The organism is Nocardia salmonicida NBRC 13393 (genome assembly GCF_001613085.1).
GTDB classification, from domain to species: Bacteria; Actinomycetota; Actinomycetes; order Mycobacteriales; family Mycobacteriaceae; genus Nocardia; species Nocardia salmonicida.
The window spans coordinates 1-57478 of the sequence record NZ_BDBR01000041.1 but is presented as its reverse complement, the minus strand read 5'-3'; the positions used below and the strand labels follow the sequence as shown (position 1 = coordinate 57478).

Annotated in this window: 54 protein-coding genes and 1 tRNA gene (1 of these 55 cut by a window edge); 17 read left to right on the top strand and 38 right to left on the bottom strand. The window is 67.4% G+C overall.

The window, feature by feature from the left end:
- Positions 1 to 1005, bottom strand: the 5' portion of a protein-coding gene (cobA, locus tag NS1_RS30570) for a uroporphyrinogen-III C-methyltransferase (protein ID WP_062990078.1). It extends 237 nt beyond the left edge of the window; the window shows 1005 of its 1242 coding nt (coding positions 1–1005); its start codon is at positions 1003 to 1005; the stop codon falls past the left edge of the window.
- Between the two features lie 175 nt (positions 1006 to 1180).
- Between cobA and NS1_RS30565 the strand changes: the two genes are divergently transcribed.
- Positions 1181 to 1627 (top strand): nucleoside deaminase, encoded by a 447-nt coding sequence (locus NS1_RS30565; RefSeq protein ID WP_062990076.1) that lies wholly within the window; start codon positions 1181 to 1183, stop codon positions 1625 to 1627.
- A gap of 10 nt (positions 1628 to 1637) precedes the next feature.
- On the opposite strand, the gene NS1_RS30560 is transcribed toward NS1_RS30565, so the two are convergent.
- Entirely contained in the window at positions 1638 to 2993 is a 1356-nt protein-coding gene (locus NS1_RS30560; protein WP_062990074.1) for a hypothetical protein, read from the bottom strand.
- Between the two features lie 193 nt (positions 2994 to 3186).
- Here NS1_RS30560 and NS1_RS30555 point away from each other — a divergent pair, with 193 nt between their 5' ends.
- The gene (locus tag NS1_RS30555) at positions 3187 to 4311 is read left to right on the top strand and encodes a phosphotransferase family protein (protein ID WP_062990072.1); all 1125 of its coding nucleotides are present in this window, start codon (positions 3187 to 3189) and stop codon (positions 4309 to 4311) included.
- 14 nt (positions 4312 to 4325) lie between these two features.
- The gene (locus tag NS1_RS30550) at positions 4326 to 5417 is read left to right on the top strand and encodes an Rv3169 family protein (RefSeq protein ID WP_062990125.1); all 1092 of its coding nucleotides are present in this window, start codon (positions 4326 to 4328) and stop codon (positions 5415 to 5417) included.
- A 63-nt stretch (positions 5418 to 5480) separates the two neighbouring features.
- Here the strand turns inward: NS1_RS30550 and NS1_RS30545 are convergent, their stop codons facing one another.
- The 8 genes from NS1_RS30545 to mqo all read right to left on the bottom strand — a co-directional run bounded on the left by NS1_RS30545 (position 5481) and on the right by mqo (position 14328).
- On the bottom strand, positions 5481 to 7079 hold the full coding sequence (locus NS1_RS30545) for a TROVE domain-containing protein (protein ID WP_062990070.1): 1599 nt from the start codon (positions 7077 to 7079) through the stop codon (positions 5481 to 5483).
- Between the two features lie 273 nt (positions 7080 to 7352).
- Positions 7353 to 7418 (bottom strand) — tRNA-Pro (locus tag NS1_RS40420).
- A gap of 64 nt (positions 7419 to 7482) precedes the next feature.
- On the bottom strand, positions 7483 to 7902 hold the full coding sequence (locus tag NS1_RS30540; protein ID WP_084504664.1) for a cobalamin biosynthesis protein: 420 nt from the start codon (positions 7900 to 7902) through the stop codon (positions 7483 to 7485).
- Between the two features lie 25 nt (positions 7903 to 7927).
- Positions 7928 to 9352, bottom strand: a complete 1425-nt coding sequence (locus NS1_RS30535; protein ID WP_062990067.1) for a cobyrinic acid a,c-diamide synthase CobB — start codon at positions 9350 to 9352, stop codon at positions 7928 to 7930.
- Positions 9346 to 9960 carry a cob(I)yrinic acid a,c-diamide adenosyltransferase gene (gene cobO, locus NS1_RS30530; protein WP_056811609.1) on the bottom strand — a complete coding sequence of 205 codons (615 nt, stop codon included), beginning with the start codon at positions 9958 to 9960 and terminating at the stop codon, positions 9346 to 9348. The genes NS1_RS30535 and cobO overlap by 7 nt, the downstream gene beginning before the upstream one ends.
- Positions 9961 to 10080: 120 nt before the next feature.
- A complete protein-coding gene (locus tag NS1_RS30525) occupies positions 10081 to 12195 on the bottom strand; it encodes a magnesium chelatase subunit D family protein (RefSeq protein WP_062990065.1) in 2115 nt (704 codons plus the stop codon).
- Positions 12196 to 12361: 166 nt separating this feature from the next.
- A complete protein-coding gene (locus NS1_RS30520; RefSeq protein ID WP_062990064.1) occupies positions 12362 to 12802 on the bottom strand; it encodes a GNAT family N-acetyltransferase in 441 nt (146 codons plus the stop codon).
- Positions 12799 to 14328: a malate dehydrogenase (quinone) gene (mqo, locus tag NS1_RS30515; RefSeq protein WP_084504663.1), complete on the bottom strand. Its 1530-nt coding sequence runs from the start codon at positions 14326 to 14328 to the stop codon at positions 12799 to 12801. The genes NS1_RS30520 and mqo overlap by 4 nt, the downstream gene beginning before the upstream one ends.
- A 234-nt stretch (positions 14329 to 14562) precedes the next feature.
- On the opposite strand from mqo, the gene NS1_RS30510 reads away from it, so the two are divergent.
- Positions 14563 to 15585, top strand: a complete 1023-nt coding sequence (locus NS1_RS30510) for an alpha/beta hydrolase (protein WP_062990062.1) — start codon at positions 14563 to 14565, stop codon at positions 15583 to 15585.
- Positions 15586 to 15644: 59 nt separating this feature from the next.
- Here NS1_RS30510 and NS1_RS30505 read toward each other — a convergent pair whose 3' ends face one another.
- The 8 genes from NS1_RS30505 to NS1_RS30470 form a co-directional block, all read right to left on the bottom strand.
- A complete protein-coding gene (locus NS1_RS30505) occupies positions 15645 to 16208 on the bottom strand; it encodes a hypothetical protein (protein ID WP_056811621.1) in 564 nt (187 codons plus the stop codon).
- Positions 16209 to 16393: 185 nt separating this feature from the next.
- Complete coding sequence (locus NS1_RS30500) at positions 16394 to 18031, bottom strand: AMP-binding protein (protein WP_062990119.1); 1638 nt, start codon at positions 18029 to 18031, stop codon at positions 16394 to 16396.
- A gap of 209 nt (positions 18032 to 18240) precedes the next feature.
- Positions 18241 to 19866, bottom strand: a complete 1626-nt coding sequence (locus NS1_RS30495) for a cobyric acid synthase (protein WP_062990060.1) — start codon at positions 19864 to 19866, stop codon at positions 18241 to 18243.
- The gene (gene map, locus NS1_RS30490; RefSeq protein ID WP_056811628.1) at positions 19863 to 20726 is read right to left on the bottom strand and encodes a type I methionyl aminopeptidase; all 864 of its coding nucleotides are present in this window, start codon (positions 20724 to 20726) and stop codon (positions 19863 to 19865) included. Before map ends, NS1_RS30495 begins: the two co-directional genes overlap by 4 nt.
- Positions 20727 to 20815: 89 nt before the next feature.
- A complete protein-coding gene (locus tag NS1_RS30485; RefSeq protein WP_062990058.1) occupies positions 20816 to 23092 on the bottom strand; it encodes an FdhF/YdeP family oxidoreductase in 2277 nt (758 codons plus the stop codon).
- A gap of 142 nt (positions 23093 to 23234) precedes the next feature.
- Complete coding sequence (locus NS1_RS30480) at positions 23235 to 24212, bottom strand: AAA family ATPase (protein ID WP_062990057.1); 978 nt, start codon at positions 24210 to 24212, stop codon at positions 23235 to 23237.
- Between the two features lie 4 nt (positions 24213 to 24216).
- On the bottom strand, positions 24217 to 24642 hold the full coding sequence (locus tag NS1_RS30475) for a ribulose bisphosphate carboxylase small subunit (RefSeq protein WP_062990054.1): 426 nt from the start codon (positions 24640 to 24642) through the stop codon (positions 24217 to 24219).
- 13 nt (positions 24643 to 24655) lie between these two features.
- Positions 24656 to 26119: a form I ribulose bisphosphate carboxylase large subunit gene (locus tag NS1_RS30470; protein ID WP_174562698.1), complete on the bottom strand. Its 1464-nt coding sequence runs from the start codon at positions 26117 to 26119 to the stop codon at positions 24656 to 24658.
- A 105-nt stretch (positions 26120 to 26224) separates the two neighbouring features.
- On the opposite strand from NS1_RS30470, the gene NS1_RS30465 reads away from it, so the two are divergent.
- Together NS1_RS30465 and NS1_RS30460 are read left to right on the top strand one after the other, a co-directional pair.
- The gene (locus NS1_RS30465; protein WP_063816320.1) at positions 26225 to 27136 is read left to right on the top strand and encodes a LysR family transcriptional regulator; all 912 of its coding nucleotides are present in this window, start codon (positions 26225 to 26227) and stop codon (positions 27134 to 27136) included.
- A gap of 35 nt (positions 27137 to 27171) precedes the next feature.
- Complete coding sequence (locus NS1_RS30460; protein ID WP_062990113.1) at positions 27172 to 28167, top strand: class I fructose-bisphosphate aldolase; 996 nt, start codon at positions 27172 to 27174, stop codon at positions 28165 to 28167.
- A gap of 84 nt (positions 28168 to 28251) precedes the next feature.
- On the opposite strand, the gene NS1_RS30455 is transcribed toward NS1_RS30460, so the two are convergent.
- Together NS1_RS30455 and NS1_RS30450 are read right to left on the bottom strand one after the other, a co-directional pair.
- Complete coding sequence (locus NS1_RS30455; protein WP_062990052.1) at positions 28252 to 29424, bottom strand: GAF domain-containing sensor histidine kinase; 1173 nt, start codon at positions 29422 to 29424, stop codon at positions 28252 to 28254.
- Positions 29421 to 30089, bottom strand: coding sequence for a response regulator (locus NS1_RS30450; RefSeq protein WP_056811641.1), 669 nt, complete (start codon positions 30087 to 30089; stop codon positions 29421 to 29423). Before NS1_RS30450 ends, NS1_RS30455 begins: the two co-directional genes overlap by 4 nt.
- A gap of 134 nt (positions 30090 to 30223) precedes the next feature.
- On the opposite strand from NS1_RS30450, the gene rpe reads away from it, so the two are divergent.
- From rpe to NS1_RS30435, 3 genes are read left to right on the top strand one after another with little or no spacing between them, the layout of a single operon-like run.
- Positions 30224 to 30922: a ribulose-phosphate 3-epimerase gene (gene rpe / locus NS1_RS30445; protein WP_062990050.1), complete on the top strand. Its 699-nt coding sequence runs from the start codon at positions 30224 to 30226 to the stop codon at positions 30920 to 30922.
- Positions 30919 to 32898, top strand: a complete 1980-nt coding sequence (gene tkt, locus NS1_RS30440) for a transketolase (RefSeq protein WP_062990048.1) — start codon at positions 30919 to 30921, stop codon at positions 32896 to 32898. Before rpe ends, tkt begins: the two co-directional genes overlap by 4 nt.
- Positions 32895 to 33584: an HAD-IA family hydrolase gene (locus tag NS1_RS30435; RefSeq protein ID WP_062990045.1), complete on the top strand. Its 690-nt coding sequence runs from the start codon at positions 32895 to 32897 to the stop codon at positions 33582 to 33584. Before tkt ends, NS1_RS30435 begins: the two co-directional genes overlap by 4 nt.
- A gap of 19 nt (positions 33585 to 33603) precedes the next feature.
- On the opposite strand, the gene NS1_RS30430 is transcribed toward NS1_RS30435, so the two are convergent.
- From NS1_RS30430 to NS1_RS30415, 4 genes are all read right to left on the bottom strand, one after another.
- Positions 33604 to 34479 (bottom strand): phosphoribulokinase, encoded by an 876-nt coding sequence (locus NS1_RS30430; protein WP_056811652.1) that lies wholly within the window; start codon positions 34477 to 34479, stop codon positions 33604 to 33606.
- An 11-nt stretch (positions 34480 to 34490) separates the two neighbouring features.
- Entirely contained in the window at positions 34491 to 35570 is a 1080-nt protein-coding gene (locus tag NS1_RS30425; protein ID WP_062990042.1) for a class 1 fructose-bisphosphatase, read from the bottom strand.
- Positions 35571 to 35650: 80 nt separating this feature from the next.
- The gene (locus NS1_RS30420; RefSeq protein WP_062990040.1) at positions 35651 to 37081 is read right to left on the bottom strand and encodes a DHA2 family efflux MFS transporter permease subunit; all 1431 of its coding nucleotides are present in this window, start codon (positions 37079 to 37081) and stop codon (positions 35651 to 35653) included.
- 72 nt (positions 37082 to 37153) lie between these two features.
- Entirely contained in the window at positions 37154 to 37630 is a 477-nt protein-coding gene (locus tag NS1_RS30415) for a MarR family winged helix-turn-helix transcriptional regulator (protein WP_062990038.1), read from the bottom strand.
- Positions 37631 to 37744: 114 nt separating this feature from the next.
- On the opposite strand from NS1_RS30415, the gene NS1_RS30410 reads away from it, so the two are divergent.
- Positions 37745 to 38755 carry an LLM class flavin-dependent oxidoreductase gene (locus NS1_RS30410; protein ID WP_062990036.1) on the top strand — a complete coding sequence of 337 codons (1011 nt, stop codon included), beginning with the start codon at positions 37745 to 37747 and terminating at the stop codon, positions 38753 to 38755.
- 11 nt (positions 38756 to 38766) lie between these two features.
- Here the strand turns inward: NS1_RS30410 and NS1_RS30405 are convergent, their stop codons facing one another.
- Positions 38767 to 39375, bottom strand: coding sequence for a DUF4126 domain-containing protein (locus tag NS1_RS30405; RefSeq protein WP_062990034.1), 609 nt, complete (start codon positions 39373 to 39375; stop codon positions 38767 to 38769).
- 76 nt (positions 39376 to 39451) lie between these two features.
- Positions 39452 to 40381: an SDR family NAD(P)-dependent oxidoreductase gene (locus NS1_RS30400; protein ID WP_062990032.1), complete on the bottom strand. Its 930-nt coding sequence runs from the start codon at positions 40379 to 40381 to the stop codon at positions 39452 to 39454.
- Between the two features lie 206 nt (positions 40382 to 40587).
- On the opposite strand from NS1_RS30400, the gene NS1_RS30395 reads away from it, so the two are divergent.
- Together NS1_RS30395 and NS1_RS39485 are read left to right on the top strand one after the other, a co-directional pair.
- On the top strand, positions 40588 to 41721 hold the full coding sequence (locus NS1_RS30395; RefSeq protein WP_255284759.1) for a protein kinase family protein: 1134 nt from the start codon (positions 40588 to 40590) through the stop codon (positions 41719 to 41721).
- 82 nt (positions 41722 to 41803) lie between these two features.
- Complete coding sequence (locus NS1_RS39485) at positions 41804 to 41974, top strand: TetR family transcriptional regulator (protein WP_084504666.1); 171 nt, start codon at positions 41804 to 41806, stop codon at positions 41972 to 41974.
- 109 nt (positions 41975 to 42083) lie between these two features.
- Here NS1_RS39485 and NS1_RS30390 read toward each other — a convergent pair whose 3' ends face one another.
- Positions 42084 to 42764: an AIM24 family protein gene (locus tag NS1_RS30390; RefSeq protein WP_056811677.1), complete on the bottom strand. Its 681-nt coding sequence runs from the start codon at positions 42762 to 42764 to the stop codon at positions 42084 to 42086.
- A gap of 219 nt (positions 42765 to 42983) precedes the next feature.
- Positions 42984 to 43316, bottom strand: a complete 333-nt coding sequence (locus NS1_RS30385) for a VOC family protein (RefSeq protein WP_157125478.1) — start codon at positions 43314 to 43316, stop codon at positions 42984 to 42986.
- A 149-nt stretch (positions 43317 to 43465) separates the two neighbouring features.
- Between NS1_RS30385 and NS1_RS30380 the strand changes: the two genes are divergently transcribed.
- A complete protein-coding gene (locus NS1_RS30380) occupies positions 43466 to 43816 on the top strand; it encodes an HNH endonuclease (protein ID WP_255284756.1) in 351 nt (116 codons plus the stop codon).
- Positions 43817 to 43848: 32 nt separating this feature from the next.
- Here the strand turns inward: NS1_RS30380 and NS1_RS30375 are convergent, their stop codons facing one another.
- Together NS1_RS30375 and NS1_RS30360 are read right to left on the bottom strand one after the other, a co-directional pair.
- A complete protein-coding gene (locus NS1_RS30375) occupies positions 43849 to 44157 on the bottom strand; it encodes a hypothetical protein (protein ID WP_062990028.1) in 309 nt (102 codons plus the stop codon).
- A gap of 772 nt (positions 44158 to 44929) precedes the next feature.
- Positions 44930 to 45514, bottom strand: coding sequence for a pyridoxamine 5'-phosphate oxidase family protein (locus NS1_RS30360; RefSeq protein WP_084504665.1), 585 nt, complete (start codon positions 45512 to 45514; stop codon positions 44930 to 44932).
- 778 nt (positions 45515 to 46292) lie between these two features.
- Here NS1_RS30360 and NS1_RS30355 point away from each other — a divergent pair.
- Entirely contained in the window at positions 46293 to 47354 is a 1062-nt protein-coding gene (locus NS1_RS30355; RefSeq protein ID WP_062990025.1) for an NAD(P)H-dependent amine dehydrogenase family protein, read from the top strand.
- Positions 47355 to 47383: 29 nt separating this feature from the next.
- Here the strand turns inward: NS1_RS30355 and NS1_RS30350 are convergent, their stop codons facing one another.
- Entirely contained in the window at positions 47384 to 48070 is a 687-nt protein-coding gene (locus NS1_RS30350) for a TetR/AcrR family transcriptional regulator (RefSeq protein ID WP_063816318.1), read from the bottom strand.
- A gap of 104 nt (positions 48071 to 48174) precedes the next feature.
- Between NS1_RS30350 and NS1_RS30345 the strand changes: the two genes are divergently transcribed.
- Entirely contained in the window at positions 48175 to 49032 is an 858-nt protein-coding gene (locus NS1_RS30345; RefSeq protein ID WP_062990107.1) for a helix-turn-helix transcriptional regulator, read from the top strand.
- A gap of 46 nt (positions 49033 to 49078) precedes the next feature.
- Complete coding sequence (locus tag NS1_RS30340) at positions 49079 to 49843, top strand: glucose 1-dehydrogenase (RefSeq protein ID WP_062990023.1); 765 nt, start codon at positions 49079 to 49081, stop codon at positions 49841 to 49843.
- Between the two features lie 46 nt (positions 49844 to 49889).
- On the opposite strand, the gene NS1_RS30335 is transcribed toward NS1_RS30340, so the two are convergent.
- The 6 genes from NS1_RS30335 to NS1_RS30310 form a co-directional block, all read right to left on the bottom strand.
- Positions 49890 to 50687: an ABC transporter permease gene (locus NS1_RS30335; protein ID WP_062990022.1), complete on the bottom strand. Its 798-nt coding sequence runs from the start codon at positions 50685 to 50687 to the stop codon at positions 49890 to 49892.
- Between the two features lie 2 nt (positions 50688 to 50689).
- A complete protein-coding gene (locus tag NS1_RS30330) occupies positions 50690 to 51586 on the bottom strand; it encodes a 2-aminoethylphosphonate ABC transporter permease subunit (protein ID WP_062990021.1) in 897 nt (298 codons plus the stop codon).
- A gap of 52 nt (positions 51587 to 51638) precedes the next feature.
- Positions 51639 to 52838, bottom strand: coding sequence for an ABC transporter ATP-binding protein (locus tag NS1_RS30325; protein ID WP_062990019.1), 1200 nt, complete (start codon positions 52836 to 52838; stop codon positions 51639 to 51641).
- Positions 52839 to 52866: 28 nt separating this feature from the next.
- Complete coding sequence (locus NS1_RS30320; RefSeq protein ID WP_062990017.1) at positions 52867 to 53913, bottom strand: 2-aminoethylphosphonate ABC transporter substrate-binding protein; 1047 nt, start codon at positions 53911 to 53913, stop codon at positions 52867 to 52869.
- 92 nt (positions 53914 to 54005) lie between these two features.
- A complete protein-coding gene (locus tag NS1_RS30315) occupies positions 54006 to 54692 on the bottom strand; it encodes a phosphonatase-like hydrolase (protein WP_062990015.1) in 687 nt (228 codons plus the stop codon).
- A gap of 9 nt (positions 54693 to 54701) precedes the next feature.
- Positions 54702 to 55829 carry a TIGR03364 family FAD-dependent oxidoreductase gene (locus tag NS1_RS30310; RefSeq protein ID WP_062990013.1) on the bottom strand — a complete coding sequence of 376 codons (1128 nt, stop codon included), beginning with the start codon at positions 55827 to 55829 and terminating at the stop codon, positions 54702 to 54704.
- A gap of 97 nt (positions 55830 to 55926) precedes the next feature.
- On the opposite strand from NS1_RS30310, the gene NS1_RS30305 reads away from it, so the two are divergent.
- Positions 55927 to 56649 carry a GntR family transcriptional regulator gene (locus tag NS1_RS30305; protein ID WP_056811724.1) on the top strand — a complete coding sequence of 241 codons (723 nt, stop codon included), beginning with the start codon at positions 55927 to 55929 and terminating at the stop codon, positions 56647 to 56649.
- A gap of 4 nt (positions 56650 to 56653) precedes the next feature.
- On the opposite strand, the gene NS1_RS30300 is transcribed toward NS1_RS30305, so the two are convergent.
- Positions 56654 to 57013, bottom strand: a complete 360-nt coding sequence (locus tag NS1_RS30300) for a DUF4254 domain-containing protein (RefSeq protein ID WP_056811727.1) — start codon at positions 57011 to 57013, stop codon at positions 56654 to 56656.
- Positions 57014 to 57478 lie beyond the last annotated feature (465 nt).

The following is a 57478-nucleotide window of genomic DNA, read 5'->3' as shown; positions in this document are numbered from 1 at the left end:
CAGCTTGGCCAGCGCCGACCAGTCGACCAGCGAATCGGGGTGCTCGGGGGCGACGTGTCCGCTCACGACGACGAACTCGTGGGTCACCCCGCGATGGGTCACCGGGATGCCGGCCGCGCCGGGCACCGAGATCGGACTGGTCACGCCGGGCACCACCGTCACCGGGATACCGGCCGCGGTGCACGCCTCGAGTTCCTCGTACCCACGACCGAACACATACGGGTCGCCGCCCTTGAGCCGCACCACGAACTTGCCCGCCTTGAAACCCTCGACCAAGGCGAGGTTGATCGCTTCCTGCGCCATCGACCGGCCGTACGGGATCTTCGCGGCGTCGATCACCTCGACGTGCGGGCCCAGTTCGGCGAGCAGTTCCGGCGGGGCGAGCCGATCGGCGACGACCAGATCGGCGCGGGCGAGGAGCCTGCGACCACGCACGGTGATCAGGTCGGGATCGCCGGGGCCGCCGCCGACGAGCGCGACGCCGGGGGTCACCGGTTCCGAATCGTCGGTCACCACACCGGATTGCAGCGCTTCGAGCAGGCCGTTGCGCACCGCGGCCGAGCGACGGTGTTCGCCACCGGCAAGCACGCCGAGCGACAGTCCGTCGTAGCGGGCGGTCGCGGGGGTGACCGCGGTGCCGTCACGGGCGATATCGGCGCGGACGCAGAAGATGCGCTTGGCGGTGGCTTCGGCGACCACGGCGGCATTGGTCTCGGGTTCGTCGGTGCAGGCCATCGCGTACCAGGCGCCGTCGAGATCGCCGTCGGCGTAGGCGCGTAGTTCGACGCCGATTTGCCCCGCCGTAGCCATCCCCTCGACAGCCGGGGTGACTACTCGGCTGATCACGTGCACATCCGCGCCCGAGGCCACGAGCAGCCCCAGTCTGCGCTGGGCAACGGTTCCGCCGCCGACGACGACTACTCTGCGGCCACGCAGATCGAGCCCGACCAGGTAGTTCGGGTCGCCTGCGGGCGGGGTCGATGCGGTGTCAGCGGTGTTCGGCACAGTGTCGGAGCCTAGTTCCTGGCTCGGTGCGGCCCGAACGCACCCGCCGACAGGCGCACCGCCGATCCACGATCTTCGCCTCGAGGCCGGTCTCGAGGAAAGATCTCCCGCGTTCGCCGCTCTCGATCGGCGATCCGCGTTGCCCACCCGGCGAGCAGGCAGGACAGTGGAGACTATGACCCAGCCGGAGGTACTCCTCGACATCGCCTACGACGAAGCCCTCCAGGGTCTGGCCGAGGGCGGCATCCCGATCGGCGCGGCCCTGTTCGATGCCGACGGCACCCTGCTGGGCCGCGGCCACAACCGCCGCGTACAGAACGACGATCCGAGCGTCCACGCCGAAACCGACGCTTTCCGCGCCGCGGGCCGTCGCCGCGACTACCGCACGACGATCATGGTCACCACCCTGTCCCCGTGCTGGTACTGCAGCGGATTGGTGCGCCAGTTCGGCATCGGCACCGTGATCATCGGCGAGGCGCGGACCTTCCACGGCGGGCACGACTGGCTCGCCGAACACGGAGTCCGGGTGCTCGTGCTCGACGATCCGCGCTGTGTGTCGCTGATGAGCGAGTTCGTCGCCGACCGCCCCGATCTGTGGTTCGAGGACATCGGCGCGGTCTAGCCGGTCGATCTCAGCCGAAATTCGGCTGGTTCTGCACCCAGCGGAAGTTCGTGCCGCGCAACGGGAATCGCTCGAGGTCGACGCGATCGAGGGTGACCGTCGTGGGTCGGCCGTCGAGTTCGCCGCGCAGGGTCAGCTTGTCGGCCGAGGGATGGTCGACGGTGAATGTCGCGTACGGCGCGGGGGTCCGGTCCGGGCCGGTGGGTGCGGCGGCGAGCGTCATCGTGTTCGCCGCCAGGTCGGTCGTGGCCAGCACCGGCACGATCGTGTCGTCCATCCGCTGGTAGCCCGCCGTGCCGATGTCGATGACGAGGCGTTGCCAGCGCACCGGATCGGTGGTGAGCGGCGGGATCGGGGCACCCTCGATGCTGAACTCGCTGACTTCCCAGATGCCGTAGAGCTCGGGTTTCGGTGCGCCGCCGCCGTATTCACGCCAGCTCTCCACGCCGGCGTAGATCATCCCCACGGTGATCCACAGCCCCACCGCGACCTGCGCCACGGTGGCCCACCGATTCGCACGCTCGGACCTGAACAGCGGCGGCTGCACGGCCGGTTCCGAGTCTCGTTCCAGTACGAGGAAATTCATCATCCGGCGAGCCTGCGGGGCCAGCAGTACCAGCCCCATCAGCAGCAGATGCCCGGACAGCATCTTCACCGGGACGTCGTAGGTGAGGTTGAGCAGGAACACCTGCGCCATGCTGATCACGCTCAGCATGGCGCCCAGCGTCGCCGTGCGTGGCCAGAACAGCAGCAACCCGGCGAGCACTTCGGCCGTACCCAACGCGATCTCGTAGGCGGGCGAGGATCCCACTTGCGTCCACAACATCGCCATCGGCGTCAGATCACCGACGCGAGTGAGCAGGGCGATCAGCGAGGGTTCCGGCATCTGCGTAGGGATCAGCTTCGCGAAACCGTAGAACAGCATCTGCCCGCCGACGAACAACCGCAACGCGGTGAGGAACCAGCTCAGCAGCCGTGGATACGCACGCCTGCGCCGATCGAGCACCGACCACACAACGGTGATCAGCACCGCGACAATCAACACGAGGCCACATTGAATCCAGATCGCCGCCTGGTCACCACTACCAGTCATGGCCAGCTCGGCCTCGACCCCGAACACGTGCTCACCGATCCAGGCGCTCACCGGCTCGAGCGCGAGCATCTGCCAGAGCATGGCCTCCTCGGGCAACGACAGCGCGAAGACGCCGAGGAAAACGAAGGTGACCTGAGCCATCCACAGACAGAACAAACCGAGATAGGCGACGCTGAACCGGAACGCGAGCCGGGTGACCGGATGCCAGCTCGGAGTAGAGGGTGGCGCGCTCGCGACTTCATCGTGCGTGCGCTCCGTGGTCACTACAGACACCCGTACCTCCCCGTCGAGATTCTTTGTTACCGAAGCTAATCGGCATCCCCCACCGAGCGCGTCCGGGAAAACCCTGATCTTTACCCTGTCAACCTGAATCCCACTCACCGACGCCGCACTTACATTTCGGATAGTCTTCGGGTACCCAGAAGTGACACACGTTACAGTTTTGTCGACAGGGGAGCCAGCACAGATGTCCGAAGATCAGGATCCCGCCGCTCGAGTGTCGCTCACGGTCAACGAGCGTGATCTGGACGAGCTCGCCGGACAGCTGACGCGATGGCTGACCGACAAGGTCGGCGGCGACGTGGCGGTCAGCAATTTGAGCAAGCCGTCCAGCGGCGGCATGTCCAGCACCACCATCTTGTTCGACGCCGAGTGGTCGGCGGGCGGCGGCACCGAACAGGGCTCCTTCGTCATCCGGATGGCGCCGGAGGACAGCTCGTTCCCGGTGTTCGAGTCGTACGACCTGGCCATGCAGTACCAGGTGATGGCCGGTGTCGCCGCGGCCTCCGAGGTCGCCGTCCCACCACTGCGCTGGCTCGAACTCGATGACTCCGTGTTCGGCTCGCCCTTCCTCGTGATGGAGCGGGTCGAGGGCAGGGCGCCGTCGGACAATCCGCCCTACGTGTTCTTCGGCTGGCTGTTCGACGCCACCGCCGATGAGCGCGAGCTGATAGCGGACGCGACCGTCGAGGTGATCGCGCAGGTGCACGCCATCGACGAGGTAGCCGAGCGCTTCCCGTTGCTCGATGGCGAGGGAACCGCGCTGCGCAGGCATTTCGAGGCCCAGCGCGCCTGGTACAAGTGGGCACTGACCGACCACGACGTCGAGGTGCCGCTGATCGAGCGAACGTTCGACTGGCTCGAGGCCAACTGGCCGGCCGATCCCGGTCCCGAGGTGCTGAACTGGGGCGACGCCCGCCCCGGCAACATCCTGTTCGAAGGCTTCACCCCGACGGCGGTGCTCGACTGGGAGATGGCGACCTTGGCGCCACGTGAACTCGATCTGGGCTGGACCATCTTCATCCACAGGTTCTTCCAGGACATCGCGACCCGCTTCGATCAACCCGGCCTCGCGGACTTCCTTCGCCGCGACGCCGTGGTGGCGAAATACGAGGAACTGACCGGACATTCGGTCCGCGATCTGGACTTCTACATCGTCTACGCCGCGCTGCGGCACGCGATCGTGATGGCCAGGATCAAGTGCCGGATGATCCATTTCGGCGAGGACACCGTGCCCGCCGAACTCGACGACTACGTGATGCATCGCCTCAGCCTCGAGGCGCTGCTCGACGGCACCTACGAATGGGACTGACGATGCGCGCGATCATGCCCGTACCCCTGGACGAATACCCGGTCCATCAGACCCCGCTGTCGCTGGCCAGGGTGGCCACCAGCGACCGGAACTTCTACGACCGCTATTACTTCAACGCCTTCGACCCCGCAGGCGACGCGATGCTGATCACCGGGTTCGGCGTGTACCCGAACCTCGGTGTGGTCGACGCTTTCGCGGTGGTGCGCCACGGTGACGCCCAGCGCAGCGTCCGTTTCTCCGACGCGCTCACCTCGCGTGATCTGAACACCGCCGTCGGTGGCTACCGAATCGAGGTGATCGAGCCGCTCCAGAAACTGCGCCTGGTCTGTGAGCACGACGATCTCGCTTTCGATCTGACCTGGACCGGTGCGCAGCCCGCCGTGCAAGAGCAGCCGCACCTGATCCTGTCCGGCACCAAGCCGATGATCGAGGCCTCCCGCTTCGCCCAATCGGGTTCGTGGGCAGGCACTCTCGCCGTCGACGGCATCGACTACACCGTCGATCCCGCGGTGTGGACCGGCAGCCGCGACCGATCCTGGGGCATCCGGCCCTCCGGTGAGCCGGAACCCGCCGGTCGACCCACCGGCATGGACGGTTTCTGGTGGCTGTACGCGCCGCTGCGGTTCCAGGACTTCTCGATCGTGGTGATCGTCCAGGAGGAACCGGACGGCACCCGCACGCTCAACAACGCGGTCCGGATCTGGAACGACGGCCGCAAGGAACAGCTGGGCTGGCCCCGCATGCACTGGACCTACGAGCCCGGCACCCGGCACCCGAAGTCGGTGCGGCTGGACATGACCACGCCCGACGGCAAACCGCTCGAGGTCGAGGTCGAATCGCGCCCCGGTATCGCCCTGCACGTGGGCTGTGGCTACGGCGCCGACCCCGACTGGACCCACGGCCGATGGATGGGCGAGAACTGGTCGCTGTCGAGCGCCTACGACCTCACCGACCCCGCGATCAAGGCCCGCACCCCCTACGGCGTGATCGACCACATCGGCTATGCCCGCTGCGGTGACGCCGAAGGCTGGGGCCTGTTCGAACACGCCTCCATGGGCCGCCACGACCCGACAGGTTTCGCCGATTGGTCCTCTGTCGCCCCCTGACGGAACCCTTCGCGCGAGAAAAAGGCGCCGCCGCGACAACGAGGTCGCGGCGGCTCCGATTTCTTATGCGGCCGTGGCGAAGTCGGCCAGTAGCGACGGCACCGCGGCATCGAATCCGGCGACGTCGAGCATGCCCGCGTCCGCCGGGTCGGCGATGCTGAAGTTCGTCGCGGTCATGCCGACCACCACGAGCTTGGCTCGCGGGTTCACCTCGCGGCGGTAGCGGGCCAGTGCCTGGTGCGGGTGCACCGAACCCGCCCAGGTCTCGTTGTCGGTGTAGATCGAGAACACATCGACCTCGATGCCCTTGTCCAACGCGTGCAGGATCGGCAGCGAGCAGTCGGTGCCGCCGAACGGCAATCCCGACACCGCCCCCACCGCGTCGTCGAGACGCTGCCGCGGCGAGATCGACAGCTGGGACAGGTCGCGCGCACCCTGCCACCCCTTGCCGCCCGAGGTGAACCCCACGATCTGGTGCTGCGGCTCGGTGCGTGCGGTGACCAGGGCGAGCGCGGCCGAGGCCTCACGCGCCGAGATCGGCAGTCCCCCGATCCCACTCGTCATCGAACCCGAGACGTCCAGCGCCAGCAGGTGCCGCAGGCCGGTCGGCCGCACGGACTCGAAGGCCGCGTAGAACGCGGTATCGAGAGCGTCGACGACCGGAGCCGACGGCGTCCAGGTGCCCGCACCGCGCGCCGAACGTCCGGAAGCGTAGGTGCGCGACGCGATCAGTACCGACACCGGGTGTACCCGAGCCTTGCGCAGCCGCGCCGGGTCGGCGAGCTGCGCGCAGATCGCGGAGGTGCGCGGTCCGAGCGGATCGAGCAGGCCGAGGCGCGTCAGGCGTGGCAGCTGACGGAGCAGTGACGTCTGCGGAATACCGTTGTCCAGCAATGCTTCCCACACCGGCGCGGTGTTCAGCGCGGCATCGGGCAGCATCTCCCAGCTGAGCCGGTACTCGCGCACCAACTCCGGCACCTGCGCCACCGGTGCGTTCTGTGCTCGCTGGAAACCGTCGAGCAGGGCCAAACCGTCGAGTTCCGGTGCGCGGCCGCAGATCCAGTCGAACAACCTGCGTCGCTCGTCGTCGGCGGTCGCCGGGTGCGACAGGCGCAGCAGGTCGCGGTGCGACCAGCCCTCACGCTGCCGGTACTTCACCACCTGGAAGGCCAGTGCGTCGACGGGCTTGTCCAGGTACCAGTTCGCGACGGCCCGCTGGAGACCGCGACCCCAGCCGCGGAACTGCTCGGCGTAGCCGGCGAACAGGAACAGGTGCGTGCCGGTCCGCGCCACGAGCGGCAATGCGGCGAGAGCAGCGCGGCGACCGTCGACATCACCGAGTGACGCGGCGGCGGCCAGCGCGAACAGGGCAGGGTTCGGGCGCGGTGCACGCCCTGAAGTGGAGATCTCGATGATCTCGCGAACGAGGTCGGCGGTGTGCTGGGCGGCGTACTCGGCGATGAATTCGACACTGTCGGCCGTCAACGCCTTCGCGTTGACGTAAAAAGTTCCCGATTCCGTTCCGAGCGTGAGAAAGCGGCGCGCCCGCGCCTGCGGGGTGATCTCGAAGACGTAGCCACCCGCATTGTCGACCACCTGCCGGGTATCGGCGGGCAGGGTCTGCGGCGTGCTGCGACGAGAAATGCGCGACAGGATATTCATTGTTCCCCCTCCGATACGTATACCGGCGTCGATGATTCGGTCCCGGACCCAACGGGACATGGCGTGACGTGATGAGCGGACGGACGTGTGTTTACGGCCGAACAACGGAAATCGCTTTCCGCCACGGGGTTCGAACCCGCTGGACCCTGAGGTCGTGCCAGATAACCGACCGAATCCGGTCCGTCCTGCTCACTCCACGGACAGTTGCTGGCGGACGTGTATGTCCCGACCGGTATAGGTGCTCTACCAGGCTGAGCTACCGCCACCTCGCGATGGCGGGCAGGATTCGAACCTGCGACATCCCCAATCCGAGTGGTAACCGATCAGATCCGGTCCGCCTCGCAACTGCTGAATAAGACGTTACTGCCCATGATCGAACTTGCCCACTGAATTGATTCCGCATTCATGAACACGGCGATACCGACGCTGCGGCGATCACTATCCCGTCGACAATTGTTCTGCCGCACACGAGTTCGCCGTGGCCCGCGAGCAGAGCCGCGGCTTCCGCCACACTGGGGGTGCCGACGGCCGCCGACGCGTGATCCGAACGGTGCCGCACATCGACCTCGGCTAGTTGCTCGGCGGTGAACGCCACCACGACCACGCGCAGCGTCGCCGCCGCGGCCAGGACACCGGGTTCGGTCGCACGCCGGTCGAGGGTCGCCAAGCAGCTGATGGCGGTGTCGCCGACCACCGCCCGCACCGCGCGAACGATCCGGCCCCCATCGGTACCCGGCCGTACGCCGATCCCGACAGCCACCACCGAACCCGATGCTGCGACACCGGTCGTCGCCGGTTGTCGCTCGCCGTCGGAGGTCGTCATCGGCGCCGTGTGTCGTTGCGCGCCATCAGTGGTCGAATCGTCTTGCGGCGGTGACGAATCGGGCGATAGCGTCGGGATTTCCCGCCGGATGGGTGTGCAGGTAGGACGCGTGCACCTGGCGAATCACGGCACCCTCGGCCACGGAACCCGTTGTCCGCCAACCCCAGGCGGCGTTCTCGGCACCGGTGCGCGCCAGCCGGGTACGGTGGAATTCGTGGCCGCGTACCCGGGCTCCAGCTCGCCAGAGTGCCGAGTCGTGCAGGGCGACGGCGTCGCGGTAGCCGAGCGTCAGGCGAGGACCGAATTCGGCGTCGGCGTCGATGACGCCCGCCATCTGATGGCCGTCGAGAGAGCGCGTGAGGTAGAGCAGTCCGGCGCACTCGGCGTGGATCGGCAGGCCCCTCGCCGCCCCTTCGGCCACTGCGGTGCGGAGGCGCTCGTTGGCGGAGAGCTGCCCGGCATGCTCTTCGGGAAAGCCGCCGGGAAGGACCAATCCCGCTGTGTCGACGGGGAGTTCGTCGGAGAGTGGATCGAAAACCACTACCCGGGCGCCGGCCGCCATCAGGAGTTCCCGGTGCTCGGCATAACCGAACGTGAAAGCCGGACCGCCCGCCATCGCGATCAACGGATCCCGGTTCGAGATGTCGACCTCGGCCGCAGCGTGCTCCGAACTTGTTCCGTCCGAGGGACTTTCAGCGGCAGCGGCCAGCTCGACCCCAGGATCCCACGCGGCGCCCGCTACCGAGCCGCCCGCCAGCGCCACGATCGCGCGCAGATCCACGTGTGCCGCGACGAGTTCGGTCATCGCGTCGACCGCGGCGGTGGCGGCGGCGCCGTGTTCGACGGCCGGGATGAGGCCGAGATGGCGTGAGGGGACTTCCAGTTCGGCCATCCGGGGCAGGGCGCCGAGGACCGGGAGGCCGACGCGGTCGCAGGCCGCGCGCAGGACTTGTTCGTGGCGTTCGCTGCCGACCCGGTTGAGGATCACGCCGCCGAGGCGGACCGAGGAGTCGAAGGTGGCGAAGCCGTGGAGCAGGGCGGCCAGGCTCTGGGAATGGCCACGCGCGTCGACCACCAGGACGACCGGCGCTCCGAGCAACCCGGCCACTTGCGCGGTGGACCCCTCGGCGACCGCATCCGTGCGGTTCTCGTCGATCCGGCCGTCGAACAGACCCATCACGCCCTCGACGATCGCGATATCGCAGCCCTGCGCGCCGTGCCGATACAGCGGCACCACCCGATCCTCACCGACGAGAACGGGATCCAGATTGCGCCCAGGTCGCCCGGCCGCGAGCCCGTGATAGCCGGGGTCGATGTAATCGGGCCCCACCTTGAACGGCGCCACCCGGTGCCCGACCCGTCGCAGCGCACCGATCAGCCCGGTGGCCAGCGTGGTCTTGCCGCTCCCCGATGCCGGGGCGGCGATCACCACGGCGGGAGCGCTCACCATTCGATACCGCGCTGGCCCTTGCGGCCCGCGTCCATCGGGTGCTTGACCTTCGTCATCTCGGTGACGAGGTCGGCCACCTCGATCAGGGCCGCGGGTGCGTCGCGGCCGGTGACGACCACGTGCTGGTTGCCGGGGCGGTTGGCGAGGGTGTCGACGACCTCGTCGATGTCGACCCAGCCCCATTTGAGGGGGTAGGTGAACTCGTCGAGGACGTAGAAGCGGTGCTGTTCGGCGGCCAGGCGGCGGGAGATCTCCTGCCAGCCGGACAGGGCGGCGGCCGCGTGGTCTTCCTCGGTGCCGTGCTTGCGGGTCCAGGACCAGCCTTCGCCCATCTTGTGCCACTCCACCGCGCCACCGGCGCCGGTCTCCTCGTGCAGGGTCCCGAGGGTCCGGAACGCGGCTTCCTCGCCGACCTTCCACTTCGCGCTCTTCACGAACTGGAAGACCGCCACGTCGAAGCCCTGGTTCCAGGCCCGCAACGCCATCCCGAAGGCCGCGGTGGACTTGCCCTTGCCCGGTCCCGTGTGCACCGCCAGGACCGCTTGGTTGCGCCGCTGACGGGTCGTCAGGCCGTCCTCGGGCACACTCTCGGGAACACCTTTGGGCACTGGTCACTCCTCGTCATTTGTCGCACTGACGCGCGTGTTCGCGGCGCACGGTGGCCCGCGAGGCCAGCTCGTCACCATTTCTATCAGGGCGCGCCCGGAGCCTCCGGGGGCGTGGCGGCTTTAGGCCGCGCGGGCGGGCGAGCCGGTGGCGCGGACCACGTCGGCGACGGTCTCACCGGTGAGTTCGTTCAGGCGCAGGTAGCGGGCGCGCAGATCGCGCGCCAGTTCGGCGGCCAAGCCGAGGCGGATCATGCCGCGTTCACAGTCGATGACCATGGCGGTGTGGCCTTCGGCGGCCAGCACCCTGGCGGCGGTGCGGGCGCGCGGGAGGGGGTCGGTGCCGCCGGTGGCACGGCCGTCGGTGAGCAGCACCAGCATGGGGCGCCGGCGCGGATCACGGACGTGTTCGCGGGCGATCACCTCGCGGGCCTTCAGCAGACCCGCGGCGAGTGGCGTCTTGCCGCCGGTGCGCATCCCGGCCAAGCGGCGGACCGCGATGTCGACCGAGGAGGTGGGCGGCAGAACGAGTTCGGCTTCGCTCCCGCGGACGCTGATCACGGCCACCTTGTCGCGGCGCTGATAGGCATCGCGCAGCAGGGTGACGATGGCGCCGGTCACGGCGGTGAGGCGGTCGCGCGCGGCCATCGAGCCGGATGCGTCGACGACGAAAACGACCAGATTGCCTTCTCGGCCTTCGCGATACGCGCCGCGCAGGTCTTCGGCTTCCAGAGCGAGCGGACCATGGAGCCTGCCACGTTCGACCTGTTTCGGCGCGGCCGCGAAGACCGTGCCGAGCAGGTGCAGGCCGGTCGAGGGGTCGACGTCGGAACGGACAGTCCGGCCGGTTCGGGTCCTGGCGCGTGAACGTCGACCCGGGGCGCCCTCGCCGATACCGGGGACCTCCCAGCGCGGCGCGGGCTTCGCCGCCGAAGTCGGCGTGCCCGAAAGCTTTTCGGGCCCGGGTCGCGAGCCGGTGCCTGCGTCGTCCTGGCTGGAGCTGTCCGACCGGTCGCCGCCGGAGCCACCACCGCTCGGTCCGCCGTCAGGCCCCTGATCGTGGGGACCACCACCGCCGGGACCGCCATCGGGACCCCCGTCGTCCGGGCCACCGTCATCGGGACCATCGTCGGGACCGCCTTCGCGACCGGTGCCCCGCGAGCGCTCGTCGTCCTGAGGGTCGAAACCCTCCGGGCGAGCCGAGTCACCACCGTCAGCCTGGAGTTCGTCCTCGCCGCCGTCGCCCGATCCGCGCGGACCGTCGAATTCCTCATCCCCCGAGGCCTTTTCGACTTCAGCCGCCGCGGCCTCCATCGCGTCGTCGAGCTGCTGCTCGCTGATCCCCGGCTCGTCGAACGGATCCCGCCGACGACGATGCGGCAACGCGAGTTCCGCGGCGATCCGCACATCGTCCTCGGTGACCCGATCCCGGCCACGCCACGCCGCGTGCGCGGTCGCGGTCCTGGCGACCACCAGGTCGGCGCGCATCCCGTCGACATCGAACGACGCGCACAGCGCCGCGATCCGCCGCAGCTCGGAATTGTCCAGCGTGACCTCGGGCAACCGGTCGCGTGCGGTCAGAATGCGTTCGGCCACCACCTGATCGGCGTCGACGTAGCGGGCGGCGAACCCGGCGGGGTCGGCCTCGTAATCCAGGCGACGGCGCACCACTGCCATCCGCACGTCCACTTCACGCGAGGCCGCCACGTCGACAGTGAGCCCGAACCGGTCGAGCAGCTGCGGCCGCAACTCCCCCTCTTCGGGGTTCATCGTCCCGACGAGAACGAAGCGCGCCTCGTGCGAGTGCGAGACACCGTCACGCTCGACGTGCACCCGGCCCATCGCCGCCGCGTCGAGCAGCACGTCCACCAGATGGTCGTGCAGCAGGTTCACTTCGTCCACGTAGAGCACGCCGTGGTGGGCCGCGGCCAGCAACCCGGGCCGGAACGCCTGCTCCCCGTCCCGCAGCACCCGCTCGAGATCCAGCGAGCCGACCACCCGATCCTCGGTGGCGCCCACCGGCAACTCCACCAGCCGCGCGGGCCGCGCTCCTGTCTCGTCGACCACCGGCGGCAGCAACTGCGCCAGCGCGCGCACCACGGTCGACTTCGCGGTGCCCTTCTCGCCACGCACGAGCACGCCACCGATTCCGGGGTGCACGGCCGACAAGATCAACGCCAGCTGCAGCCGCTCCTGCCCCACCACAGCGGAGAACGGGAACCCCGCCTCACCCGCCACGCGCGCGGCGGTATGCGGACCAGCGGCAACATCAGCAAAACCAGGCACGCCCCAACTCTATGCGCGCGGCGATCCCGGCAGCCCCCCGGGCATCGACGGGCCGGGGAGCCGAAGCCCGGCTCCACCGTCGACCTGCTCGAACCCGCGAACGACACGGTGAACGGCGTCAGCCGCGCCGCATCGGGACGTGCAGGATCCCGTCCTCGTCGTATTCCGGCCCGTCGACGGCGAAACCGAACTTCGCGTACATGCCGACCAGGTGCGCCTGAGCATCCAATCGCACAGTGGCCGAACCGGTTTCAGCCAGCGCGGCCTGCATCAGACGGGTGGTGTACCCGTGTTTGCGCGCAGCCGGCGCGACGCACACCCGGCCGATGCGATAGCTGCGCACCCCGTCGACGAACTCCTCGAGCAGGCGCAGGGTGCCGAGCACGGAGCCGTCGTCGAGCCACAGATGCCGGGTGGTCGGCAGCAGGTCGCGACCGTCCAGCTCCGGATAGGCGCATTCCTGCTCGACGACGAAAACGTCCACGCGAAGTCGCAACAGCCGGTAGAGGGTGGCCGCGTCGAGATCCGCCGCCCACGACCGTCTCAGCTCGACGTTCACACCTGCGCGAAGCTCGCGACGTGCTCGCGCGCGGGCGCGTTGGTGCGGTCCAGCTTCAGCGACTTGCTGGTCCAGTCCCACACTTCCTGGAACAGGGCCTGGTTCTCCGACAGCTTCTGCCCGAGCGAGGGGATCATCTGCTGCAGCTGCGGCGTCCAGCCCGTGTACTGCTCCGGGAAGCAACGCTGCATCACGTCGAGCATGGCGGTGACGCAGGTCGACGCACCCGGCGACGCGCCGAGCAGCCCGGCGATGGAGCCGTCCTCGGCCGAGATGACCGCGGTGCCGAACTCGAGCACACCACCGACGCCCTTACGGCGGATGACCTGCACACGCTGACCGGCGGTGATCAGCTCCCAGTCGCGGCCCTGAGCGCGCGGCAGGAACTCGCCGAGCACGCCGATCTTGCCGTTCTGCGACTTGAGCAGCTCCTCGACCAGGTACTTGGTCAGGCCCAGCTCGGTGAGACCGACGCCCACGAGCGAGCCGATGTTGTTGGGCTTGATCGACTTGAACAGGTCGGCGTTGGAGCCGTCCTTGAGGAACTTGGGGGTCCAGCCGGCGTAGGGGCCGAACAGCAGGCCCTTCTGGCCGTTGATGACGCGGGTGTCGAGGTGGGGCACCGACATGGGCGGGGCGCCGACGGCGGCCTTGCCGTAGACCTTGGCCTCGTGCTCGGCGATCAGCTCGGGGTTGGTGGAGCGCAGGAACTGGCCGCTGATCGGGAAGCCACCGAAGCCCTTGGCTTCCTTGATGCCTGCCTTCTGCAACAGCGGCAGCGCGGCACCACCGGCGCCGACGAAGACGAACTTCGCATTGATGGTGCGCGACTGGTAGGTGCGCAGGTTGCGGACGGTGACGTTCCAGGAACCGTCGGACTGCTTGTCGAGGTTGCGGACCTCGGTGCCGAAGGCGATCTCGCCGCCGGAGTAGCCGATGTAGGCGAGCAGCTGCTTGGTGAGCGCGCCGAAGTCGATATCGGTGCCGCCGTCGGACCAGTTCAGCGCGATCGGGTCGCTGAAATCGCGGCCCTTGGCCATCAGCGGCAGGCGCGCGGCGAACTCGTCGGGGGCGTCGATGAACTCCATGCCGCGGAACAGCGGGTGCGGCGACAGCGCCTCGTGACGCTTGCGCAGGTACTCGACGTTGTCGGCGCCGTGCACGAAGCTGACGTGCGGGATGGGGTTGATGAAGCCCGCGGGGTCGTCCAGCACGCCGGTGTCGACGGCGGAGGCCCAGAACTGGCGCGAGACCTGGAAGCGCTCGTTGATGTCGACGGCCTTGCTCACGTCGACCGAGCCGTCGGCGTTCTGCGGGCTGTAGTTGAGCTCGCACAGCGCCGAGTGGCCGGTACCCGCGTTGTTCCACGGGTCGCTGCTCTCCGCGGCGGCGGCGTCGAGCCGCTCGAACACCGAGATCGTCCAATCCGGCTGCAGCTGCCGCAGCAGCGCGCCCAGCGTGGCACTCATGATGCCTGCGCCGATGAGAACTACATCGGTCTTTTCACTCTTCGCAGCGTTCGGCACGGGTAGATCGACTTCCTTGTCCTTCTCAGCTACCCACCGGCGGGTGAGTTCGCTTGGCGCGGGCGCTTTGGCGGTGTTGATGCGACTCGCGGTGAATCGCCGGGAGGTAGGTTACCCGTCGTTCACCTTCTGCCAATTGTGCACCTCACCTGAGCACAGTTCTGCAACGGACCTCACGAATGTGATGAAAACCAAGCCTGCACGTCACCATGACCGCGCGATAGATTGAGCAGTGTGACGAACGAAACCCTCGCCGATCGCACCGACGAGCAGTGGCAACCCGATGTCCTCGGCACCGCGTATCAACAGCGGACCCTTCCGCTCGGGATCGACCCCGACGGTGAGGGCGAAGTGGTGGCCACGCTCGTGCGCTACCAGCCCGATGCCGCGGCACCGGCGGTCGAGCCGACCGTGCTCTACGTGCACGGGTTCACCGACTACTTCTTCCAGGAGCACCTGGCCGAGCACTTCGCGGCCCGCGGGCACCGCTTCTATGCGCTCGACCTGCGCAAATGTGGTCGGTCGCGGCGAGAGGGGCAGAGCGCGCACTACATCAGCGACCTGGCGTTCTACGACGACGAGCTCAACGAGGCGCTGCGGATCGCGCGCGAGGAGACCGGCAACGATGTGCTGATCGTCGCGCATTCGACCGGCGGATTGATCGTGCCGCTGTGGCTGGATCGGCTCGAGGCGGCCGGTGGCAGCGCGGCGGCGGGTGTTGTCGGCGTCGTGCTCAACAGCCCCTGGTTCGACCTGCAGGGGCCGTCCTTCTACCGCACGATCGGCACTCCGGTGATCAACACGGTCGGCCGGTTCCGGGCCTTCGCCCAGCTGCCCGCGGGCATCAGCACCGCATACGGCGACAGCCTGCACACCAGCCGCTCGGGCGAGTGGGATTACAACCTGGACTGGAAGCCACTCAGTGGTGAACCGGTGCGGCTGGGTTGGCTGCGGGCCGTCCGCCGAGGACACGCGCGGCTGCATCAAGGCTTGACCATCGGCGTACCCGCGCTCATCCTGCGCTCACGGATCACCAAGTTCGCCCGCGAGCACTCCCCCGCCGTCGACGTGGCCGATGCCGTGCTCGATGTGAAGCAGATCCAGCGCTGGGCGGGCTGCCTGGGCGAACGCACCTCGATCGTCCCGATCGACGGCGCTCGCCACGACGTATACCTGTCCTCGGAAGCTGTGCGCGCCAACGCATTCCAGGAAACCGACAACTGGCTCGACTGGTTGGCGGCCTACCGCAAGTCCTGAGCCGGACCGACACCGGGCTCTGACGCACCACGTCAGAGCCCGGTGATCTCGGTCGGCGCCTACCAGAGGCTGGTGCGCAGAACGATTTCGGTGGCGAATTCGTGGCCGGCTTCGGTGGCGATGTTGTGGACTTCCAGTGGGACGACCCGGAATTCGCCGTAGACATAGCGGCCGGAGGCGTCGGCGGTGGCCCGGGGCAGGCTCTTGGTGACCAGCATGGTGACGGGCAGCTCCAGCGGCGGACAGGACGCGTCGGGGACGCGGCCGTCGGCGTCGGGAACAGCCGGGTGTCCGTGATCGGCGACTACCAGGCTCATGAACCGCCCGAACCGGCCTGCGCACACCCGCCAGGCCAACTCCGCGCCCGACCCACGCCCCGCGACGTTCACGTAGGGCAGGTCGAGTTCGTCGAGAATCGTGAGCACGCCCGCCGGGTCGAGCCCCTCGGTCGACTCCACGACGATGGTCTGCAAATCGGACTCGTGCAGCCGCGTGCACACCGTGTCGAACACGTCGGCAGGGTCGTCCGCATCGGGAAGCAGCAGCACATTGTGCCGCGAGGAGGGTCCGTCGACCCGCACCGTCCTGGCCTGGTCACCGACCGTGATCTGCCGAGATTTCATGCCGGGTTACGGTACACGGCCGGGCTGAACTACGCCGACGGTTCCGACGCGCCTTGCCGATCGCCACACCCCCGTGTACTGGGCTTTCACTGTCCGCGATGCCGAAATTGCCAAACCTGTCACAACGCCGACCCCACCGCTGTGAGGAGACCGGCCGCACAGCGGGTGATCCGCGCGAGCACGGGTCACGCGGACACCTCGCTTCCGATGTGCGCCTGACCACGCGCGATCTCGGTGGCCCACCGGTAGTCGGCTTTGCCGGCAGGGGTTCGCTTGATCTCGACGACGGTCCTCATCGCGCGCGGCACTTTGTATCCCGCCAACGACGTTCGGCAGTGCTGCTGGACGTCGTCTAGCGTCAGTGTCGGCGCGTCCGGGTAGGTAGCGATGACAGCGGCCACCTTCTGCCCCATGCGCTCGTCGGGTACCGGGACGACGAGCGCGTCAGCGATCGACGGGTGGGCGTGCAGTACCGCCTCGACCTCTTCGGCGAACACCTTCTCGCCGCCGGTGTTGATGCATTGCGAACCACGCCCGAGGAACACGATGGTGCCGTCGGCTTCGACGCGCCCCATGTCACCGAGGATCGACATCCGCGTGCCGTCGACGCGGGTGCGGAAGGTGCGGGCGGACTTATCCTCGTCCTTGTAGTAGCCGAGCGGAACGTTGCCGACGCGGGCGATGTACCCGATCTGGTCGCTGCCCGGCGCGATGTCGGCGAGGTCCTCGTCGACGAGCAGCATCGTCGATGACGACGGCATGCGCAGGTTGCCCTGCTCGTCGACGGTGAAGGCACCGTCGTTGCCGGATTCGGAGGCCCCGAAGTTGTCCCGCAGCAGCAGATCCGGCTTGACCGCCAGCATCCGTTCGCGCACCCTGACCGACCAGATCGCGCCACCGGAGGTGATCGAGAACAGCGAGCTCAGGTCGATCTGGCCCTGACGGCGTTCCATCTCGTCGACCAGCGGTAGCCCCATGCCATCGCCGACGATGAGGATCACTTGGATCCGCTCCCGCTCGATCGCCTCGACAACGCGTTGCGAGTCGAAGTCGCGCATGAGCACCACGCGGGCGCCGAGCGTGAAGAACGTGAACAGCGAATACAGGGCCGCTCCGTGCATGAGCGGCGCGGCTACCAAGAAGGACAGCTCCGGAAACTCTTTCGCGGCGGCGGCGATCTCGGCGAGGTCGGCGCGCGGGTCGGTGCCGTAGGGATTTCCGCCGGAGAGCGGCTTGCGGAAGAAGTCGTCGTGGCGCCACATCACGCCCTTCGGGTATCCGGTGGTGCCACCGGTGTAGAGCACGTACAGCTCGTCTCCCGTACGAGGCGCGAACTCCACTGCGGCAGAAAGTGTTTCGTGATCGGCGAAGGAAACCACGGCGACGGATCGAGCGGCCGCCGCGGCGCGCAGCTCGTCGTCGAGCTCGCCGATCACGATCACCGTGCGGACCAGCGGGCATGCCGCGAGGAGCTCCGCCAGCGTTCGCTGATGCTCCGGCAGTTCGACGATGACAGCGACCGAGTCCGAATTCGTGAAGATGTACTCGAGTTCGGCGGGCGTGTAGCGGTAGTTGACCCTGATCGGCGCCGCGCGGATCTTGATCAGGCCGAGGAGGGAATGGACGTGCTCGACGCTGTTCTGGAGGAACAACGAGACATGGTCGCCCTCCCCGATGCCCGCCTGCGACAGCATCGCCGCCACCTTGCTCGCCTCGCCGTCGAGCTGGGCGTAGGTGACGTTCTCACCCTCATAGGTCAGCGCGACACGGTCGGGAACGGCCGCGGCCACCGTTTCGAAGACATCCGCCAGATTGAACTGCACAATCACTCCCCGTAGACCATCGGCATCGACTACACACCGCCGTGAACACGTTCTACTCACTGGCCGAAACTGACCTAATCAGTCCTGCATGAGCTCGTCCTGGACTCCAGCAATCGGTGCCGTCAATGGTAGAACAGGTTACAAAACAGTGGTGCCGTATCGGCATACCCGGCACCACGGCGCCGCGTCCGCAGCTACCGGCGCCAGGATCACCGGGAGGTTCGGATGACCGGGATATCGGCCGGGGCGCCGTCGCGGATCAGCCGATCCAGCGCCGCGAGGTCGACGTGTCGCTCGACGAGGTCGGCGAGAAGGTCGAGTTGCGCGGACCTGACGGCCGCCACCGAGGTGTCGGGGGCGACGGTGAAACCGGTGCGTCCGGCTCGGGCGGCGACTTCGGTGAGCCAGGTGCGGCGGAACCCGTCGGATTCGAGGAGTCCGTGGACGTGGGTACCCCAGATCGCGGCTCGCGCGCTGCCTTCATCGTCGCCCTCGATGGTCAGCCAGGCGGGGTCGGCGGTGTGGGTCACCCTACCGTGATGGATCTCGTAGCCGTGCACGCGAATCGAGCCCGCCGCACCGGTCACCTGACGGGCGATCTTGGGGTCCGCGAATTCGATGTCGAGTTCGAGAAGGCCGAGGCCGTCCGCCACCGTTGGCCGCCTGGTCGCCAGGGATTCGATACCGAGGTGATCGGGTGTCGCCGTGGGCGTCGGTGATTGCGCGGCCCTGTGCTCGACGCCGTCGACGATGCGTCGGCCGAGCATCTGGTAGCCGCCGCAGATGCCGAGGATGGGGCGGCCCGCCGCGGCGCGGGAGCGGAGGGCTTCCCCTATCCCGTTGGCGCGCAACCACTCCAGATCCGAAATGGTCGCTTTCGAACCCGGCACGACGACGAGGTCGGCGGTGGCCAGTTGGTGGGGACTGTCGGCCCAGCGAACCGCTACGCCGGGTTCGCAGGCGAGGGCTTCGATGTCGGTGGAGTTGGAGATGCGAGGCAGCCGGATGGCGGCCACGGTGAGCCAATCGGCGCCGTGGGGCGGGCCTGGTCGGCCCACCGGGGCACCGGAGATGGTGCCGAGGGAGTCTTCGGCGTCGAGCCAGAGGTCCTCGGCGAACGGGAGGACGCCGAGGGTGGGGCGGCCGGTCAGGGTGGCGAGCTGGTCCAAGCCGGGTTGCAGCAGGGACACGTCGCCGCGGAACTTGTTGATGATGAAGCCCGAGATCAGTTGCTGGTCTTCGGGTTCCAGGACCGCGACGGTGCCGAACAGGTGAGCGAGGACCCCACCTCGATCGATATCGCCGACCACCAGGACCGGGATCTCGGCGGCGCGCGCCAACCCCATGTTCGCGAGATCGGTGGCCCGGAGATTGATTTCGGCCGGTGAGCCCGCCCCCTCACAGATCACCACGTCGAATTCGTCACGTAACGAGGCCAATTCAGCCGCGACGACTTCGCGCAACTCCTGCCGTCGGGTGAAATAGTCACGCGCGCCGACCGTTCCGACGGCCTTGCCGCGAACCACCAACTGCGAACGGCGATCACTACCGGGCTTCAACAGCACCGGATTGAACCGCACGCTCGGCTCCAGCCCGCACGCGCGCGCCTGTAACGCCTGCGCACGCCCGATCTCCCCGCCGTCGAGCGTGACGACCGAGTTGTTCGACATGTTCTGCGCCTTGAACGGCGCCACCCGCACCCCACGCCGGGCCAGCATGCGGCAGATACCCGCCACCACAACGCTTTTCCCGGCGTCGGAGGTGGTACCCGCGATGAGCAGCGCCCCGCGCGGCGCTACGTCGGCCTCGTCAGCGCGAGCGCCCGCCGGATTCACGGCAGGGTCAGGATTTCCGCGCCTGTCTCGGTGACGACCAGTGTGTGCTCGAACTGAGCCGTCCACTTGCGATCCTGGGTGACCACGGTCCAGCCGTCGTCCCAGATGTCGTAGTCGATGCCGCCGAGGTTGATCATCGGCTCGATCGTGAAGGTCATGCCGGGCTCGATCACCGACTCGATGTTGGGCTGATCGTAGTGCAGCACCACCAGGCCGCTGTGGAAGGTGGGGCCGACGCCGTGACCGGTGAAGTCACGCACCACGCCGTAGCCGAAGCGGTTGGCGTAGGCCTCGATGACGCGGCCGACCACGTTCAGGGCGCGACCCGGCTTGACCGCCTTGATCGCCCGGTTGGTGGCCTCCTCGGTGCGCTCGACGAGCAGGCGCACCTCCTCGTCGACATCGCCGGCCAGGAAGGTCTTGTTGGTGTCGCCGTGCACGCCGTGGATGAACGCGGTGACGTCGATATTGACGATGTCACCGTCTTCGACCACCGTCGAGTCGGGGATGCCGTGGCAGATGACCTCGTTGAGCGAGGTGCAGCAGGACTTGGGAAAACCCTTGTAGCCCAGTGTGGAGGGGTAGGCGCCGTGGTCGCACATGTACTCGTGAGCGATCCGGTCGAGCTCGTCGGTGGTGACGCCGGGCACCACGGCCTTGCCCGCTTCTTCGAGCGCCTGCGCCGCGATCTTGCCCGCGATCCGCATCTTCTCGATGGTCTCGGCGGTCTGCACCCAGGGCTCGTTGCCCTCGTTCGCGGTCTTCTTCCAGACGTATTCGGGCCGCTCGATGGAGCGGGGAACTTCCCGGATCGGCGACTGGGTGCCGGGAACTAGTGGCTGGCGGGTACGCACGGACATAAGGGCAGTGTATCTATGCCCGCAGATCTCCGTGCGTCACCGCCCGTGCACTCGGCGGGCAGTCCGCGACGCCGGGGATGCGCTCTGCGTCAGGCCACAGGCTCCAGCCGGACGATGATGCCCTTCGACGTCGGCGTGTTGCTGACGTCGGCCACGCTGTCGAGCGGAACCAGCACATTGGTCTCCGGGTAGTAAGCGGCCGCCGAACCACGACTGGCCGGATATCCCACGGCGACGAATTTCTCCGCCCGCCGCTCGGTGCCGTCGTGCCAGATGCTCACAATGTCGACCAGCGCACCGTCGGCGATCCCCCGCTCGGCGAGGTCGTCGGGGTTGACCATTACCACCCGACGGGCGTTGTGGATGCCCCGGTAGCGATCGTTGCCCGCGTACGGAATGGTGTTCCACTGATCGTGGGACCGCAGTGATTGCAGCACAAGGTATCCCGGCGGCGCGTCGATCATGTCGAAGTCGTTGCGGGTGAACTCGGCCTTACCGCTCGCGGTGCGGTAGATGCCCTTGTTGACCGGATTGACCAGCAGCATCCCGCCCGGCGCGGTGACCCGTTCGCCGAAGTTCTCGAAGCCGGGCACGACCCGGGAGATACGGTCGCGCACGGTGCTGTAGTCGGCGACGAATTCCTCCCACGGAATCGTGGACTCCGTCCCCAGTGTGCTGCGCGCCAGCCGGGAGATGATCGCGACCTCGCTCAGCAGGTCCGGTGCGGCCGGGTCGAGCCGCCCCCGCGACGTGCGCACCTGGCTCATCGAATCCTCGACCGTGTAGAACTGCTCGCCGGTGGCCTGGATATCGCGATCGCTGCGGCCCAGCGTGGGCAGGATCAGTGCCGTCGCGCCGCAGACCGTGTGGGAGCGGTTGAGTTTGGTGGAGATCTGCACGGTCAGCGAGCACTGCCGAAGGGCTGCCTCGGTGACCTCGCTGTCGGGTGTGGCCCGCACGAAATTACCTGCGACACCGACGAATACCTTCGCCTTGCCGTCGCGCATGGCCCGGATGGAACCGACCGCGTCCAGCCCGTGGGCCGTGGGCGGGGTGAACTCGAACTCCTTGCCGAGGGCGTCCATGAACGACTGCGGCATCCGCTCCCAGATGCCCATGGTGCGGTCGCCCTGAACATTGCTGTGCCCACGGACCGGGCACACCCCCGCCCCCGGACGCCCGAGGTTGCCCCGCAGCAGCTGGAAGTCGACGATCTCGCGGATGGTCGGCACGCCGTGCTTGTGCTGGGTCAGACCCATCGCCCAGCACACGATGATCTTCTTGCTGGCGAGCACCTGCTGGTGGACGGCTTCGATCTCCGCGCGTGCCAGTCCCGTCGCGAGGAGCGCGTGGTCCCAGCTCAACGTCCTCGCGTGCTCGGCGAAGGCGTCGAAGCCGGTGGTGTGCGCGGCGATGAACTCGTGGTCGAGCACCGTGCCCGGCGCTGCGTCCTCGGCGTCGAGGAGCAGTTTGTTCAGCATCTGGAACAGGGCGAGGTCGCCGCCGGGGCGGATCTTGAGGAAGATGTCGGCGATCTCGGTGCCGCGTCCGATCACCCCGCGCGCCTTCTGCGGGTTCTTGAACCGGATCAGCCCGGCCTCGGGCAGCGGGTTCACCGCCACGATCTTGCCGCCGTTGCGTTTGGTCTGTTCCAACGCCGTCAGCATGCGCGGATGGTTCGTGCCGGGGTTCTGGCCGACGACGAAGATCAGGTCGGCTTCGTAGATGTCGTCGAGCGACACGGTGCCCTTGCCGACGCCGATGGTCTGGTTCAGCGCGGAACCGCTCGACTCGTGGCACAGGTTCGAGCAGTCGGGCAGGTTGTTGGTGCCGTAGGAGCGGGCGAACAGTTGCAGCAGGAACGCGGCCTCGTTGTTGAGTCGCCCCGAGGTGTAGAACAGGGCCTCGTCGGGGGTGGCGAGGCCGCGCAGCTCGCGTGCCATCAGGGCGAAGGCGTCGTCCCAGTCGATGGGCTCGTAGTGGGTGGCGCCGGGACGCTTCACCATCGGCTCGGTGAGCCTGCCCTGCTGGTTGAGCCAGTAATCGGACATGGTGTCGAGCTCGGCGACGGGATGCTCGGCGAAGAACTGCCTGGTGACCCGGCGCGTGGTGGCCTCGTCGTTGATGTGCTTGGCACCGTTTTCGCAGTACTCGTTGCGGTGCCGTTGTTTCGGCTCGGGCCATGCACAACCGGGACAGTCGAAACCGTCGGTCTGATTGATGTTCAGCAAGGTGAGCGCGGTGCGGACCGGGGAGTTCTGCGACAGCGAGTACTCGATCGCGTGCGCCACCGCGGGAACGCCGACCGCCCAGGTCTTGGGCGGGGTCACGCTCAGATCATCTTCCGGGTCCTCGATAGAGGTCATGTGTCAGCTTCTTTTCAGTTCCGCGGCACCGCGCGTTCGGCATATCCGACAAAAGGCTTCTCACATTGTCCACCCTTGTCAAAGCGGAAAGCCCGATCACCTGATAGATCTCGGTGATCGGGCTTTCCGCCGCGCGTGTGACTCAGTCCTGCGCCGGCTCGAAGACGCTGCTGCCGTAGACGTCCTCGGCGGTGAGCGTGATGAGGTCGGACTTACCCAGTGGCCGGTCGAGCGCGACCAGCCTGCGGGCCTGCCGCAGCCGGCAGCGTTCGATCGCGTTGCGCACGCTGCGCGCGTTGGAGAACCGGGGCTGCTCCATGCGCAACGTGAGGTACTCGGCGAACGCCTTGTGCGCGTCGTCGTCGAAGGCGAATCCTTCCGACTCCACCATCAGGCCCGCGATCTGGGTCAGCTCCGCGTGGTCGTAGTCGGCGAACGTGAGATGGTGCGGCACCCGGGAACTCAGGCCCGGATTGGCGGCGAAGAAGGTCGCCATCCGGTCGGGGTAGCCGGCGAAGATCACCACCAGATCGCCGCGCTCGTTCTCCATCTCGGTGAGCAGGATCTCGATGACCTCCTGCCCGTAGTCGCGCTCGTTCTCCGGCCGGAACAGGTAGTAGGCCTCGTCGATGAACAGCACTCCCCCGGCCGCGCGGGCGATCGCCTCCTTGGTCTTGGGCGCGGTGTGACCGATGAACTGGCCGACCAGGTCGTCGCGGGTGACGGTGTGCACGCGCGGCGCCCTGATGTAGTCGAGCGCGTGCAGGATGGCCGCCATCCGCAGCGCTACCGTGGTCTTGCCGGTGCCGGGACCGCCGGTGAAGCTCATGTGCAACGTGGGTCGCGTGGTGGTGAGCCCGAACCGGCGGCGCGCCCGGTCGACCTGGAGCAGCGAGGCGATCTCGCGGACCCGGCGCTTGACCGCGGCCAAGCCGACCAGCTCGGCGTCGAGTGCGGCCAGGGTGTCGCTCACCCTGGCCGCCGCCTCGTCGGCCGAGAGATCGAGCACCTCGTCGTCGCCCAGAATCGCGGGCTCGTGCGTCTGGTCCTCGACTGCCGTGGTCTGCGCCGAACCGCCTGCCGACGGCCGGTGGAACCCGAATCCCTTTGGTGTGTCCATCAGTTCACTCGCCCGCGTACCGATCGCCGGACGGACGGGCGGTGGCGTAGGACTTCACCGAGTACCGCTGGGTGCGGTCGGGGCCCTCGACGCGTTCGAGCAGGAAGCCGGGCTCGTGCGCGGGCCGCTGGACGAGGAACGACATCGCGGTGGACTGCCTGCCCAGGGCCGCGTCGTAGGCCAGCAGCCGGATGTAGTGCTGCGGGAAGGTGGCCCGGCAATCCGCGAGCTGGGCGAGCACGCCGTCGGGTTCGGCCAGGTCGAACATCGGCAGCCCCCACATCTCCCAGTACACATTGCGGGGGTGCGGGTCGTCGGTGTACTCCAGCGAGACCGGCCAGCCGTGATCGAGGGCGTACTTCACCTGGGCCGCGATCTCGTCGTCGGTGAGGTCGGGCAGGTAGGAGAAGGCTCCGTAGCGCAGTTTCATCAGGTGCTCCTTGTCAGATCGAGGGCACCGGAGTCGCCACCACATCGGGCGCGTCGGTGCTGGTGTAGTCGAAGGTGATGTCGCCCCAGGTGTCGAGCGCGGCCTGCAGCGGCGCGCAGTGCTTGGCGGCGTTGCGCAGCACGCCGGGCCCCTCGAGCAGCAGATCGCGACCTTCGTTGCGCGCCTTGACCATGGCCTCGAGCGCGACCCGGTTGGCCTCGGCGCCCGCGGCGATGCCGTAGGGGTGTCCGATGGTGCCGCCACCGAACTGCAGGATCACGTCGTCGCCGAACAGGTCGAGGAGCTGGTGCATCTGGCCGGCGTGGATTCCACCGGAGGCCACCGGCATGACGCCGGGCATCGAGATCCAGTCCTGATCGAAGAAGATGCCGTTGCCGAGATTGCGGGGGACATCGTTGTCGCGCAACGTGTCGTAGAAGCCACGGGTGGTGGCCGGGTCGCCCTCGAGCTTGCCGACGACTGTGCCCGCGTGCACGTGGTCGACGCCCATCAGCCGCGACCACTTCCCGATCACCCGGAAGCTCACGCCGTGGGTCTTCTGCCGTGTGTAGGTGGAGTGCCCGGCCCGGTGCAGGTGCAGCAGCAGCCCGTTCTCGCGCGCCCAGTGCGCCATCGACTGGATGGCGGTATAGCCGATGGTGAGGTCGATCATCACCACCACGCTGCCGATCTCCTTGGCGAAGTTCGCCCGCCGGTACATCTCCTCCATGGTTCCGGCGGTGACATTGAGGTAATGGCCCTTGATCTCGCCCGTTTCGGCCATCGCCCGGTTCACCCCCTCCATCGCGTAGAGGAAGCGGTCACGCCAGCGCATGAAGGGCTGGGAGTTGATGTTCTCGTCGTCCTTGGTGAAGTCGAGGCCGCCGCGACAGGCCTCGTAGACCACGCGCCCGTAGTTGCGGGCCGACAGGCCGAGCTTGGGCTTGATGGTGGCGCCGAGGAGCGGACGACCGTACTTGTTGAGCATCTCCCGTTCCATGACGATGCCGTGGGCGGGGCCCTGGAAGGTCTTGGTGTAGGCGACGGGGATGCGCATGTCTTCCAGGCGCAGGGCCTTGAGCGGCTTGAACCCGAAGACGTTGCCGATGATCGAGGAGGTCAGGTTCGCGATGGAGCCTTCCTCGAAAAGGTCGATGTCGTAGGCGATGTAGGCGAAGTACTCGCCGGGCCTGCCGGGAACTTCGTCGACCTGGTACGCCTTGGCCTGGTAGTGGCTGTTGGCCGTGAGACGGTCGGTCCACACGATAGTCCAGGTGGCGGTGGACGATTCGCCCGCGACGGCGGCCGCGGCCTCGATGGGGTCGACGCCGTCCTGCGGGGTGACACGGAAGACGGCGAGAACGTCGGTGTCCTTGGGAACATAATCGGGGTTCCAGTAACCCATTCCGGCGTAACTCTGTACACCCGGATCCCACCGCTCTTTCGTCGCCGGGCCCTCGTTCTCGATCATCGTCATCGCCGGTCCTCTCGGGTCACGCCTACGAAGCTCTCTCAGTGTGTGGCGAGGACTGTTCAACGACAATGGAATCTTTGCTGACTATTGTTAAGCCATAATTGAACGATGTTCGTCAGCCCCGACCTGCCCGCCGCCGCCACCTGGGGTCGGCTGCGCACCTTTCTGGCCGTGTACGAGACCGGGAGCGTGCGCGCCGCGGCCGAGACGTTGCACGTGACCCCACCGGCGGTGTCGGCCGCGATCGCCGCGCTGGAAGACGCGTTGGGCACCAGGCTGTTCGGGAAGTCCGGCCGTGGCATCGTGGCGACGGATTCGGGCGAGATCTTCGCCGGATATGTGCGCAGATTGCTCGGGCTGCTCGCCGAAGCGGCGGGGGCGGTGCACGATGCCGACCGTGGGCGGGTGCGCATCGGTGCCGTCGCGACGGCCAGTGAGTACGTGCTCCCGGTGCTGATGGCCACGTTCGCCCGAGCCCATCCGCATGTCGAGCTGTCGCTGTCGGTGCTCACGCGCGGCGAGCTGTTCGCCCGCGCCGCCGACCACGTCTTCGACATCGCCCTGGCAGGTCGACCGCCGCGTGGGTCCGGGCTGGTCACCGCCGCCCAGCGTTCGAACCGACTGCTCGTAGTAGGACGGCCCGGCCTGGTCGGCGACCCGCTCACCACACCCTGGTTGCTCACCGGGATCGGCTCGGGCACCCGCGATACCGCACTGTCGTTGCTGAGCCGGTTGCAGGCCGCGCCGCCGCTGCTCACCCTCGGCACATCGGGCGCCGCGGTAGCCGCCGCGCGGGAAGGGCTCGGGGTCACGCTGGTGCACGAGGAAGCGGCGCGCGAGCAACTGGCGTCGGGGGAACTGGTCTCCTACGGCGTGGCGGGAACACCCCTCGATCGGCCGTGGCACGTCTGCACGACCCCGGAACCGACCTCGGCGACCCGGTTGTTCGTGGCCCATCTGTGCGATCCGGAGCAGGTGGGCGCGGCCGCATTTCACACCCGGTCTCGCCCGAAGGGGTGAGGACGGCGGGTGCGGGCGCCCCCATGCTGTTCGTCATGACGACACTCCCCGCCACCGCCCTCGCCGACGTCGCCCAGCAGCTCACCAGCGGCGGCCGCGGCATTCTCGCCGCCGACGAGTCGATCAAGACCATGTCATCGCGCCTGGAACAGGAGGGTGTTCCCGCGAGCGCGACCGCCCGTCGCGACTATCGCGAACTGCTGCTCACCACCGACGGCCTCTCGAAGTCGATCAGCGGAATCATCCTGTGCGACGAGACATTCGGCCAGAATCTCGCCGACGGGCGCCCGTTCCCGCTCGCGGCGCGCGAACTCGGCGTCCTGCCCGGCATCAAAGTCGACACCGGCCCCACCGCACTGCCCGGTCACGGTGGTGCGCTGATCACCGAAGGGCTCGACGGACTCGGCGCGCGGCTGGCCTCCTACGCCGATCGCGGAGCCGCGTTCGCCAAGTGGCGGGCGGTGTTCGACGTGCACACGATCACCCCCTACTCCGCCGGCGCCAACGGGCACGCGCTGGCCCGCTACGCCGCGCTGTGTCAGCAGCACGGCATCGTCCCGATCGTCGAGCCCGAGGTGCTGTGCACCGGTGACCACGACCTGGCAGCCTCGGAGAAGGCGACTCGCCTCGCCCTGAGCGCGGTGTTCACCGAACTCGTCGACGCCGGGGTGGATCTCACCGGCATCGTGCTCAAGCCGAACTTCGTCACCCCCGGCCTGGACGCCGCACCCGTCCCGCCCGCCGAGGTCGCGGCCGCCACCTACGCGGTGTTGCGCGAGCTGGTGCCCGCCGACGTGGCGGGAATCGCCTTCTTGTCCGGTGGGCATCCGACTGCGCGGGTATGCGCGTTCCTGAGCGCACTCGCCGCCCTCGACGAGCGGCCCTGGCCTGTGACATTCTCCTTCGGACGCGCGCTCGTGAGCGCGGCCCTGCACACTTGGGGTGGATCAGTGACCGAAGTTGGCGCAGCACAACAGGTTCTGCTCGAAAACTGCCGCGACGCCGCCGAGGCCACTGGGCACGCCAGGTAGGTGGGCTTGCCGAGCACTCGGTGCGCGCGGCCGCAACGCGCAGCGGCGGCGCCGCCCCTCGGGCACCGCTGCTGCGTCCGTTGACTACTTCAGCGGTAGTTCCACCAGCAAGGTGGTTCCGCGCCCGTGCATCGACTCCACGCGCAGCGAAGCTTCGATGATGGCGCAGCGCTCGGCGATCGAGGTCAGGCCGAAGTGCTGTTCGCCGTCGGTGTCGGCGGCGCGGTTGGCGCGGCGCTGCGCCGGGTCGAAACCCTCACCGTCATCAGAACATCCGAGGATGACCGAGTCACCCACCCGGCGAAGCGAGAGCACGATCCGCTGTGCCCCGGCATGTTTCACGGCATTGGCGAGCGATTCCTGCGCGATCCGGTACAGCGTGGCGGCGGCGTAGTCGGGGATGTCGTCGATCGCGGCGGCGTGGTCGACGAGGAACTCGATCGTCGGGGGCCCGTCGCTGCTCGCCGCACGCACCAGCGATTCGATCGCGGCGACCAAGCCGAGGTCGTCGAGGACGAGGCTGTGCAGGCCCGAGATCGCCGCCCTGGTCTCGTTGTAGGCGAAATCGGCCAGCTCACGAGCGCTGACGAGTTCGGCGCGGGCTCGGGCGAGGTCGCGCAGGCTGGCCTCGTCGGCGACATCGACGTGGCCGAGGAGTTCGGAGACGGTGAGGTCGGCGGCCGACAGATGGAACGACATCGAGGCCAGGGCGGTGGTGACGCCGTCGTGCAGGTCGAAGGCGATGCGCCGACGCTCGGCTTCCTGGGCGGTGATCGCCTGCTCGACCAGCCGATCCCGCTCGCTACGTTGCCGATTGACGGTGCGGAACAGCCGCTGCGCGTGCAACCACAGGCCGAGTACGGCGGCGTACTGTTGCGCGGCGTCGAGGTCTTGCTGCCCGAACGGGTTTCGCGGCCCACGGTGCACAGCCAGCACGCCGACCACATCGCCTTCCAGTCCAGGCAGCGGCAGGCACATCCGCGCCACCGTTTGCTGAGGTTCGAGGCGTAAAAGTCTGCGGTGCAGGGCATTACGTGGTGAGTCGCTGTCGAGCAGCACCGGTTTGCGGGTGCGGGCCACCAACCCGGTCACCCCGAATCCCACCTGTAGTCGCAAGGAACTCGCCGAGGGATGCGCGGGCCACATATCGACGATGCTCAGATCCTGGTCGTCGACGGCGTAGAGCAGCACACCTTCGGCACCGAGCCGCGGGGCCAGCTCCGCCGCCGTGGGGACCGCGCCGCCAGCGTTGCTCATCGGAACAGCCCCTCCCGCAACGCGACCGCGATCGCGCCGCTGCGATCGGACACGCCCAGCTTGCGATACAGACCCCGAATATGGGTCTTCACGGTATCCTCGCTGACCACCAGCTTGCTCGCGACCGCCCGATTGGAATGACCGGATACCAACAGCCCCAACACTTCTGATTCACGCTGGGTCAGCCCGAGGTGCGCGCCGGACCAGAACTGGCCCGCGCTGAGCCTGGCCGCGGCCAGCGCCACCCGCCCGGCCAATGCGGCGTCGACCACCGTCTCGCCCTCGCGGACCCGGCACAGCTGGGCGACGAGTTCGCGCCCGTCGACGCGCTTGAGAATGTACCCGGAAGCCCCCACCCGCAGGGCCTGATACAGGTAGTGCTCGTCGTCGTAGACGGTGAGCAGCACGACCTTGGTGTCGGGGTATTGCAGGGTGATCTGGCGGCACAGGTCGAGGCCGCTGGCCTTGCCGATGCGCACATCGCACAGGACGATATCGGGCCGATGCTCGGCCACCATCCCCAAAGCGGCGGTGTCGGTAGTGGTCTGGCCGACGATCACGACCTCGTCGGGAAAGTGGCCGAGCATGGCGTCGAGCCCGTGCAGCACCATCTCGTGATCGTCGACGAGCACAAGCTTCAACGGGGTCGGAGGTAACTCCGGCATTCCTCCACCCTACGGCGACCGACATCGCGGTTACCGGCATTGACGAGATCTCACCCGGGTCCCCACCCCCGAGGGGGAGTGCCCGGCCGCGCCGATGCGGTCCGATGAACTGACCCGATCAGAAAGGCCGCGCCATGCCGGACTCCTCAGTTCGTCGGCCACTCATAGTGCCGTCGGTATTGCCCGCCGATTTCGCCTGTCTCGGCGAGGAAGTGGGCGATCTGTGCGCGGCGGGCGTCGACCGGATCCAGTGGGACGTGATGGACGGCGTGTTCGTCCCCAATCTCACTTTCGGACCCGATGTCATCGCCTCGGCGCGTTCGCACAGCACCGTCGCCTTCGAAGCGCACCTCATGGTGGTGAATCCCGATGAGCTGCTCACCGAATACATCGACGCGGGGTGCGAGCTGATCATCGTGCACGCCGAAGCCTGTACGCACCTGCATCGGACCCTCGCCCGAATCCGCGATCTCGGGGTGCGCAGCGGTGTCGCACTCAATCCGCACACCCCCGCCGAGGTCGTCGCGCACGTGCTGGCCGAGACCGACCTGATCCTCGCCATGACGGTCAACCCGGGCTTCGGGGGGCAGGCGTATATCCCGGCCGTCGAACCGAAGATCGCGCGGTTGCGGCGGATGATCGCGGAGTCCGGTCGGTCCATCGAGCTCGAAGTGGACGGCGGGATCACGGCCGACACGATCGGGGGCGCTGCCGCGGCGGGCGCCGATGTCTTCATCTCCGGCTCGTGGATGTACGGCTATCCCGAAGGCAAAGCGGCCGCGGTCAAGCGGCTACGCGAAGCGGCGACCTGCGCGAGCGAGGCAGTTCGATGACCGACATCGCACCACCGACCTTCGCGCCTTCGGTGCGCACCGATCTGCTCGCCGTCGATACCCTGCGATTCCTCGCGGCCGACATGGTGGAGTCCGCCCAGTCGGGCCACCCCGGCATGCCGATGGGGGCGGCGCCGATGGCGTGGACGCTGTGGAGCCGACACCTACGCCATGACCCGGCCGACCCCGAGTGGGCCGATCGGGACCGGTTCGTACTCTCGGCTGGGCACGGCTCCGCGCTGTTGTACGGGCTGTTGCACCTGTTCGGGTACGACCTGCCCGTCGAGGAACTGCGGCGGTTCCGCCAATTGGGGTCGCGGACGCCGGGTCATCCCGAGTTCGGTGACACGCCTGGCGTGGAGTGCACCACCGGGCCGTTGGGGCAGGGGCTGGCGATGGCGGTGGGGATGGCCCTGGCCGAGCGGATGACCGCGGCCCGGTATCCGGAGATCACCGGGCATCGCACGTACGCGATCGTCGGCGACGGGTGCTTGATGGAGGGTGTCAGCCACGAAGTCGCCTCGTTCGCAGGGCATTTGGGGCTCAGCGGGTTGATCGTACTCTGGGACGACAACGAGATCACCATCGACGGCGCGGTCGGACGGTCGTGTAGCGACGATCAAGTGGCACGCTTCGCGGCCTATGGGTGGCATACCGAGGTAGTGGCCGACGGGACCGATATCGAGGCGATAGACGCCGCTCTGCACCGCGCGAAGAGCGATCCGCGGCCGAGCTTCCTCGCGGTGCGCACGGTGATCGGCCATGGTGCGCCCGGTGTCGCCGGCACCTCCGAGGCACATGGTTCCCCGCTGGGAGCGCGGCGATTGGCGCAGGCCAAAGAGCTTGCGGGATGGACTCTTCCGCCGTTCGCGGTGCCGGAGCAAGTGAGCGCGATGTGTGCCGTGCTCGCGGCGATCGGCGGCGAGGAACATGCGACCTGGCTCGAGGAATTCGCGGCGTTCGACGCTGCCGCGCCGGAGCGTGCGGCCGAGTTCCGACGTGCCCTTGCGCGCCTGCTGCCCGCGGGTTTGCCGGCTGCGCTGGAAGCCGTGGCGGCGGACGCGCCGCGCGCCACCAGGCAGTCCTCGCAGGCGTGTTTGCACGCGGCGCTGTCGACGATGCCGGAATTGGTGGGCGGTTCGGCCGACCTGGCCGGGTCGACCGGCACGGAGTGTGGCGACGTGGTCAGTCGCGACGACTTCACCGCCGGTGCCATCGCGTTCGGCATTCGCGAGTTCGGGATGGCGGCCGTGCTGAACGGGATGAGCCTGCACGGTGGGTTCCGGGTCTTCGGCAGTACCTTCCTGGTATTCGCCGACTACCTGCGGCCCGCGCTGCGGTTGTCGGCGTTGATGGGTCAGCCGGTGATCTATGTGCTGACCCATGATTCGATCGCGGTCGGTGAGGACGGGCCGACCCACCAGCCCGTCGAGCACATCGAGTCGCTGCGGGTAGTTCCCGGGGTGCAGGTGCTGCGGCCGGCCGATGATGTGGAGACCGCTCTCGCCTGGGAACTCGCGCTCTCGCGTGTCGACGGGCCTACCGCGCTGATCCTTTCCCGCCAGTCCTTGCCCCAGCTCGACACCGCTGGGGCCGGGCCACGAATTGTCGACGGTGCCGAAGTCATCGGCGAGGCAGCCGAACCGGAGGCCGCCACCGCGCGCGGGATCGAAATCGTCGCTACCGGTTCGGAAGTCGCACTGGCTGCGGCGGTCGCCGATCGGCTACGGACCGACGGACACGACGTGCGGGTGGTGTCGGCGCTGGATCGGTCCCGCTTCACCCCTGATGCCTCAGCGCACACGATCAGTATCGAGGCGGGCAGTACCGCGGGCTGGGCGGGGCTGGTGGACCTGACGATCGGCATCGACGAGTTCGGACACAGCGGACCCGGCGACGAGGTGCTGGCCCACCACGGGTTCACCGTGGAGTCCGTCCTCGACCGGGTCCACGAATACCTCGACGGCGCACCATGACTCAGCTGCGCGCGGTGATCTTCGACGTCGACGGCACCCTGGTCGACAGCGAACGAGACGGCCACCGGGTGGCCTTCAACACGGCATTCGCCGAGGCGGGGCTCCCCGACCGCTGGGACGTCGAGGAGTACGGGAAGCTGCTGAAGGTCGCCGGTGGCGCGCAGCGGCTGGCGTTCTGGTTCGAACTGCACGCCATGCCGACCGAGCAGGCGCGCGAGCTCGCGCACAAGGTGCACCGCACCAAGACCCGCATCATGCGGCAGATGGCCTCGGACGGGCAGATTCGGGCCCGGCCGGGAGCGCGGGAGCTGATCGAGCGGCTCCGGTCGCGTGGCGTTCGGTTGCATGTGGCGACCACCGGCACCCGCGCGTGGGTCGAGCCCCTGCTGAAGCACGCTTTCGGTGAGCCGTTCGACACCGTGACCACCGGAACCGAAGTGCCCGTGCTGAAACCGAGCCCCGCGGTGTATCTGGACGTGCTGATCCAGACCGGCCTGTCCGCCGAGCAAGCAGTAGCCGTGGAAGATTCGGCGAACGGCGTGCGGTCCGCGGTGGCGGCGGGGCTGCGGTGCGTGGCCGCGCAGAACGCGTACACGCGCACCGACGACCTCTCGGCCGCGGTGCTCGTCGCCGATGGGCTCGACGACCCGGAGCTGGTGACCTGGTTCGACGACCACCTCGCGTGAGGTGGTCGTCGACTCCGGCTCAGCGGGTGCGGCCGCGACGTTCCATGAGCCGCAACAGCATCGGTGTGAAGATCAGCTGCATCGCCAGGTCCATCTTCCCGCCCGGACACACGATCGTGTTCGAGCGGGACATGAACGAGTCGTGCAGCATCGAGAGCAGATACGGGAAGTCGATGCCGTGCGGATCGGCGAACCGGATCACCAACATCGATTCATCGGGAGTCGGAATCGTGCGGGCGACAAACGGATTCGAGGTGTCCACCACGGGAACCCGCTGGAAGTTCACGTGGGTGCGGGAGAACTGCGGGCACATGAAGTTCACGTAGTCGTGCATGCGGCGCAGGATCGTCTCGGTCACCGCCTCGGTGGAGTAGCCGCGCTTGTCCTTGTCGCGGTGCAACTTCTGGGTCCACTCGAGGTTGATCACGGGCACCACCCCGATGAGCAGGTCGGCGTACTGCGCGACATCGACCTGCTCGTTGGCCACCGCACCGTGCAGGCCCTCGTAGAACAGCAAGTCGGTGTCGGGGCGGATCTCCTCCCACGGGGTGAACGTGCCCGGCTCCTGGTTGTAGGGCGCGGCTTCTTCCTTGTCGTGCAGGTACTTTCGCACCCGACCCGTGCCGGACTCACTGTAGCCACGGAACAACTTCTCCAGTTCTTCGAACAGGTTCGCCTCGGGACCGAAGTGACTGAAGGTGTGGTCGCCGTCGGACAAGGCCCGCGCCAGTTCCTCCTTCATGCCTACCCGGTCGAACTTGTGGAAGCTGTCGCCCTCGACGTACGCGGCATCGATGCCTTCCCTGCGGAAGATCTGATCGAATGTGCGCATCACCGACGTTGTTCCGGCTCCGGATGATCCGGTGATGGCGACGACGGGGTGTTTGGCGGACATGAATCTCCTCCTCAGGTGGTGGAACGGTAGAGACCGCGTAGACCGAACAGCGGGCTCCACTGGCCGTCGGGGTCCTCGGCCGCTTCGGCGTGGTACCTCACGATGCGGGCTACCTCGTCGCGGGAACCGAAAATGAAGGCGATGCGCTGGTGCAGTTCGGTGGGGGCGACCTCGAGGATCCGGTCACGGCCGGTCGAGGCGAGACCGCCGGCCTGCTCGATCAGGAAAGCGATGGGAGCGGCCTCGTAGAGCAGGCGCAACCTGCCCTCCCTGGACGGGTCCTTCGAGTCGCGCGGGTACAGGAAAACCCCGCCCCGGGTCAGGATGCGGTGGGTTTCGACCACCAGCGACGCCACCCAGCGCATGTTGAAGTCCTTTTCGCGCGGGCCGGTCGCGCCCGCCAGGCATTCATCGATGTAGCGGCGCACGGCCGGTTCCCAGAAGCGGCGATTGGAACTGTTGACCGCGTACTCCGACGTGGACTCCGACAGGCGCAGATTCTGTCCGGTCAGGAAGAACTCGCCGAGCTCGGGATCGAGGGTGAAGGCATGCACACCGGTTCCGACGGTGAGCACGAGTTGCGTCGCGGGACCGTAGATCGCATAGCCCGCGGCGACCTGCTCGGTGCCGGGCTGCAGGAAGTCCCGCATCGTCGCGTCCACGCCGGGGGTCGGTGCGCGCAGGATCGAAAAGATACTGCCCACCGCGACATTCACGTCGATATTGGACGAGCCGTCGAGTGGATCGAATGCGAGGAGGTATTTGCCGCGCGGATAGTCGGGCGGGATCGGGTAGGGGTCGTCGAGTTCCTCCGACACCATGCCGGCCAGGTGGCCGCCCCACTCGCAGGCATGCAGGAAGAGGTCGTTGGCAACCACGTCGAGCTTCTGCTGCTGCTCACCCTGCACGTTCACCACCCCGGCGCCGCCGAGGACGCCGGTGAGCGCACCCGAGGCGATGCGCTTGGAGATCGCCTTGCAGGCCAGTGCGACGTCGAGGATCAGGGAATTGAGTTCGCCGCTGGAACCGGGATGGCGGCGGCGCTCTTCGATGAGGAATTGGGTCAACGTCGTGCGATCGGTCAGCATCATTCGAGGACACCACCGAACCCCCCGGGCGGACATCCACCCGGGGGGTGAACCGCAGGGGTGGTTCCCGGCGATTCGTCACCTCAGAAGGCGGGCACGGCCTCGGCGACCGGCTTCGCTTCGGCGCTGTCCCGCTTGCGCAGGACGGTGGCGCTGATGACGAGCGCGGCGGCGAGCAGACCGGCCGCGACCGTGAACGCCAGCCGGTAACCGCTGGTCAGGGCCACGGCATCGGAGGCGCCGACCACCAGTTCGGCGCCGGTCCGCGCGGCGGCCAGGGTGGACAGCACCGCGACACCGATCGCCATGCCGACCTGCTGTGTGGTGTTGAACAATCCCGAGGCCAGGCCCGCGTCGTCGGCTTCGGCGCCCGACATCCCCAGCGCGGTGAGTGCGGGCAACACCAGCCCGCCACCGGCGACGGCCACCATCACCGGCAGCACGTCGGTGAGGTAACCGGCATCGACGGGCAGCCGAGTCAGCCACGACATCCCGGCCAGCAGCAGCACCAGACCGGCGATGAGCACGGTCCGCTCGCCGAAGCGGGTGATCAGTCGGGCAGAGGCGAACAGTGACACCCCGCCGATGGCGACGGCGGCGGGCAGCATGGCAAGGCCGGTCTGCAATGCGTTGTAGCCCAATACCTTCTGCAGGTAGAGCGCCACGATGATCTGGAAGGCGAACATGGCTGCCAGGGTGAGCATCTGGACCACATTGGCGCCGGAGACCTTGCGGGAGCGGAAGATTCGCAGCGGCAGCAGCGGGTTGACCGCGGTGGCCTGACGGACGACGAAAGCGGCGAGCAGTGCGGCGGCCAGCGCGCCAAGGCCGAGGGTGTGGGCCGAGACCCAGCCGTAGCGTTCGACCTCGACGACGGTGTAGATGCCGAGCATCAGACCGGCGGTGACCAGGGCGGCGCCGAGCACATCGGCACCGGCGGACCAGCCGAGACCACGGTCGGTGGGCAGTGCCTTCACTGCCACCAGCACCGTCAGCGCGCCGATCGGCACATTGATCAGGAAGATCCAGTGCCAGTTCAGCGCATCGGTGAGCACACCACCGAGCACCTGGCCGATCGAGGCGCCCGCAGCACCGGTGAAGCTGAAAACACCGATGGCCGTTGCCCGTTGGCGCGGCTCGGTGAAGATCGTCACCAGGATGCCGAGCACCACCGAGGCGGCGATCGCGCTGCCGACGCCCTGCAGGAATCGGGCCGCGATCAGCACGGCGGGAGTGGTCGCCACGCCCGCCAGCACCGACGCGGCGGTGAAGACGACAGTGCCGGTGACGAACATCGTCTTGCGGCCGATCAGGTCACCGAGGCGCCCGGCCAGCAGGAGCAGACCGCCGAAGGCGATCAGGTAGGAGTTCACGGTCCAGCTCAAACCCGCGGGCGAGAAGCCGAGGTCCTCCTGGATCGCCGGCATGGCGACGGTGACGATGCTGCCGTCGAGGATGGTCATCAGCATCGCGGCCGACAGCACCGCGAGGGCGGTGCGCTGGGACTTTGTCATGGGTCATCTCCTGCTGGAAGCGAACAAGAGAGACCGTACTAGATAGTTTCGTAATAGACAATCTATAACGGACTATTGCCTGGCGCGGCGCGCGGGCGCAGCCTCGACCGCCGCCGACAAATGCCCCTCCACCAGGTGATTCAATGCCCGCACCAGGGATTCACGCTCAGCCTTCGGCAGCGAACCGAGCGCGCCCCGGTGGACGCCGTCGACGATTTCGGTGCTGCGCGCGGCGAGCTCCGCACCCGCGGGCGTCACGGAGATGATGCGAGCGCGGCGGTCGGTGCTCGACGGTTTACGTTCGGCCAGACCGGCCTTTTCCAGCGCGTCGACGGTGACCACCATGGTCGTCTTGTCCATGTCGCCGAGCTCGGCCAGCTGAGCCTGCGTGCGTTCGGCTTCCAGCGCATGGACCAGCACACAGTGCATGCGGGCCGTCAGCCCGATTTCGACCAGCGCCGCCGCCATCTGCGTGCGCAGGACGTGACTGGTGCGGTCGAGCAGGAAGGACAGGTCGGGTTCGGTGCGCGTGGTCGCCAGGGCGGTCATACCGCTCACTATAGTTTCGTCATAGATAATCCGCATTCATCCATAATTCGGTGAGGAATGTTATCGGACTACGGTCCGTTTACAAGAGGACCGCATCCCGAAGAGAGGGTTCACATGGAACTGGGGCTCACCACCTTCGCCGAGCTGTACCCCACCGCCGACCGGCCCGCGCCGACCGCCGCCGAGCGGCTGCGTCAGGTGGTCGACGAGGCTGTGGCGACCGAGGCCGCCGGACTCGATGTGTACGGCGTGGGCGAGCATCATCGCCGGGATTTCGCCGCGTCCTCCCCCGCCGTCGTCTTGGCCGCCGCTGCCGCCCGGACCGAGCGCATCCAGTTGACCAGCGCCGTCACCGTGCTCAGCTCCGATGATCCGGTGCGCGTGTACCAGGACTTCGCGACGCTGGACGGGCTGTCGAACGGGCGCGCGGAGCTGATGGCGGGGCGCGGATCTTTCACGGAGTCGTTCCCGTTGTTCGGATACGACCTGGCCGACTACGACGCACTGTTCGAGGAGAAGCTGGCCCTGCTGCTGCGCGTGCGCGAGGAAGGCCCCGTCACCTGGACGGGCCGATTCCGGGCGCCGCTGCACGACGCGACGGTGTATCCGCGCACCGACGATCGCCCCCTGCCGGTATGGATCGCGGTCGGCGGCAGTCCCGAGTCGGTGATTCGCGCCGGACTGCTCGGACTGCCTCTCGCCATCGCGATCATCGGCGGTGAGCCCGCACGGTTCAAGCCGCTGGTCGAGCTGTATCACCGCGCGCTCGCTGAGGGCGGACACGAGAAGCAACCGGTGGCGGTGCACGCGCACGGTTATGTCGCCGATACCGACGCGCAGGCCGTCGCGCAGTTCTACGAGCCCTACGCACTGGCCATGTCGACCATCGGCCGCGAGCGCGGCTGGGGTCCGATGACACGTGCGCAGTTCGACGTCCTGCGCTCGCAGAACGGTTCGCTGTTCGTCGGCACCCCCGACTATGTGGCGAGCAAGATCGCCGAGGTCCGCGACACCCTCGGCCTCGATCGCTTCATGCTGCACACCAGCGTGGGGACCCTGCCGCCCGAGCAGGTGCTGCACAGCATCGACCTGCTCGGCACGAAAGTGGCGCCGCAGGTGCGGTGAGTGTCGCCGCGCTATTCGAGGGCCGAGTCGACGCCGCTGTTTCGCGCGGCTCGGCGTTCTCGTCTGCGTCGGAGGTAGCGGCTGATTCGGCTGGCGCACAAGTACACCACCGAGAGACCGATTACCAGCAGGACGGCAGCGATCACCGCGGCCAGCACCGGGAAGAACACCGCCAGGGTCACGACACCGCCGACCGTGAAGTCTTCGGCGGTGCTCATCACGACATTGGTCACCGGTTCCGGAGACGTATTGATCGCCATCCGGGTGCCTGCTTTGACGATGTGACTGAGCAAGGCGGTGGTACCACCGACCGCCGCCGCGAACATAGTGGGTAGCGAATCGTCCTGCCCCGCGATCAGAGCCGAGACGATCGCGCCCGAAGCAGGCCGAACCACGGTATGCACCGCATCCCAGAACGAGTCGAGGTACGGAATCTTGTCCGCCACCGCCTCGATCACGAACAGCACACCGGCGGCAACGAGCACATCGGTGCGCTGCAACCCCGGCGGCACGTCACCGGCCCACCCGATCCGCCCGAACAACCCCAGCAGAAACACCACCGCGTACGCGTTGATCCCGCTGGCCCAGCCCGCGGTGAAGATCAGAGGGAGTACCGACACAAGGCCAGCGTAAGCCCGTCCACCGACACAACCCGTCAACCGCCGCCCCATCGCTGCGGACAGAACGCAGGGCCGATCAATGTAGGCACGGACGTACGAGCGGGTCGACGGCTGCGAGTGCGCAACTAGCGGTCCACAGTTCGGCGGCGGTATCGAGGTCGGCCATATGCGCATGCGGCGTTTCCCGATGGGGTCGGCCACGGAGACCGAAGACCCTTGGCCCCCACAGTTGCCCGCCGGTTATCCCGTCGTCCAGAACGGTTCGGACAACGGTCGTGGCGGCCGTGTGTTTGCCGTGCAGCGCGATGCCTGCGGGGAGTCCGCGCAGGCGCTGGGCGGTGGTGCGGACGAACAGCGGTGGCCGCGACGGGGTCAGTGAGTCCAAGGCACCGCCGGGATGGACGACAATGCTGGCGGCGTCGGCACCGTGCGCGCGCAGACGGCGATCCAGCTCGAAGCCGAACAGCATTTGGGCCAGCTTCGATCGTCCGTAGCTGCGCTTGGGCTGATAGTTCCGCTCGGATTGCAGATCACCGAGATCGAGTCGCTCCGACCGTGCGGCGAAGCTGCCCACCGTGATCACCCGACTGTTCGCTGTCGCGGTCAGTATCGGCATCAGATGTGCGACCAGCGCGAAGTGCCCGAGATGGTTTGTCGCGAACATCAATTCGTGCCCCTGAGCGCTGATGCGGCGTTCGGGACCAGACAGATAGGCCCCGGCATTGAGCACGACCGCGTCCAGGCTGTCGACGTCGAGGGCGTCCACTGTCGCAGGCAGTGCGGACAGATCCGCCAGATCCATACGCACGCACCGCAATCGAGCATCCGGAACCCGTGCACGGATCGCCCGCACTGCGAGCTCGCCCTTGGCGGTGTCACGGCAGCCCAGCACCACGGTGGCACCGGTCGCCGCGAGTTGCTCGGCGGTGAAGTACCCGATGCCCGCGTTGGCGCCGGTAACCAGCATGGTCTTTCTCTCGGCCTGTCGGCCGTTGTGCCACGTCATGTCATCGACTCTTACTGCGGCTTCTTGCACCGCCCTTACGCGCCACTGGCGCGCAGCTCGGACATCGACTCGGAGTACCTGCTCAGCCCCACCGCGCCTGGATTTACGGATCTCCGAACAGCGGCTTTTCCGGACGTTCGACAGGTCGATGATCGCGATAGGCTGACTGTTGATCGCGAGTGCGACGGGGAGGGTTGATCGTGGTGATGCGCGGCAGCGAGGCGATGTCCCGCGACGCGGCGGCGACCCGTGACATGTCGCTCCCGAAGCGCCTGCGCGTTCACGGCGCCGTCTCCACCGCTCTGGCACTGCACAGCGATCATGCGTTGCGCGAGCTCGTGGATGCGGCCGAGCCGATCGGTGCCGGTATCGGCGGAAAATCAGCGCTACTCGAGATCGCGGGAACTCCGGTTTTCGTGAAGCGAGTGCCCCTCTCCGACCTGGAACGGCAGCCGGAACACGTCCGGTCCACGGCGAACCTGTTCGATGTGCCGCTGTTCTATCACTACGGCGTCGGCCTCATCGGCGGAGCGGGCTTCGGAGCCTGGCGCGAGCTTGCCGTGCACACCATGACGACGAATTGGGTGCTCGCCGCCGAACACGAGGGCTTCCCGCTGATGTACCACTGGCGGGTGCTCCCGGACACGACGCCGCTGCCTGCCGAGCTCGCCGACATCGATCGCACCGTCGCCTACTGGGACGACCGACCCGAGGTACGCCACCGGATCGAGGCCCTGCGTGACTCTTCGGCGAGCATCGCGCTGTTCCTGGAGTACATCCCGACCACCCTGCACGACTGGCTGAACGCCCAGATCGAGGCGGGCGACGAGACCACCGACCACGCCTGCGCCATGGTGGAGCGGGAACTGGCCGCGGGCACCGCGTTCATGAACAGCCGTGGGCTCCTGCACCTGGACGCGCACTTCCAGAACATCCTGACCGACGGTAGACGCCTCTACCTCGCCGACTACGGCCTCGCGCTCTCCTCCGGGTTCGACCTCTCACCGCAGGAAGCCGCGTTCTTCGACCAGAACCAGAGCTATGACCACGGTTTCACCGCCACCTACCTGACGAACTGGCTGCTCACCGCCCTGTACGGGCTCCGACGGGAAGACCGGGAGACACGCGCCACGATGGTGCGTGCCATCGCCGAGGGCAAGCCTCCCCATGGCATCCCCGAGGGAGCCGCCGCGCTCCTCACTCGGCATGCGCCGGTCGCCACGGCGATGTCCGGATTCATGCGTGCGTTCCAGCAGGCGAGCCGAAGCACCCCGTATCCGGACGAGGAAATCCGCCGCCTGCTGGACGACCAGGCCTCGGTGTTCGTTCAGCCGAGGTGACGAACCCGGAAGCGGGCGGGCTCGGCGAGATAACGCAGACGCTGTGCTGCGGCTCAGTGTTGTGAACGTAAGGATCAAGAGCGTGCCTCCGCCCCCTCGTAGTCGCCGTCTGCCCACGCAGGATCGAGCCAAGGCGACGCGGAACCAGATCCTCGACGCCGCGGCGAACCTGTTCGGAGAGCGCGGGATCACCGAGACCTCGACCAATCGAATCGCGGCGGCGGGAGTCAGTATCGGTACCGTGTGCCCCTGACCTGCTGGTCACCAACGCGGGGCCGGTGCGGGCGTGCAGTTCTACAGCAGCGGCCTGCCCGAGTTCGAGCCGCGGCTGCGGCTGATGATCAAGATTCTGCACGGTGTGGCTACTTCGAGCTTGTCGGCCCGAAGTTGAATTCCGAGGGTTGGAGAATGACGAACCCCTCGCCGACGAATCGCACCTGCGCTACCTCACCCGACCCGCCGCGCAGCATCGATCCGAAACTCTGGGTGCGCACGATGGAGGTCTGCAGGCCCGAGGACCAGCCGATCAGGGCATCGGAATCGGCGAACACCGGTTGCTGGTGGCTGACGGGCACGACGATCGGCTGACCGTGGCTCGTGATCGCCAGCCGACCCTGCCCCTGGAACACGCAGTTGAACAAACCGCCGCCGACGAAAGCACCGGCGCCGGAGACCATCTGGATGTCGTAGCCGAGGGTGGGCTCGTAGACGAGGATGTGTTTGCCGTTGATCGAGAGCGAATCCCCGGGATCGAGGTCGATCAGGAAGCAATCCGAGGCATGGTGGGCGAACCAGACCTCGCCCTGCCCACGGCAGCTCATCAACGGCACCCCCTCCCCCGTTGCGAACCGCTTGACCAGGTTGCCCAGACCCTGACTCTTGACCTCGAACGCGAACTGCCCGCGGTAGCCGATCATGGCGCCCTGGCGGGCATATACCTCGCCGTTGACACACGCCTTCACACACTTCGAGTGCTGCAACGTGAGGCCGAGCTGAGTGGCCTGCTGGGCCATATTGTTCGCGTGGAAGATATCGCTACGCATACGGGTCGGAGCTCCTGAACGATTGCGGGCGAAGCCTGTTCGAACCCGGGGCTTGTGCTCGGTCCTCTACTGCCGAGCGCCAACCCACGATACCGACCCTCCGGATCGGTGACCACAGGTGGACAATCGGCCTCGCCAACGAGCGATCAAGTCGCGCCGTTGATTTCGGACCTGCCGGATGGCCGGTTCGACCGGTGCATTCCTACAGCAGACCTGATGTCATCGATGAACTGCTGCAATTTCGATGATAGAGATCGAGTTGCCGTCCGGATCGGTGAAGGGTGCTTTCCTGCCCGCCGCGCCACCGGGCCCGACGAGGATGAACGGTCCGGGATCGAGATCTCGCGAGGCGATTTCGGCAACGGCGTCGTTCAGGTCGGACACGGCGATGTTCACCAGAGCCTGACCGGCGTGCTCGGGATCGACCACGATGTAAAGGAAGGCGGTGTCGCTCAGCTGCCACATCGCCTCGACTCCCGGCACCACCACGAAGTCGGCCGCACGCCCGAACAAGCGGCTGTACCAACTGTCTGCCGCCGCGAAATCGGTCACGGCCAGACCGAAGAACAACGAGTTGATATCCATACCTGTATGGACTACTCGATATCGGCACATTCATCGCTGACCTCGGCTCGAGAATCCAGACGTTTCGTTGCCCAGGGTGCTCACTTCGACCATCGCGACGCGTATTGTCACCTTTCGTGCCGACTGGCGGTAGCAAACAGGTTCGTGCCGCGCGCAAGCGCAAGAAGCGGATGGCGCAGGTCATCCACGACCTCACCGATGCGCAGTGGGACGCACTCAAGGCGTCGTGGGACGGGTGTGCGTACTGTCGCTCCCCCGCTACCTCGCTACAGAAGGACTGCGTGCAGGCCATCTCGCGTGGCGGTCGCTACACGCTCGGCAACGTCGTGCCCGCGTGTGGGTCGTGCAACGCCAGCAAGTGCAACGCGGAAGTGACCAGCTGGCTGCGACGCAAGAAGCTCGACGAACGCTCGTTCCTCGTGCGCCACTACGAGATCGCGACCGAGCTCACTACACGGTTCGCCTAGAGCGTGAGTACGAGTTCGCGGCAGTGGCAACGTCAGCAGTTGAAGTCCGGCGCGTCGATGGGAACGACTGGCGGCCAAGGGTTGTGGTGTAGGTCGCGTTCGTGGATGAGAGTCCCGTGGAACCATCCGTGGGTGCGGTCGGCGGGAGTGGTCTCGTGGTCGTCGATGTAGTCCAGATGTAGCCAGGACCATTGCTGGTGGGCCGGGCAGGGGCCGGTACGTAGGCCGGGGTCGGTTACTACCTCGGATTCGACAAGGACGTCGAGGTGGTAGGCCGCGGAGAACCACCGCGCGATGTCACGTTCGGCAGGTCGGGAGTCGCGATGCCAGATAGTACTCACTGCGCGGTCGTCGCCGAGTCCGCCGGCGCCGATCGAGCGAGCGGCCAGGCGACGGACGACCGGAGCGGATTCGGTCGGGTCCGCGCACAAACCTTGGGTGACAGGCGAATTGGCGTGTGGCCGGGTCCGTTCACCGAGATCATCACCCCGCCTGGAATCCGGCGGTCGTGATGTCGGCGCAGGTGGGCACCGGTATGAAATAGCTGCAGACTGCCTTTGAACAGCCGCAGGACACCGTCATGCCCGCGCAGCGGGAGGGCCTCGGTGCAGATCACGTCGGGGCGGATGGGCGCCATTTCGGTGAGATACAGGGAGGCCAGATCGGTACACAACCGGGCGAATTCGGGGCCGGGTCGGGCATGGGTGAGGCGGCGGCTATTCAAAATTCCAGACGCCGGCAGAAGGTGGCGATTCGGTACTACGTATCGGCCTGGGTAAGGGCAATGCGACCGTCACCCTCCGGGTACTCCCCCTTCGCGGGACCTCGTCCGTCATAGGTGTCCGTCTGGACGACGGATGGCGAGAGTTGGGATCCGAGACCACCTCGGTGTGCGGTCTGGACGCCCACCGGACCACCGGGATTTCGCCGACCTCGGAGGGAGAACTCTACAAGGACTTCCTCGGATTTGCTTACGATGTAGGCGAAATGAGTTACCCGATCATGATGTCCGCCCAGGCCCCGGCCGCCGATCGGGACACGTACCGACCCGATTTCGACACGTTCGTCAACGGGCTGGGAGTTGTGGCGCGAGGCAGGTCCTGAGACGGCGTCTCACGTCGTTGCGATTCGTTTGTAGCGTGTCGGAGGTGGTTGTGTCGCAGACCCTGGTGCGTCGCCGCGATCAATGAATGACACTGACTCCTCTTGGCACAGGTGCGACATCATCACCGGGTAGCGCACGAGGCGCGCGCTGCTGAAGTCGATGTCGCGCACGTGGGTGAAGTCCGACCACAGCAGCCTGCCCCCCTCGAGTAACCGCATCGGGCGAACCCGGCGTCGGACTTGTTCCAGCTCTGCCTCGGACGCGAGACGGCGAGCCCCTGCTGTTCCGTACAGCCGGACCCCAGGCGCGCCGATGAAGCGGCCGCGTAGTAGCGAACGGAACCAGAACAACGATCCGCGATCGACTGATATCAGACACAGGTGCGGGTTGGTATCGAGATTTCGGGCCAGGGCCGACGTGTACTGGTCGAAGTAGAAACCGGTGCAATCATCGCGGAAGAAGACCGTACCCACCGGCGTGATATTCGGCATGCCATCGCTGTCCACCGAGGCGATCCCGAAGTGCCCGGTTGATTTGCGCCCGCGGTCCAAGATCTCGCGAACGTAACGCCAGCGCGCATCGTTGCTATTCATCGCACACGCCCTGAGCTGCTGAAAGCTACGTTGGCGCACCATAGATCGAAACTCCACCCCGTCATGATCCGAGGCTAACAGCCGCCCTGCTGTCGGTGCCGAATCACCGGACGTCGGCGCCCGGTGCGCTGAGATCGGCAGGCAGGCGGTCGGATGAGTCAGTACTGCGAGCTGGACGGGACCCACTCTCGCCACACTGTTGGTCATCGCCGAGCGGGCCGGCATCACAACGCCCTGGGCTGCTCCGGCCGACCGTGGAACTGGCGGGATGCATGACGCGCAGGTTCGTTCAAGTTCGTTGTCGGGCGACGGCGGCGAGTGCGAATGGAGCGCCACTGTTCGTGAGCGCGCACGTCAGCTCGACAGCTTCATGGCGCGCTAACGCGACCAGCCGTCCGGTAATCGCCATGAGTGGACGTTCGGCTCAGGCCACGGTGAAGATCGGAGGTATAGGCCGAGCTCGCTCGGTGCCAATCTGCTCCCCGGCATCGAGCGGTAGCCGACACCTCACGTTGTTGTCGTGGGGGGCACCACTTGATCGACAGTGGACTGCCGCACTGTGCGGTGGGGCCAGCTGTGGCGACCCCACCGCATTATTCTCTGGTCGGGAAAAAAGTTTGTCGAAAGCGTGCGTGACGGATGCATAGAGTGCGAGTATGGGCTCTACAAGCAGCGACATATGAAGAGGTAGAACGGCATTCGTCCTACCTCGCGGTTCGGTGCGCGGCAATCGGCCGGGCCCGGACAATGCGCGCGCTGAACACTGAATGAGGTTCCGATGTCATCGACCAAGTATCGGGTTGTCCAGTGGACGACCGGCAACGTCGGGAAGAGTTCCGCCCGGGCGCTTGCCGCGCATCCCGAGTTCGAACTGGTGGGTTGTTTCGCCTGGGCGGGAAGCAAGATCGGCAGCGACGTCGGCGAGCTGCTCGGTGGTGACCCGATCGGCATCCTGGCCACCGATGACGCCGACGCGCTACTGGCGCTGAAACCTGATTGCGTGGTCTACAACCCGATGTGGTTCGACGTCGACGAGGTGGTCCGCATCCTGTCCGCGGGCGTGAACGTCGTGACCACGGCATCGTTCATCACCGGCCACAATCTCGGCGTTGATCGGGCGGAAATCGACGAGGCTTGCCGCCAGGGCGGATCGAGCATCTTCGGTTCCGGGGTGAGCCCCGGCTTCGCCGAGTTGCTCGCCATCGTGGCGGGCAGTGCCTGCGACCGCATCGACAAGGTCACCATCGCCGAGTCCGCCGACACCACCTTCTACGACTCCCCTGCCACCGAGCGACCGGTGGGCTTCGGCACGCCGATCGATGACCCGAAGCTGGCGGGCATGGCCGCGCGGGGCACGGCCATCTTCGCCGAGGCCGTCCGTTTGGTCGCCGATGCCCTCGGGCTCGAACTCGACGACGTCCGGTGCGTGGCCGAATATGCCCAGACCACAGCGGATCTGGACCTCGGGTCATGGACGATCCGGAAGGGCTGCGTCGCCGGTGTGCACGCGAGCTGGCAGGGCCGGATCGGGGACCGGACGGTCATCGACATCAATGTCCGCTGGCGTAAGGGGCAGACCCTGGATCCGGATTGGAAGCTGGACGGGGACGGCTGGAAGATCACGGTCGACGGACGACCCACGGTGAACATGACCGTCGGTTTCCTCCCGCCGCCGGACTTCCAGGCCGAAACCATCGCGGACTTCATGGTGCTCGGACACATCATGACCGCCATGCCCCCCGTGCACGCGATCCCGGCGGTGGTCGCCGCCGCACCGGGCATTCTCACCTATACCGATCTGCCGCTGATCATGCCGCGCGGCGTCGTCCGGCCGGTCTGAAGCCCTCGATCACACTCGGAAGCCGGGGCTCACCGAGTTCGCAGCTGTTCCAGGCCGACCAGGAGCACGGTCAACGCGAACTCGAGCTGATCACCGGCCGGTCCACCCGCGACCACTTCGCGCAGCAGAGGGAGTTCCTCCTCGCCTGCGGCCTGCAAGGCGCTGATCACCCCTGGCACGTCGGGATGCACCGGGTTCTTCGCCGACCGCACGGCGCTCAGACCTGCGGAGAAGGCCGTGTCGGTGATCAGGGTGAGTCCGCGACCCGCATCATCGGTCGAGAAGCCCGCACCGACAAGCGCACGGAGCACACACTCCACGGGCCGTAGCGTGCCGAGTCCGTTGTCGCCCGGCAGCCGGATGGAGGTTGCCAGGGGGCCGAGCCGGACGACCGCGTCACGCAGCGCCATCGCATACGAGCGGACCACCGCTTGCCAGTCGCGGCCGACCGGCAGCGTGACCCGGGCCAATTCGGTTTCGAAGACGTCCAACGCCACCAGCTCGCGCAAACCCTCTCGATCTCCCACGTGGTAATTCAGGGCTTTGGGATCGACGCCGAGCACATCCGCGACGGCCTGCATCGTCAACGCTTCCGGGGCGAGTTCCCTGGCGGCACAGGTGATCAGTTCCCTGCTGATCCGGGCCGGACGGCCTCGCCGCCGCCGTTTGCCCGCACCGTCGACTGCCTCGGGCGTCCCGGACGTTTCCCCACTCACCGTCCCAGCCTATTGCCCGACAGATGCTCGGCGACTGCCGGGATGGTGCCGCGAGCGATCAGTACCACCTGGATACCGGGATCGCTATCGGCGACGATGGGGGGATGAGCGAAGTGGTCGACACGCGCTCGGTGCGGACCGAGCGCCGAGCCCAACTCAGTGCGTTCCTGAAATCGCGTCGCGCCAGGATCACCCCGGGTGATGTGGGCCTACTGCCGGGCTTACGTCGGCGCACGCCCGGTCTGCGCCGCGAAGAAGTGGCGCAGCTGTCGGGGGTCGGGGTCTCTTGGTACACGTGGCTCGAGCAGGGGCGGGAGATCACGGTGTCGGGTGAGGTGCTCGACGCGGTGGCGGGGGTGTTGCGGTTGAGTGAGCCGGAGCGGCGGCATCTGTATCTGCTCGCGGGGCTCAATCCGCCGCCCGCGGGCGGGTCGGCGACCGAGGTGAGTGTGGAGGTGCGGGCGGTGGTCGACGGGTGGGAGCGGGGGCCTGCCATCGTGCGTGATCGGTACTGGAACATCTTGGCGTTCAACGTGCTCGCGGGGCGCGTGTTCGGCTGTGTGGACGGCGAACCGCACAATTGTCTGGTCACGTTCTTCACCAGTCCCCGGTACCGGGGACTGCCCGAACTGTGGACCGAATCCGCTCCCGGCGTGGTCGCCGCCTATCGCGCGGATGCGGCGCTGGTTCCGCACGACAGCGAATTCCAGCGTGTCGCACACGAACTCGCTGCTGCCGATCCCGAGTTCGCCGAACTCTGGGAACACCACGATGTCGGCGCGCCGCTCCAAGCGGTGAACGCGCTGCATCACCCCGAAGTCGGTGATCTCTACTTCGATGCCACCACGCTCACCGTCGCCGACCACCCGAACTGGTCGCTGGTGCTCTACAACCCGAAACCGAACACCGATACGGCAGACCGTTTGGCCGAACTCCCCCGACTGGTGGTGACACACCCCTGATAACTGCGCACTGCCTATCCCTTCGGCCACCCGCCACGCTGATTCCATGACGCACAACGGTTCTCGATTCGATGGCAAGACCGCGCTGATCACCGGCGGAAGTAGTGGGATGGGGTTGGCTACCGCGCATCGGTTGATCGCGGAGGGGGCCCGCGTCGTGGTTACCGGGCGCGACGAGAAACGTCTCGATGCGGCCGTCGCCGAGCTCGGTGGTCAGGCGCACGGAATCGCGGGTGACGCGACCGATCTCGGCGATCTCGACACTCTCGCGGCGGTGGTGTCCGATCGTTTCGGACACGTGGACCTGCTGTTCGCCAACGCGGGCATCGGCTCGTTCCAGCCGATCGACCAGGTCACCGGCGCGCTCTTCGATGAGGTGATCGGCAGCAACCTCAAAGGCGCCTTCTTCACCATCCAGAAGGTCTTGCCGCTGCTTCCCGACCATGCCGCGATCGTCATCAACGCGTCCTTCGGGCTCCATCGGGGCATCCCCGGGGCTGCCCTCTACTCCGCGAGCAAGGCCGCCGTCCACAACCTGACCCGCACTCTCGCAGCCGAATTGGCGCCCCGCCGCATCCGGGTGAACTCGGTCAGCCCCGGCTACATCGACACCCCGGCCTTCCGCGCCGAACTCTCCGACGCCGCCAAGGCCGGAGTCGCCGCGCTGTCACCTGCGGGCCGAGTGGGCACCTCCGAAGATGTGGCGGCCGCCGTCGCCTTCCTGGCGTCAGCGGATGCCGCGTTCGTCAACGGGCACGATCTCCGAGTCGACGGCGGACTCACCGCGGTCGATGCCGCGGCACTGCTGTGAACGAATCCGAGGCCGGTCCGGATCGGAAGGGGCCCGCCCGGCCCGATCAGCGCAGGGCCGCGCGACCGCGTACTCGACCGAGGACGACCAGCACTACCAAGGTGACCACGACGAGGACGGTGGTGCCTGCCGCGGCGTCGAACACTTCACCGCGATCGGTGTGGGCGAAGATGCTGACCGGCAACGTCTTCCAGGTGGCGGGGTAGACCATGATCGTGGCGCCGAGTTCGCCCATCGACAGTGCGACGGCCAAGCCCGCAGCGGCGCCGAGCGCGGGCAACAGCAGTGGCAGGGTGATCTGGCACAGGACTCGGACCGGTCCGGCGCCGAGGGATTCGGCGGCCTGGCGGTAAGCCGGATCGAGGCGGTCGAGGGCGGCGGAGACCGCGCTGAAGGCGTAGGCCAGGACCAGCACCGTGTGGGCGACGATGACGATCCACTTGGTGCCCCCGAGCAGTAGCGGGCGTTCGTTGAAAGCGATGAGTACGCCGAGACCGACCGCTACCGAGGGGACGGCAACGGGGAGGTGGAAAACAGCGTCGGTCAGGCGGCGCAACCAGGAGGGCGCTTCGCGCGAAGCGAGGGCTGCCCAGGTGCCGAGGACGAGGGAGATCGCGCCGGCGAGCAGGGCGGTTTGCAGGCTCACCGAGAGGCTGGCCGCCTGCTCGCCGCTGAGCGCGTTGCCGATGTTGTTGAAGCCGAGGTCGGTGGGAAGCGGGCCGGTCCAGCTGCCCGCCAACGCCGCGGCGATCACGGTGGCGATCGGGGCGACGAAGACCACCGCCACGACCAGCGCGAAAACACCGAGTACCAGCGTTCTTCCGCGCGGAGTCCAGACGAGCACGATCAGTTCCCCATCGGGCGGGCGATGAAACGGGCGAACACGAACCGGTAGACGAGGTAGAGGCTCAGCGAGAGCAACACCTGCACCGAGGCCAGAACCGCCGCGCCGGGCAGGTCGAAGGTGACGATGCCGCGGGTGTAGATCAGCGCGGGCAGGGTGATGACGCCCTTCGCACCGGTGAACAACACGATGCCGAACTCGTTGAGCGTGAGCAGCAGCACCAGGCTGCCGCCCGCCGCGAGCGCGGGCCACGCTTCGGGCAGCACCACCTGACGCAGCACCCGCCACGGTGAAGCTCCGAGACTCGCCGCCACATCGAGCTGTTCGCGTGGCATCTGCGCGAACGCGGCCAGAACGGGACGCACCACGAAGGGGGTGAAGTAGGTGATCTCGGCCAGGATCACGCCCAGCGGGGTGGTGAGGAAGTCGATGACCGGTGTGGTGGCGCCGGTCAATTCGGAGATCAGGGCATTCACCGCGCCCGCTGTGCCGTAGAGGAACGTGAACGCGAGGGTGATCAGGAACGACGGCAGCGTCAGGATCGTGTCGATCAGTCGGCCGACCAGTCCGGAGCCGGGAAACGGCACGAAGGCGAGGACAACCGCCAGGCACGTACCCAACACCAAACAGCCCGTGGTGGCACAGACCGCGATGGAGACGGTGCGCCACAACGCTTCCCGGAACGCCTCCGATCCGAGCACCGAGGTCCATACCTCGGTGCCACGCCCGGTCGGGGTCTGCGTCGATTCGGTGAGCACCCGCAGAATCGGATAACCCGCGATTCCGAGCACCACCAGCACGGGCGGCAGCGTCCACAGAATCGGCAACCACGACCTGCGTGATGTGGAGTCCTGCACTGGCGCAGACACTTCCGGATGATCGAGAAGGGCGGCGCTCACCGCAGCGCTTCCCTGGTGTCGAGAGAGCCGCTGAGGGCTGGAACCCGCGCGTTCACAGTGCGCTCTCCTTGCCTGAACCGCTTACCTCAGTGGAACTCTCACCGATCGCGCGCGGAATCAGAACGCCCGCCGGGTCCGGCAACCGCACACCGACAACGGATCCGACTTCGGTGGTGAAGTGACCCGACACGTCGGCGGCGATATCGCCGGGAAGTCCGTCGACGGACAGTTCCACGCGGGTCGACGCCCCACGCCAGACGGCGGTGAGCACGGTGGCGCGCAGGGCGTCCCGCTCGCCGGGCTTACCGAGGGTGATCGTGTGCGGGCGGACGCAGAGCAGGGCGTCGTCGCCGGGGGCCCAATCCGTCAGTCCCACAACAGGTTGTGGCGCCTGTGCCCGCAGCGTCCTGGTACCTGTGGTGACCAGGGCGGCGGTGCCGCTGACGTGGTCGACCGTGCAGGGCACCAGGTTCGCGCCGCCGAGGAAAGCGGCGGTGAAATCGGTGGGTGGGCGCTGCCATAGGTTTTCGGCGGTGTCGATGTCGACGAGCCGGGAATCGCGCATCACCGCGATCCGGTCCGCCAGCGCCAGCGCCTCGGCTTGATCGTGGGTCACATAGAGCATCGCGGTGTCGGGCAATGCTTTTCGCAGTGCCTGCAGCTCACCGAGCATCGAATGGCGCAGTTGCGCGTCGAGCGCGGCGAGCGGCTCGTCGAGCAGCAGCACGCTGGGCTTGATGGCCAGCGCGCGGGCGATCGCCACTCGCTGCTGCTGACCGCCGGACAATTCGCGCGGGAGTCGCCGCGCGTAGCCGGCCATGCCGACCATGTCGAGCGCTTCGGCGACGCGTGTGGAGATCTCCGCACGCGGCACCCGATGCGATTTCAAGCCGAACGCGACATTGCTGTGCACGTTCATGTGCGGGAACAGGGCGTAAGACTGGACGACGACACCGATCCCACGCTTGGCGGGTGAGAGATCGGTGACGTCGCGGCCCGCCAGGCGGACCGCGCCCGAGGTGGGCCGGACGAAACCGGCCAGCGCCTTGAGCGCGGTCGACTTGCCCGACCCACTCGGGCCGAGGAGCGCGACGGTCTCGCCGACGGCGACGCGCAGGGTGAAATCGGCCAGCGCGACGGCGGCCTTGCGGCCCCTGCCGTAGCTGACCCCGACCCGGTCGAACACGATCGCGGGTTCGTTGGTTGCCGCCACCGAGGTGGCGGATTTCATCTGGAGGTCACCGTCGGACATCGTCAACTCCCTTGGATCACAGCCGCATTCAGCTGCCGGTTGCCTTCTGGTACGCCGCGACATCGGCGTCCAGCTCGGTGAGCACCTTGTTCCAGTCGACCGGAACCACCTCGACACCCGTCAACGCGGCGGCGGGACCACCATCGGCCGGGGCGGGCACATCGGTGCGGGGCGACACGGCGAAAGCCTCGGGGCCGAGCTTCGCCTGCGCGGCCGGGGCCATCAGGAAGCTCATCAGCTTGGTGGCATCGTCCTTGTGCGGGGCGCCCTTGGCCAGACCCATCATGTACGGGACAGCCACGGTGGACCGCTTGCCGCCGGCGGCCGGGAAGAAGACGTTGAACTTGGAGCCCTTCTCCTTCACGGTGGTCAGGTTCATCTGCACGTCGCCGTTGGCGATGAGCAGCTCGCCCTTGTCGACCTTGGCCTGCAGCTTGCCGGTCGAGGACGACGGGCCGACGTTGTTGGCCTGCAGCGCGGCCAGATAGTCGAGGGCGCCCTGCTTGCCGCGCAGCTGCTGCAACAGCACCAGTACCGCGGTGCCGTCACCGGCCTGGCCGGGGGTGGAGTACTGCAGCTTGCCCTTGTACTCCGGCTTCAGCAGGTCTTCCCAGGTGAGCGCCGAGGCGTCGACCGCGGGGTTGGCGATGAAGCACAGGAAGTTGTCGGCCAGGGTCACGTAGCTGCCCTCGGCGTCCTTGGCCGCGGCCGGAACAGCGGCGGTGTCGATGCCGCTGGGCTGCAGCAGTCCCGACTGCTTGGCCTTCTGGATGAACGGCGGCAGGGTGACGACGATGTCGGCCTGCGGATTGGACTGCTCCTTATCGACCCGGTTCACCACCTCGCCGGAACCCGCCTCCACCAGGTTGACCGCGATGCCGGTCTCCTTGGTGAACGCGTCGAACTGGGACTTGTACCAGCCACCGACACCATCGGCGGAGTACACGGTGACGGTCTTGCCGTCCGCGGATTCGGTACCGGTGCCACCGCAGGCGCCGGTGAACGCGACGGCGGTGACGCCGGCCAGCAGCAGCGCGGCCTTGAACAGGCGGCGCGCGGTGAGTGGAGTACGCACGATTACAGCAACTTTCGTTCAGATGTCGGGGGGAATCGCAGGAACGGGTGGATCGGAGGGCGACGCCGCGGCGATTACCGCGACGGCAAGCTTCAGTGGGCGAGCACCAGCGCCGGGAACGCGGCGACGGAGTCGATGACGTGGGTGGCGCCTGCGGCACGCAACTGATCGGCGGTGTGCGCGCCGGTGAGGGTGCCCGCGACGATGCCCGCGCCTGCGGCGAGACCGGTGGCGATATCGCTGGTGGTGTCACCGAGAACGGCGATCCGGTCGACGGCGTCGACACCGAGGCGCAGCGCGGCGGCCAGCACCATGTCGGGGTACGGGCGTCCGCGTCCGGCATCGGACGGCGCGAGGGTGAGGTCGACCAGGTCGGCCCAGCCCAGCGCGGCGAGGAGCTTGTCCTGTGTGCCCCGGCTGAATCCGGTGGTCAGCGCGACCCGGACACCGGCGTCACGCAGAGCGGTGATCGCTGCCACCGCACCGGGAATCGGCGCGATATCGACCTCGTCGACCAGGGCGTCGTAGGCGGCCTCGAACGCACGGTTGGCATGGTGGGCAGCGGCCTCGTCGCCGTCGAGCAGCGCGCGGAACACCTCGATCTTGGACTGGCCCATGGTGTCGAGCACGTAGCGGCGAGCCTGTTCACGACGCGGGCCCTCGGACTCGATCCCGGCAGTGGTGGCGGCGCTCTCGAAGGCGCGCAGCACCAGTCCGCCGTCGGCGACGGTAGTACCTGCCATGTCGAGGGCGGCGAGCTGAATCTTGTTGTTCGACATAGGTGTTCCTCACAGTCCGATCTGGTCGGCGGTTTGTTCGCCGATGGCGGGGCCGAGCGTCATACCGCGACCACCGGGGCCGGTGACGACCCAGACGTTGGTATCGGCTCGCACCCGGGTGACGACGGCGCCGGGGTCGACGCTCTGGCTGTAGACGCCCGCCCAGCGCCGCACGATCGGCGGCAGCGCGCGGCCGAGCAATTCCTCGGTCACCTCGGTGAGGTGGTCGTAGGGCGCTTCGTCGACGTCGAAGGCGAACGGTTCGGCGTACTCGTGGGTGTCGCCGATGGTCAGGCCGCCGTGCAGGCGCTGCACGCACAGCAGCTGCATCTTGTGCTCGGCGGCGGTGGCGGTCTGGGACTGCTCGGCGGCCAGCGAATCCACTTGCGGGCCCGCGAAACCCGGGTAGTAGCGGAAGCTGTCACCGTCGGCGATCGCGGTGGTGAGGGTTTCGCCCAGCGGGGCGGTCTGCATCATCTGCAGCCGCACGCGGCGGACCGGCAGTTCGCCCGCCAGCTCGCGAGTGAGCCCCGAGTGGGCGGCGCCGGGGCAGTGGATGACGAGGTCGGCCTCGTGGCGGCGACCGTGATCGTCGACCACCACCGCGCCGGAACCGGTGTCGAGCACCGAACGGGCCTCGGTGCCCTCGTGGAAGGTGTAGCGACCGGTCGCGGCCATGTGGGCGCGCAGCGCGGGCAGCGCTTGGCGCGACTCCACCGCGGCATCGGTCGAGCAGTGCAGGCCCGCGAGGTATTTGCCGCGCACGACCGGGTTGATCGCGCGCACCTGGTCGGGGTCGAGCAGGGCGAACCCGCGGGCATCGGCGGTGTCACCGGCGGCCGCGGCCTCGGCGACGGCGAGTTCGGCGGGAGTGCGCACGAGCGTGATCGAGCCAGCTGGCCGGAAGCCGACGCCGGCGACCCGGCCGCCGATCTCCTCCCACAGCTCGCGCGAACGCAGTGTCAGCTCGAGCTCGTTCGCCGACCGGCCCGATACCCAGACCAGGCCGAAGTTGCGGACCGTCGCGCCACGGGCTTCGCGTTCACGTTCGAGGTGGCTGACCTCGTGTCCGCGGGCTGTCGCCGCCCAGGCATGTGCGGTGCCGAGGATCCCTCCACCGATGATGACCAATCGCATGGCACCGATAGTGGCAAATGGTCTAGACCGATAGGTGTGGGCCGTGAGAACGGCAAGTTAATTTTTGGTATAGACCAATCCGGGTAGGCTTGGTGGCATGGATTCGCCGCAGACGACCCGAGTTCCGAAGGTGTTCCTGGTTCGCACCGAAATCGATCTGCTCCTGGCCGATCTCACCGAGGGCGACCCGGTGCCCTCCGAACGCGACCTAGCCACCCGCTTCGGCGTCGCCCGCGAGACCGTGCGGCAGGCCCTGCGAGAGCTGTTGGTAGAGGGAAGGATTCGGCGCCAGGGTCGTGGAACGGTGATCTCCCGGCCCAAGCTCACGCAGCCGCTGTCACTGCGCTCCTATACCGAGGGCGCGATCAGCCTCGGCCGCACCCCCGGCCGCATCCTGGTCGCGTGGGAAGACGTCGCCGCCGACGCGGCGACAGCCACCGACCTCGAGGTGGAGCTGGGCACCGAAGTGATGCACCTGGAGCGGGTACTACTCGCCGACGGTGAACGCGTCGGACTGGAGAGCACCTACTTACCGCTGCACCGCTTCGCCGCCCTGCGCGGCACCTATGACCCCACCACTTCGCTGTACGCCGCGATCCGCGCCACCGGCGTCGAACTCGCCGGTGCGCGCGAACGCATCGAAACCGTACTCGCCGCCCCGCGCGAGGCGGGCCTGCTCGAATGCACCACCGCACTACCCATGTTGCTGCTGCACCGGCGCAGTGTCGACGCCGACGGCGCACCCATCGAACGGGTGCGCTCGCTCTACCGTGGTGACCGCATCGCCTTCGAGGCGAGGCTGTCACCGGAGCCGGCGTAGCCCCTCACTGCTCGGGCAGCCGCCGCCGCCCGCCTGCCACATCGGTGACCAGATCCGTGTAGCCATCCACAAGCTCGGCAAGGTGGTACCAGTGCTTGTGGGTGTTGTCGCTTCGCGCGCCATCGATGTCGATGGCCTGGTTGGCATCCACCCAGCTACGTGCCATCCGGTCGACGACCGCACCGAGACTTTCGGTGTGCAACGAGGCGCCGTGGCGATGCAACGGGATCTCCTGGACACACCAGTCATTGATGTCGTCGACGAGTTCACTTCGACGGCAATCGATCTCGGCGATCAATGCCGTGTCACGCACCTGCCCCCGCCGTTCGTGCAGTTCGGCGAGCGCGTGCGCTGATCTCAACAATTCGCGATCTTGAAATCGCCGCCCCTGAAATGCACACAACAATTGCGGAGCGGTCGGAAGTATCCCCATCACCGGCGCGCTCATCGCAAGGCCCCGAATTCACCCGACACCCAAGATTTGTCTACCAACATGATTGGCTCTCGATTCGGTTGTCCCGGTCATCTGTTCGGATTGTTCGCAACCAGGCTAACTGGATCATGCTCGTTCAGAAGACGAAACGCAAGATTGCGTTATCACTCCTGCAGTAAAGCCGCCCTGACAGAACCGAGGGTCACATCGGCAGTGCGGCACGGGCTTCCGGCGTGCCTCGCGGACTCGCCGAACACCATGACAGTACCTACGTCGCCGTCTTCGCCGATCGCGTGACATCGCGGCCGCACAGCGCAATAATGCGATTCATGGCAGGCAAGCGAACGACACTGACCGTCCGGCTTCGCCGACTCGCGGCCATGTTGCGCGAGTTAA

Bases quoted from the DNA above. Each gene is read 5' to 3' on its own strand.
- NS1_RS30565 (WP_062990076.1), top strand. From the start codon at position 1,181: ATGACCCAGCCGGAGGTACTCCTCGACATCGCCTACGACGAAGCCCTC.
- NS1_RS30555 (WP_062990072.1), top strand. From the start codon at position 3,187: ATGTCCGAAGATCAGGATCCCGCCGCTCGAGTGTCGCTCACGGTCAAC.
- NS1_RS30550 (WP_062990125.1), top strand. From the start codon at position 4,326: ATGCCCGTACCCCTGGACGAATACCCGGTCCATCAGACCCCGCTGTCG.
- NS1_RS30545 (WP_062990070.1), bottom strand. From the start codon at position 7,079: ATGAATATCCTGTCGCGCATTTCTCGTCGCAGCACGCCGCAGACCCTG.
- NS1_RS30540 (WP_084504664.1), bottom strand. From the start codon at position 7,902: ATGACGACCTCCGACGGCGAGCGACAACCGGCGACGACCGGTGTCGCA.
- NS1_RS30535 (WP_062990067.1), bottom strand. From the start codon at position 9,352: ATGGTGAGCGCTCCCGCCGTGGTGATCGCCGCCCCGGCATCGGGGAGC.
- NS1_RS30505 (WP_056811621.1), bottom strand. From the start codon at position 16,208: ATGAAATCTCGGCAGATCACGGTCGGTGACCAGGCCAGGACGGTGCGG.
- map (WP_056811628.1), bottom strand. From the start codon at position 20,726: ATGTCCGTGCGTACCCGCCAGCCACTAGTTCCCGGCACCCAGTCGCCG.
- NS1_RS30485 (WP_062990058.1), bottom strand. From the start codon at position 23,092: ATGACCTCTATCGAGGACCCGGAAGATGATCTGAGCGTGACCCCGCCC.
- NS1_RS30480 (WP_062990057.1), bottom strand. From the start codon at position 24,212: ATGGACACACCAAAGGGATTCGGGTTCCACCGGCCGTCGGCAGGCGGT.
- NS1_RS30475 (WP_062990054.1), bottom strand. From the start codon at position 24,642: ATGAAACTGCGCTACGGAGCCTTCTCCTACCTGCCCGACCTCACCGAC.
- NS1_RS30470 (WP_174562698.1), bottom strand. From the start codon at position 26,119: ATGACGATGATCGAGAACGAGGGCCCGGCGACGAAAGAGCGGTGGGAT.
- NS1_RS30465 (WP_063816320.1), top strand. From the start codon at position 26,225: ATGTTCGTCAGCCCCGACCTGCCCGCCGCCGCCACCTGGGGTCGGCTG.
- NS1_RS30460 (WP_062990113.1), top strand. From the start codon at position 27,172: ATGACGACACTCCCCGCCACCGCCCTCGCCGACGTCGCCCAGCAGCTC.
- NS1_RS30455 (WP_062990052.1), bottom strand. From the start codon at position 29,424: ATGAGCAACGCTGGCGGCGCGGTCCCCACGGCGGCGGAGCTGGCCCCG.
- NS1_RS30450 (WP_056811641.1), bottom strand. From the start codon at position 30,089: ATGCCGGAGTTACCTCCGACCCCGTTGAAGCTTGTGCTCGTCGACGAT.
- rpe (WP_062990050.1), top strand. From the start codon at position 30,224: ATGCCGGACTCCTCAGTTCGTCGGCCACTCATAGTGCCGTCGGTATTG.
- tkt (WP_062990048.1), top strand. From the start codon at position 30,919: ATGACCGACATCGCACCACCGACCTTCGCGCCTTCGGTGCGCACCGAT.
- NS1_RS30435 (WP_062990045.1), top strand. From the start codon at position 32,895: ATGACTCAGCTGCGCGCGGTGATCTTCGACGTCGACGGCACCCTGGTC.
- NS1_RS30430 (WP_056811652.1), bottom strand. From the start codon at position 34,479: ATGTCCGCCAAACACCCCGTCGTCGCCATCACCGGATCATCCGGAGCC.
- NS1_RS30425 (WP_062990042.1), bottom strand. From the start codon at position 35,570: ATGATGCTGACCGATCGCACGACGTTGACCCAATTCCTCATCGAAGAG.
- NS1_RS30420 (WP_062990040.1), bottom strand. From the start codon at position 37,081: ATGACAAAGTCCCAGCGCACCGCCCTCGCGGTGCTGTCGGCCGCGATG.
- NS1_RS30415 (WP_062990038.1), bottom strand. From the start codon at position 37,630: ATGACCGCCCTGGCGACCACGCGCACCGAACCCGACCTGTCCTTCCTG.
- NS1_RS30410 (WP_062990036.1), top strand. From the start codon at position 37,745: ATGGAACTGGGGCTCACCACCTTCGCCGAGCTGTACCCCACCGCCGAC.
- NS1_RS30400 (WP_062990032.1), bottom strand. From the start codon at position 40,381: ATGACGTGGCACAACGGCCGACAGGCCGAGAGAAAGACCATGCTGGTT.
- NS1_RS30395 (WP_255284759.1), top strand. From the start codon at position 40,588: ATGCGCGGCAGCGAGGCGATGTCCCGCGACGCGGCGGCGACCCGTGAC.
- NS1_RS30390 (WP_056811677.1), bottom strand. From the start codon at position 42,764: ATGCGTAGCGATATCTTCCACGCGAACAATATGGCCCAGCAGGCCACT.
- NS1_RS30360 (WP_084504665.1), bottom strand. From the start codon at position 45,514: ATGAATAGCAACGATGCGCGCTGGCGTTACGTTCGCGAGATCTTGGAC.
- NS1_RS30355 (WP_062990025.1), top strand. From the start codon at position 46,293: ATGTCATCGACCAAGTATCGGGTTGTCCAGTGGACGACCGGCAACGTC.
- NS1_RS30345 (WP_062990107.1), top strand. From the start codon at position 48,175: ATGAGCGAAGTGGTCGACACGCGCTCGGTGCGGACCGAGCGCCGAGCC.
- NS1_RS30340 (WP_062990023.1), top strand. From the start codon at position 49,079: ATGACGCACAACGGTTCTCGATTCGATGGCAAGACCGCGCTGATCACC.
- NS1_RS30325 (WP_062990019.1), bottom strand. From the start codon at position 52,838: ATGTCCGACGGTGACCTCCAGATGAAATCCGCCACCTCGGTGGCGGCA.
- NS1_RS30315 (WP_062990015.1), bottom strand. From the start codon at position 54,692: ATGTCGAACAACAAGATTCAGCTCGCCGCCCTCGACATGGCAGGTACT.
- NS1_RS30310 (WP_062990013.1), bottom strand. From the start codon at position 55,829: ATGCGATTGGTCATCATCGGTGGAGGGATCCTCGGCACCGCACATGCC.
- NS1_RS30305 (WP_056811724.1), top strand. From the start codon at position 55,927: ATGGATTCGCCGCAGACGACCCGAGTTCCGAAGGTGTTCCTGGTTCGC.